This window comes from Nakamurella leprariae (assembly GCF_016918035.1).
Lineage (GTDB): Bacteria > Actinomycetota > Actinomycetes > Mycobacteriales > Nakamurellaceae > Nakamurella > Nakamurella leprariae.
In genome coordinates this window covers 1-56461 of record NZ_JAERWK010000011.1, presented here as the reverse complement: position 1 = coordinate 56461, position 56461 = coordinate 1, and the positions used below count along the sequence as shown (strand labels likewise).

At 71.3% G+C, this 56461-nt stretch carries 62 protein-coding genes; 12 read left to right on the top strand and 50 right to left on the bottom strand.

Features of this window, described 5'->3' with window-relative positions; translation table 11 throughout:
* From JL106_RS09760 to JL106_RS09670, 19 genes are all read right to left on the bottom strand, one after another.
* On the bottom strand, window positions 1-1223 hold a 1223-nt coding region (locus JL106_RS09760), incomplete at its 3' end, for an APC family permease (protein ID WP_328841933.1).
* A gap of 142 nt (window positions 1224-1365) precedes the next feature.
* Window positions 1366-2802, bottom strand: a complete 1437-nt coding sequence (gene glmM / locus JL106_RS09755; RefSeq protein ID WP_328841931.1) for a phosphoglucosamine mutase — start codon at window positions 2800-2802, stop codon at window positions 1366-1368.
* A gap of 58 nt (window positions 2803-2860) precedes the next feature.
* Window positions 2861-3481, bottom strand: coding sequence for a 30S ribosomal protein S9 (gene rpsI, locus JL106_RS22500; RefSeq protein WP_407940134.1), 621 nt, complete (start codon window positions 3479-3481; stop codon window positions 2861-2863).
* Window positions 3478-3921, bottom strand: a complete 444-nt coding sequence (gene rplM, locus JL106_RS09745) for a 50S ribosomal protein L13 (protein ID WP_205260514.1) — start codon at window positions 3919-3921, stop codon at window positions 3478-3480. The genes rpsI and rplM overlap by 4 nt, the downstream gene beginning before the upstream one ends.
* Window positions 3922-4183: 262 nt before the next feature.
* Window positions 4184-5164, bottom strand: coding sequence for a tRNA pseudouridine(38-40) synthase TruA (gene truA / locus JL106_RS09740; RefSeq protein WP_205260513.1), 981 nt, complete (start codon window positions 5162-5164; stop codon window positions 4184-4186).
* 51 nt (window positions 5165-5215) lie between these two features.
* On the bottom strand, window positions 5216-5884 hold the full coding sequence (gene rplQ / locus JL106_RS22495; protein WP_205260512.1) for a 50S ribosomal protein L17: 669 nt from the start codon (window positions 5882-5884) through the stop codon (window positions 5216-5218).
* A gap of 210 nt (window positions 5885-6094) precedes the next feature.
* A complete protein-coding gene (locus tag JL106_RS09730) occupies window positions 6095-7201 on the bottom strand; it encodes a DNA-directed RNA polymerase subunit alpha (protein WP_205260511.1) in 1107 nt (368 codons plus the stop codon).
* A 271-nt stretch (window positions 7202-7472) separates the two neighbouring features.
* Window positions 7473-8078 carry a 30S ribosomal protein S4 gene (rpsD, locus tag JL106_RS09725; protein ID WP_205260510.1) on the bottom strand — a complete coding sequence of 202 codons (606 nt, stop codon included), beginning with the start codon at window positions 8076-8078 and terminating at the stop codon, window positions 7473-7475.
* A 19-nt stretch (window positions 8079-8097) separates the two neighbouring features.
* Entirely contained in the window at window positions 8098-8508 is a 411-nt protein-coding gene (gene rpsK, locus JL106_RS09720; RefSeq protein WP_137450369.1) for a 30S ribosomal protein S11, read from the bottom strand.
* Between the two features lie 4 nt (window positions 8509-8512).
* Entirely contained in the window at window positions 8513-8890 is a 378-nt protein-coding gene (rpsM, locus tag JL106_RS09715; RefSeq protein ID WP_205260509.1) for a 30S ribosomal protein S13, read from the bottom strand.
* A 222-nt stretch (window positions 8891-9112) separates the two neighbouring features.
* On the bottom strand, window positions 9113-9226 hold the full coding sequence (gene rpmJ, locus JL106_RS09710) for a 50S ribosomal protein L36 (RefSeq protein ID WP_205260508.1): 114 nt from the start codon (window positions 9224-9226) through the stop codon (window positions 9113-9115).
* 280 nt (window positions 9227-9506) lie between these two features.
* Entirely contained in the window at window positions 9507-9728 is a 222-nt protein-coding gene (gene infA / locus JL106_RS09705) for a translation initiation factor IF-1 (protein WP_010228514.1), read from the bottom strand.
* Window positions 9729-10008: 280 nt separating this feature from the next.
* Window positions 10009-10734 (bottom strand): response regulator, encoded by a 726-nt coding sequence (locus tag JL106_RS09700; RefSeq protein WP_328841922.1) that lies wholly within the window; start codon window positions 10732-10734, stop codon window positions 10009-10011.
* Window positions 10731-12488 (bottom strand): sensor histidine kinase, encoded by a 1758-nt coding sequence (locus tag JL106_RS09695; protein WP_205260507.1) that lies wholly within the window; start codon window positions 12486-12488, stop codon window positions 10731-10733. Before JL106_RS09695 ends, JL106_RS09700 begins: the two co-directional genes overlap by 4 nt.
* 61 nt (window positions 12489-12549) lie before the next feature.
* Complete coding sequence (locus JL106_RS09690; RefSeq protein WP_205260506.1) at window positions 12550-13347, bottom strand: enoyl-CoA hydratase; 798 nt, start codon at window positions 13345-13347, stop codon at window positions 12550-12552.
* Window positions 13340-14527 carry a CaiB/BaiF CoA transferase family protein gene (locus JL106_RS09685; protein ID WP_205260505.1) on the bottom strand — a complete coding sequence of 396 codons (1188 nt, stop codon included), beginning with the start codon at window positions 14525-14527 and terminating at the stop codon, window positions 13340-13342. The genes JL106_RS09690 and JL106_RS09685 overlap by 8 nt, the downstream gene beginning before the upstream one ends.
* 49 nt (window positions 14528-14576) lie before the next feature.
* Entirely contained in the window at window positions 14577-15194 is a 618-nt protein-coding gene (locus JL106_RS09680; RefSeq protein ID WP_205260504.1) for a LutC/YkgG family protein, read from the bottom strand.
* Window positions 15191-16678: a lactate utilization protein B gene (locus JL106_RS09675; RefSeq protein ID WP_236007323.1), complete on the bottom strand. Its 1488-nt coding sequence runs from the start codon at window positions 16676-16678 to the stop codon at window positions 15191-15193. Before JL106_RS09675 ends, JL106_RS09680 begins: the two co-directional genes overlap by 4 nt.
* Window positions 16675-17487, bottom strand: coding sequence for a (Fe-S)-binding protein (locus JL106_RS09670; RefSeq protein WP_205260503.1), 813 nt, complete (start codon window positions 17485-17487; stop codon window positions 16675-16677). Before JL106_RS09670 ends, JL106_RS09675 begins: the two co-directional genes overlap by 4 nt.
* A 143-nt stretch (window positions 17488-17630) precedes the next feature.
* Here JL106_RS09670 and JL106_RS09665 point away from each other — a divergent pair, with 143 nt between their 5' ends.
* The 3 genes from JL106_RS09665 (at window position 17631) to JL106_RS09655 (ending at window position 22072) form a co-directional block, all read left to right on the top strand.
* Window positions 17631-18338, top strand: coding sequence for a FadR/GntR family transcriptional regulator (locus JL106_RS09665; protein ID WP_205260502.1), 708 nt, complete (start codon window positions 17631-17633; stop codon window positions 18336-18338).
* Window positions 18339-18511: 173 nt separating this feature from the next.
* Window positions 18512-19861: a cation:dicarboxylate symporter family transporter gene (locus JL106_RS09660; RefSeq protein ID WP_205260501.1), complete on the top strand. Its 1350-nt coding sequence runs from the start codon at window positions 18512-18514 to the stop codon at window positions 19859-19861.
* Window positions 19862-20320: 459 nt separating this feature from the next.
* The gene (locus JL106_RS09655) at window positions 20321-22072 is read left to right on the top strand and encodes a hypothetical protein (RefSeq protein ID WP_205260500.1); all 1752 of its coding nucleotides are present in this window, start codon (window positions 20321-20323) and stop codon (window positions 22070-22072) included.
* A gap of 1 nt (window position 22073) precedes the next feature.
* Here the strand turns inward: JL106_RS09655 and map are convergent, their stop codons facing one another.
* From map to rpsJ, 24 genes are all read right to left on the bottom strand, one after another.
* Entirely contained in the window at window positions 22074-22925 is an 852-nt protein-coding gene (gene map / locus JL106_RS09650; protein ID WP_205260499.1) for a type I methionyl aminopeptidase, read from the bottom strand.
* Between the two features lie 17 nt (window positions 22926-22942).
* A complete protein-coding gene (locus JL106_RS09645) occupies window positions 22943-23518 on the bottom strand; it encodes an adenylate kinase (RefSeq protein ID WP_205260498.1) in 576 nt (191 codons plus the stop codon).
* Window positions 23515-24849: a preprotein translocase subunit SecY gene (secY, locus tag JL106_RS09640; RefSeq protein ID WP_205260497.1), complete on the bottom strand. Its 1335-nt coding sequence runs from the start codon at window positions 24847-24849 to the stop codon at window positions 23515-23517. Before secY ends, JL106_RS09645 begins: the two co-directional genes overlap by 4 nt.
* Before the next feature lie 338 nt (window positions 24850-25187).
* Window positions 25188-25631 (bottom strand): 50S ribosomal protein L15, encoded by a 444-nt coding sequence (gene rplO / locus JL106_RS09635; protein ID WP_205260496.1) that lies wholly within the window; start codon window positions 25629-25631, stop codon window positions 25188-25190.
* A complete protein-coding gene (gene rpmD, locus JL106_RS09630; protein WP_205260495.1) occupies window positions 25628-25828 on the bottom strand; it encodes a 50S ribosomal protein L30 in 201 nt (66 codons plus the stop codon). Before rpmD ends, rplO begins: the two co-directional genes overlap by 4 nt.
* A 1-nt stretch (window position 25829) precedes the next feature.
* Entirely contained in the window at window positions 25830-26465 is a 636-nt protein-coding gene (rpsE, locus tag JL106_RS09625) for a 30S ribosomal protein S5 (protein ID WP_236007321.1), read from the bottom strand.
* A 46-nt stretch (window positions 26466-26511) separates the two neighbouring features.
* Entirely contained in the window at window positions 26512-26880 is a 369-nt protein-coding gene (gene rplR / locus JL106_RS09620; protein ID WP_205260494.1) for a 50S ribosomal protein L18, read from the bottom strand.
* Window positions 26880-27416, bottom strand: coding sequence for a 50S ribosomal protein L6 (rplF, locus tag JL106_RS09615; RefSeq protein ID WP_205260493.1), 537 nt, complete (start codon window positions 27414-27416; stop codon window positions 26880-26882). The genes rplR and rplF overlap by 1 nt, the downstream gene beginning before the upstream one ends.
* A gap of 12 nt (window positions 27417-27428) precedes the next feature.
* Window positions 27429-27827: a 30S ribosomal protein S8 gene (gene rpsH / locus JL106_RS09610; protein WP_205260492.1), complete on the bottom strand. Its 399-nt coding sequence runs from the start codon at window positions 27825-27827 to the stop codon at window positions 27429-27431.
* Between the two features lie 153 nt (window positions 27828-27980).
* On the bottom strand, window positions 27981-28166 hold the full coding sequence (locus tag JL106_RS09605; RefSeq protein WP_205260491.1) for a type Z 30S ribosomal protein S14: 186 nt from the start codon (window positions 28164-28166) through the stop codon (window positions 27981-27983).
* A 2-nt stretch (window positions 28167-28168) separates the two neighbouring features.
* Window positions 28169-28744, bottom strand: coding sequence for a 50S ribosomal protein L5 (rplE, locus tag JL106_RS09600; RefSeq protein ID WP_205260490.1), 576 nt, complete (start codon window positions 28742-28744; stop codon window positions 28169-28171).
* A 1-nt stretch (window position 28745) separates the two neighbouring features.
* The gene (gene rplX, locus JL106_RS09595) at window positions 28746-29060 is read right to left on the bottom strand and encodes a 50S ribosomal protein L24 (protein WP_205260520.1); all 315 of its coding nucleotides are present in this window, start codon (window positions 29058-29060) and stop codon (window positions 28746-28748) included.
* Window positions 29061-29086: 26 nt separating this feature from the next.
* Window positions 29087-29455 (bottom strand): 50S ribosomal protein L14, encoded by a 369-nt coding sequence (gene rplN, locus JL106_RS09590; protein ID WP_205260489.1) that lies wholly within the window; start codon window positions 29453-29455, stop codon window positions 29087-29089.
* 441 nt (window positions 29456-29896) lie between these two features.
* Complete coding sequence (gene rpsQ / locus JL106_RS09585) at window positions 29897-30193, bottom strand: 30S ribosomal protein S17 (RefSeq protein ID WP_205260488.1); 297 nt, start codon at window positions 30191-30193, stop codon at window positions 29897-29899.
* Entirely contained in the window at window positions 30190-30435 is a 246-nt protein-coding gene (gene rpmC / locus JL106_RS09580) for a 50S ribosomal protein L29 (protein ID WP_205260487.1), read from the bottom strand. Before rpmC ends, rpsQ begins: the two co-directional genes overlap by 4 nt.
* Complete coding sequence (rplP, locus tag JL106_RS09575; protein ID WP_205260486.1) at window positions 30435-30854, bottom strand: 50S ribosomal protein L16; 420 nt, start codon at window positions 30852-30854, stop codon at window positions 30435-30437. The genes rpmC and rplP overlap by 1 nt, the downstream gene beginning before the upstream one ends.
* Before the next feature lie 3 nt (window positions 30855-30857).
* The gene (gene rpsC, locus JL106_RS09570) at window positions 30858-31700 is read right to left on the bottom strand and encodes a 30S ribosomal protein S3 (RefSeq protein WP_205260485.1); all 843 of its coding nucleotides are present in this window, start codon (window positions 31698-31700) and stop codon (window positions 30858-30860) included.
* Entirely contained in the window at window positions 31700-32095 is a 396-nt protein-coding gene (gene rplV / locus JL106_RS09565; RefSeq protein ID WP_205260484.1) for a 50S ribosomal protein L22, read from the bottom strand. The genes rpsC and rplV overlap by 1 nt, the downstream gene beginning before the upstream one ends.
* 22 nt (window positions 32096-32117) lie before the next feature.
* Window positions 32118-32399 carry a 30S ribosomal protein S19 gene (rpsS, locus tag JL106_RS09560; protein WP_205260483.1) on the bottom strand — a complete coding sequence of 94 codons (282 nt, stop codon included), beginning with the start codon at window positions 32397-32399 and terminating at the stop codon, window positions 32118-32120.
* A 12-nt stretch (window positions 32400-32411) separates the two neighbouring features.
* Window positions 32412-33251: a 50S ribosomal protein L2 gene (gene rplB / locus JL106_RS09555; RefSeq protein ID WP_205260482.1), complete on the bottom strand. Its 840-nt coding sequence runs from the start codon at window positions 33249-33251 to the stop codon at window positions 32412-32414.
* 24 nt (window positions 33252-33275) lie between these two features.
* The gene (gene rplW / locus JL106_RS09550) at window positions 33276-33572 is read right to left on the bottom strand and encodes a 50S ribosomal protein L23 (protein ID WP_205260481.1); all 297 of its coding nucleotides are present in this window, start codon (window positions 33570-33572) and stop codon (window positions 33276-33278) included.
* Window positions 33569-34243, bottom strand: coding sequence for a 50S ribosomal protein L4 (rplD, locus tag JL106_RS09545; protein WP_205260480.1), 675 nt, complete (start codon window positions 34241-34243; stop codon window positions 33569-33571). The genes rplW and rplD overlap by 4 nt, the downstream gene beginning before the upstream one ends.
* A gap of 2 nt (window positions 34244-34245) precedes the next feature.
* Window positions 34246-34911, bottom strand: a complete 666-nt coding sequence (gene rplC, locus JL106_RS09540; protein ID WP_205260519.1) for a 50S ribosomal protein L3 — start codon at window positions 34909-34911, stop codon at window positions 34246-34248.
* Between the two features lie 166 nt (window positions 34912-35077).
* The gene (gene rpsJ, locus JL106_RS09535) at window positions 35078-35383 is read right to left on the bottom strand and encodes a 30S ribosomal protein S10 (protein WP_003938093.1); all 306 of its coding nucleotides are present in this window, start codon (window positions 35381-35383) and stop codon (window positions 35078-35080) included.
* A gap of 537 nt (window positions 35384-35920) precedes the next feature.
* Here rpsJ and JL106_RS09530 point away from each other — a divergent pair.
* The 6 genes from JL106_RS09530 to JL106_RS09500 all read left to right on the top strand — a co-directional run bounded on the left by JL106_RS09530 (window position 35921) and on the right by JL106_RS09500 (window position 44095).
* The gene (locus JL106_RS09530; RefSeq protein WP_328841909.1) at window positions 35921-37249 is read left to right on the top strand and encodes an NRAMP family divalent metal transporter; all 1329 of its coding nucleotides are present in this window, start codon (window positions 35921-35923) and stop codon (window positions 37247-37249) included.
* Between the two features lie 157 nt (window positions 37250-37406).
* Window positions 37407-37964 (top strand): ferritin, encoded by a 558-nt coding sequence (locus JL106_RS09525; protein ID WP_205260479.1) that lies wholly within the window; start codon window positions 37407-37409, stop codon window positions 37962-37964.
* Window positions 37965-38071: 107 nt separating this feature from the next.
* Window positions 38072-41515 carry a formate dehydrogenase gene (gene fdh, locus JL106_RS09515; protein WP_236007319.1) on the top strand — a complete coding sequence of 1148 codons (3444 nt, stop codon included), beginning with the start codon at window positions 38072-38074 and terminating at the stop codon, window positions 41513-41515.
* Window positions 41508-42545, top strand: coding sequence for a 4Fe-4S dicluster domain-containing protein (locus tag JL106_RS09510; protein WP_205260476.1), 1038 nt, complete (start codon window positions 41508-41510; stop codon window positions 42543-42545). The genes fdh and JL106_RS09510 overlap by 8 nt, the downstream gene beginning before the upstream one ends.
* Complete coding sequence (gene nrfD / locus JL106_RS09505) at window positions 42542-43624, top strand: NrfD/PsrC family molybdoenzyme membrane anchor subunit (RefSeq protein ID WP_236007317.1); 1083 nt, start codon at window positions 42542-42544, stop codon at window positions 43622-43624. Before JL106_RS09510 ends, nrfD begins: the two co-directional genes overlap by 4 nt.
* A 306-nt stretch (window positions 43625-43930) precedes the next feature.
* Window positions 43931-44095 (top strand): hypothetical protein, encoded by a 165-nt coding sequence (locus JL106_RS09500; RefSeq protein WP_205260475.1) that lies wholly within the window; start codon window positions 43931-43933, stop codon window positions 44093-44095.
* 106 nt (window positions 44096-44201) lie between these two features.
* Here the strand turns inward: JL106_RS09500 and tuf are convergent, their stop codons facing one another.
* From tuf to JL106_RS09465, 7 genes are all read right to left on the bottom strand, one after another.
* On the bottom strand, window positions 44202-45395 hold the full coding sequence (gene tuf / locus JL106_RS09495; RefSeq protein ID WP_205260474.1) for an elongation factor Tu: 1194 nt from the start codon (window positions 45393-45395) through the stop codon (window positions 44202-44204).
* Window positions 45396-45706: 311 nt separating this feature from the next.
* A complete protein-coding gene (gene fusA, locus JL106_RS09490) occupies window positions 45707-47803 on the bottom strand; it encodes an elongation factor G (RefSeq protein WP_205260473.1) in 2097 nt (698 codons plus the stop codon).
* A gap of 120 nt (window positions 47804-47923) precedes the next feature.
* Window positions 47924-48394: a 30S ribosomal protein S7 gene (gene rpsG, locus JL106_RS09485; RefSeq protein WP_205260472.1), complete on the bottom strand. Its 471-nt coding sequence runs from the start codon at window positions 48392-48394 to the stop codon at window positions 47924-47926.
* Between the two features lies 1 nt (window position 48395).
* The gene (gene rpsL, locus JL106_RS09480) at window positions 48396-48770 is read right to left on the bottom strand and encodes a 30S ribosomal protein S12 (protein ID WP_205260471.1); all 375 of its coding nucleotides are present in this window, start codon (window positions 48768-48770) and stop codon (window positions 48396-48398) included.
* A gap of 679 nt (window positions 48771-49449) precedes the next feature.
* Entirely contained in the window at window positions 49450-50811 is a 1362-nt protein-coding gene (accC, locus tag JL106_RS09475; RefSeq protein WP_205260470.1) for an acetyl-CoA carboxylase biotin carboxylase subunit, read from the bottom strand.
* On the bottom strand, window positions 50804-51349 hold the full coding sequence (accB, locus tag JL106_RS09470) for an acetyl-CoA carboxylase biotin carboxyl carrier protein (protein WP_205260469.1): 546 nt from the start codon (window positions 51347-51349) through the stop codon (window positions 50804-50806). Before accB ends, accC begins: the two co-directional genes overlap by 8 nt.
* The gene (locus JL106_RS09465; RefSeq protein WP_205260468.1) at window positions 51339-52880 is read right to left on the bottom strand and encodes a pyruvate carboxylase subunit B; all 1542 of its coding nucleotides are present in this window, start codon (window positions 52878-52880) and stop codon (window positions 51339-51341) included. The genes accB and JL106_RS09465 overlap by 11 nt, the downstream gene beginning before the upstream one ends.
* Window positions 52881-53883: 1003 nt before the next feature.
* On the opposite strand from JL106_RS09465, the gene JL106_RS09460 reads away from it, so the two are divergent.
* From JL106_RS09460 to JL106_RS09450, 3 genes are read left to right on the top strand one after another with little or no spacing between them, the layout of a single operon-like run.
* On the top strand, window positions 53884-55101 hold the full coding sequence (locus JL106_RS09460) for a thiolase family protein (protein WP_205260467.1): 1218 nt from the start codon (window positions 53884-53886) through the stop codon (window positions 55099-55101).
* A complete protein-coding gene (locus JL106_RS09455; RefSeq protein ID WP_205260466.1) occupies window positions 55098-55757 on the top strand; it encodes a 3-oxoacid CoA-transferase subunit A in 660 nt (219 codons plus the stop codon). The genes JL106_RS09460 and JL106_RS09455 overlap by 4 nt, the downstream gene beginning before the upstream one ends.
* A 32-nt stretch (window positions 55758-55789) precedes the next feature.
* Complete coding sequence (locus JL106_RS09450) at window positions 55790-56440, top strand: 3-oxoacid CoA-transferase subunit B (protein WP_205260516.1); 651 nt, start codon at window positions 55790-55792, stop codon at window positions 56438-56440.
* The last annotated feature ends 21 nt before the right edge of the window (window positions 56441-56461 follow it).

Below are 56461 nucleotides of genomic sequence, written 5' to 3'. Positions count from 1 at the left end.
GTCGGCGCCCGCAAGTGCTGGTGCTGCACCCGGTCCCGACGCAGCACCAGCACGGCGACGTTGACGATGCAGAACACCCCGAGCAGCAGCAGCGACGTGGTGCTGCCCAGCCGCGTCACGTCCAGCGAGCCGGCCAGCACCGCCGCGATGGCGGTGGTGAACAGGATGGCCGACCAGGGCGTGCGCCGACCCGGATGCACGTGGGCCAGGAACTTGGGCAGCACCCGCTCGTTGCTCATCCCGTACAGCAGCCGGCTGGCCATCATCATGTTGATGAGCGCCGAGTTGCCCACCGCCAGCAGGCCGATGGCCGCGAAGACCTCCGGCGGGAAGGCCGGGGCGCCCGCCTTGACCACCTCGAACAGCGCGCCGCTGCCCGCCCCGGCGAGCACGTCGGTGGGCACCAGGCTGGAACTGGCGACAGCGACCAGGATGTAGATGAGGGCCGCCGCGCCCATGCCCAGCAGCATCGCCTTGGGGAACACCCGCGCCGGGTCCTTGGTCTCCTCGGCCATGTTCACCGAGTCCTCGAACCCGACCATGGCGAAGAAGGCCAGCGACGTGGCCGAGGTCACCGCCAGCAGCGCGGTGGTGTCGGCCGTGTTGATTTCCGTCAGGCGGGAGAAGTCGGCCCGGCCTTGCAGCACGGCGTACGCCCCGATGCCGATGATGAGCACCAGACCGCTCAGCTCGATGCAGGTCAGCACCACGTTGGCCTTGACCGACTCGCTGACGCCGCGGAAGTTGACGTACGCGATGAGCAGGATGAACGCGATGGCGACCGCCCACGTCGGCGCGGTCACGAACTCCTTGAGGTACGTCCCGCCGAACGCCCGGGCCGCCGAGGACGCCGACGTGATGCCCGAGGACATCACGGTGAAGCACACCATGAAGGTCAGGAACTGGATGCCGAACGCCTTCTGCGTGTAGAGCGCCGCCCCGGCCGCCTTGGGGTACTTGCCGACCAGCTCCAGGTAGCTGAACGCGGTGAGGAAGGCGACCAGGAAGGCCAGCATGAACGGCAGCCACAGCGCGCCGCCGACCTTGCCGGCCACCGACCCGGTCAGCGCGTAGATGCCGGTGCCCAGGATGTCGCCGAGGACGAAGAAGAACAGCAGCTTGGGCCCGAGCACCCGCTTGAGCTGGGTCGGCTGCTCACCGGTGCTGGTGGTGGCACCGGACCGGGTCGGTCCGGACGGCGGTTCGGACAGCGGATGGGACACGGCGACCATCTCCCCGGGGGCAGCGGCGGACGCGACCCGGCGAGTGCCGGATCGCCCGCAGTCTCACCCCGCGATGGCCCGACCGCGACCGCGCGCGGCATCCGGAAACACAGCGTTGACCTGCACCGCCCGGGCCATGGCGTCAGACGGTGCCGACGACCGCCGCGACCTGGTCGGCCAACCGCTGTGCCTGCTCCTGGCTGGAGGCCTCGACCATCACCCGCACCACCGGCTCGGTGCCGGACGGGCGCAGCAGCACCCGGCCGTCGCCGTCCAGTTCGCGCTCGGCCTCACCGACCGCCGCGGCGACCTGGGGCGAGGCAGCCACCTGCCGCTTGTCGCTCACCCGCACGTTGACCAGCACCTGCGGGAACCGGGTGACCACCGAGGCCAGCTCAGCCAGCGGCTTGCCCGACGACGCGACCAGGGCCATCAGGTGCAGCGCGGACAGCAGCCCGTCGCCGGTGGTGGCGTGGTCGGCCAGGATGAAGTGCCCGGACTGTTCTCCGCCGAGCACGAACCCGGAGGCGTTCATCTCCTCGAGCACGTAGCGGTCGCCGACGGCGGCGGTGACCACCTCGATGCCTTCGCGTCGCATGGCCTGATGGAACCCGATGTTGGCCATCACGGTCGAGACGACGGTGTTGCCGGCCAGCTTGCCGCGGTCGCGCAGGGACATCGCCAGCAGGGCCAGGATCACGTCGCCGTCGATGACCCGGCCGTCGGCGGCGACGGCCAGGCAGCGGTCGGCGTCGCCGTCGTGCGCGATGCCCAGATCGGCGGACTCGGCCAGCACCGCGGAGCGCAGCCCGTCCAGGTAGGTAGACCCGACCCCGGCGTTGATGTTGAGACCGTCGGGGTTGCCGCCGATGACGATGACCTCGGCGCCCGCCCGGCGGTAGACCTCGGGCGCCAGGTGGGAGGCCGCGCCGTGGGCGCAGTCGACGACCACCTTCAGTCCGTTCAACGGATTCGGTGTGGCGATGAGCAGGTGGTCCAGGTACCGCCGGTCGGCGTCGACCGCGATGCGGATGCGGCCCACGCCCTCGCCGGTGGGCAGCTGGCCCGGATCGTCCAGGGCGGCCTCGACGGCGTCCTCGACCGCGTCCTCGAGCTTGCGCCCGCCCGCCGCGAAGATCTTGATGCCGTTGTCCGGCATGGCGTTGTGCGAGGCCGAGATGACCACACCGAGGTCAGCGCCCAGGTCACCGGTCAGGAACGCGACGGCGGGCGTGGGCAGCACGCCCAGCAGCACCACGTCGACCCCCGCGGAGGCCAGCCCGGCGGCCACCGCCGCTTCGAGCATCTCGCCACTGGCCCGCGGATCCCGCCCCACGACGGCCAACGGCCGGCCCCGAGCTGCTGAGGCAGCAGCCACGGAGCCGGCCGTGTCGGCGACGCCGGTGAAGGCGGATCCCCCGGGCAGCCCGGACGCGAGGCCGATCTCGTCGGCCTCGGTGCCGGCGACCGGGGCCAGCACCCGGGCGGCGGCCGTGGCCAGCCGCATGGCCAGTCCGGGCGTCAGGTCGGCGTTCGCCAGCCCGCGCACCCCGTCGGTCCCGAAGATCCGTCCCGCCACCGATCGTCCCCCCGTGTCCACACCTGTCGCTGGTCGCCCCCCGATCAGCGACCGCGCATCAACGCTTCGAGTACTGGGGCGCCTTGCGCGCCTTCTTCAGACCGTACTTCTTGCGCTCCTTGGCCCGGGCATCACGGGTGAGGAAGCCGGACTTCTTCAACGACGGGCGGTCGGCCTCGTCCAGCTCGATGAGCGCGCGGGCGATGGCCAGGCGCAGCGCACCGGCCTGGCCGGTCACGCCTCCACCGTGCAGGTTGGCGAAGACGTCGTAGATCTCGGCCTTCTCCAGGTTGACCAGCGGCTCCTTGATGAGCTGCTGATGCACCTTGTTGGGGAAGTAGCTGTCCAGCGAACGGCCGTTCAGCGTGAAGTTGCCGCTGCCCGGCACGAGGCGGACGCGGACGACGGCCTCCTTGCGGCGACCGACGGTCTGCACCGGGCGGTCGACGGCCACCGGCAGGGTGATCGAGGGGATCACCTCGGGCAGCTCGTGCGGCTCGACATCGCTGGCCGACGGGAAGTCGCCGTCGGCAGCGTCGCCACCGGTCTCGACGTCGGCCACGACCTCGATCTCGACCGCGTCGGTCTCAGGGAATTCACTCACGAACTGGCTCGCTTCGTCGTCGGGCTGGCTGGGACTGGTGGGATCGGTCACCGGGTCGGTCACTGGGTCACTCATTGCGCGACCTGGGTGATCTCGAACGGCTGCGGCTGCTGCGCGAGGTGCGGATGCGTCGGGCCGGCGTAGACCTTGAGCTTGCGGGCCATCGACCGGCCGAGCGAGTTGTGCGGCAGCATGCCGACGATGGCCTTCTCGACCAGCTTGTCGGGACGGGTGTCCAGCAGCTGACCGACGGTCTGCTGACGCAGACCACCCGGGTAGCCGGAGTGCCGGTAGAGGATCTTGCCGTCCCGCTTGCCGCCGGTGACCGCGACCTTGTCGGCGTTGATGATCACGACGAAGTCGCCGGTGTCGACGTGCGGCGCGAAGATGGCCTTGTGCTTGCCGCGGAGCAGCTGTGCAGCCTGGCTGGCCAGCCGGCCGAGCACCACGTCGGTCGCGTCGATCACGTGCCAGGCGCGGGTGACGTCGCCGGACTTGGGGCTGTACGTGCGCACGGGTATGCCTTCTCGTTTCGTTCCAGTGTCTTGACAACGCTTCAGGACGGGTGTCCCTCGCGGCGGTGCCGCGTCCGGGCCTGGCAGCGGCACAGACGGGCATTCGGCCGCCGACGCTCCGGGGACCCCGTGCTGCCGATCGCTCCGCTCGTCAGCACGCACGGCGTGGGCCCGGCAGGACCGGCCGTGCGAACTGACGAACGGCGCGCTTGAGCAACTCAGCGCACCGACCGTCAAGGATAACGCGCCCACCGCATCGGGGTCAAAGTGCAGGAATGCCGCCCGTGTGATCGAGCGGGGGGTCGAGCGCATCCCGCAGCGCCCGGGTGCGGGCGACGCGGTCGGCCATCGCCGCGTCGGGCGGGTAGTCCACCCCGACCAGGGTGAGGCCGTGGGCCGGGGCGACGTGGATGGCCGCGGTCCGCCGCCGGTCGGCCAGCAGCAACGCGGGCGCCTCCGGCGCGGTGCGCCCGTCCCCCACCGCCAGCAGGGCACCGACCAGGGCGCGGACCATGCTGTGGCAGAACGCGTCGGCGCTGACCTGCAGCAGCACCATCCCCGCCGCCCCGTCGCCGGTGACCGCGAGCCGTTGCAGCTCGCGGACCGTGGTGGCCCCGGGCCGCGGCCGGCAGTAGGCGGCGAAGTCGTGCAGACCGATGAGCGCCTGCGCCGCGGCGTCCATCGCGACCACGTCCAGCGGCCGCCGGTGGGTCAGGGTGCGGAACCGTTCGGCCGGCTCCACCCCCCAGTCGGCCGTGGCCACCCGGTACTCGTAGTGGCGCCGCACGGCCGCGAACCGGGCGTCGAACCCGGCCGGTGCCACGGTCACCGCCCGGACCCGTACGTCGGCCGGCAGCAGACCGGCCAGGCGGCGCCGCAGCCCGGTCAGCCCGGCGTCCCGCGGCTCCGGCGGCGCACCGGCGGCCAGCCGGCTGCCGGGTCGGATCCGCGGGGCGAGCCCGGCCAACGCCTCCGGCGCCAGGTCGACGTGGGCCACCTGCCCGGTGGCGTGCACGCCCGCGTCGGTGCGCCCGGCCACCACCAGCCGGACCGGGGCCCGGACCAACGTGGTCAACGCGTCGGTGAGCACGCCGGCGACCGTCCGCCGGCCGGGCTGCACCGCCCAGCCGGCGAAGTCGGTGCCGTCGTAGGACAGGTCCAGCCGGACGCGCAGGCGGGCCGACCCGTCCGACGACACAGCGGGCGTGGGGAGGTCGTCCCCACGCCCGCCGTCGGTGTGCATGTGCTGGTGATCCGGCCCGGGCGGCCCGTCAGGCGGGCCGCGCGGGAACGGTCACTTGCCCTCGGCCGGGTCCTCGGTGGCGGCACCGGACGGCTGACCGGCGTCGATATCCTCCGCAGCAGCGCTCGCCTCCGCCGCAGTGCCGTCAGCCGCCTGGCCGGCCTCGACCGAACCCTCGGCCGGGTCCTCGGCACCGGCGGCCGCGGTCTGCGACACCGCATCGTCCTGCGGGGCCTCCTCGACGGGGACCTCGGCAGCAGCAGCCCCGGCAGCGGCACCACCGGAGGCGGCGACACGGGCGGCACGGTTGCCACCGGTCGAGGCGGCCCGGCGGGCCACGCGGGAGGCGGCCGCGGACACGGTCTCCTCGCCGACCAGTTCGATGATCGCCATCGGGGCGTTGTCGCCCTTGCGGGGCGCGGTCTTCACGATCCGGGTGTAGCCACCGTCACGGGTGGCGAACGACGGACCGATCTCCGCGAACAGCTTGTGCACCACGTCCTTGTCCCGGATGACCTTCAGGACCTGGCGACGGTGGTGCAGATCGCCCTTCTTGGCCGAGGTGATGAGCTTCTCGGCGTACGGGCGCAGCCGCTTGGCCTTGGCCTCGGTGGTGGTGATGCGGCCGTGCTCGAACAGCGACTGGGCCAGGTTGGCCAGGATGAGTCGCTCGTGGTTCGGCGATCCGCCGAGGCGGGGTCCCTTGGTGGGCGTGGGCATGGCTGCTGCTTCCTTCTGTCGTGGTCCGCCGGCGGCGATGGTGTCCGTCGGCGGGTGAGGCGGCGCCCGCGAGCGAACTCGCGGGCCCCGACGTGATTCCTGTCCGTGTCCGGTACCGGCCCCGTCCGGGGTCCGCACCGCCCACCCGGTGAGCCGGGTGGACCGGTGAGCGCCGGCGGCGCGACGGGCGCGCCGCCGGAGGTGCTCACATCAGATCTGCTCGGTCTCCGCGTAGTCGGTGTCGTCGCGACGGGTCTCGGTGGTCCCGAAGGCCGGGCCGTCGGCCGGGAACGCCGGCGCGGCGTAGTCGCCCTCGACCGAGTCGTCCGACCAGTCCTGCTCGCCGTAGGACATCGCGGCCGCGGCGGGATCGAACCCGGCCGGCGAGTCCTTGAGCGCCAGGCCCATGCCGGCGAGCTTGATCTTGACCTCGTCGATCGACTTCTGCCCGAAGTTGCGGATGTCCAACAGGTCGGCCTCGGTCCGGGAGACCAGTTCACCGACGGTGTGGATGCCCTCGCGCTTGAGGCAGTTGTAGGAGCGGACGGTGAGGTCCATCTCCTCGATCGGCAGCGCGAACGCGGCGATGTGATCGGCCTCGGCCGGGCTCGGCCCGATCTCGATGCCCTCGGCGTCCACGTTCAGCTCGCGGGCCAGGCCGAACAGCTCGACCAGGGTGGTGCCGGCCGAGGCCAGCGCGTCCCGCGGGGAGATCGACGGCTTGGTCTCGACGTCCAGGACCAGCCGGTCGAAGTCGGTGCGCTGCTCGACACGGGTCGCCTCGACCCGGTAGGTCACCTTCAGCACCGGCGAGTAGATCGAGTCGACCGGGATGCGGCCGATCTCGGCGCCGACGACCTTGTTCGGGGAGGCCGGCACGTAGCCGCGGCCCCGCTCGACGACGAGCTCGATCTCGAGCTTGCCGGTCTTGGTCAGGGTGGCCAGCTTGAGGTCCGGGTTGTGCACGGTCACGCCGGCCGGCGGGGCGATGTCCTCGGCGGTGACGTCACCGGGGCCCTGCTTGCGCAGGTACATGGTGACCGGCTCGTCATCCTCGGAGGAGACGACCAGTTCCTTGAGGTTGAGGATCAGCTCGGTGACGTCCTCCTTGACCCCGGGGATGGTGGTGAACTCGTGCAGCACACCGTCGATGCGGATGCTGGTCACGGAGGCGCCGGGGATGGACGACAGCAGGGTGCGCCGCAGCGAGTTGCCCAGGGTGTAACCGAAGCCCGGCTCGAGCGGCTCGATGACGAACCGCGAGCGGTTCTCGGCGACCGGCTCCTCGGTGAGGGTGGGGCGCTGGGAGATCAGCACGGGAGGTCCCCTTTCCAGGGTGGTGATGACGCCCGCCATATGACGTCATGCGGTGGCACGGGACCGTCCTCCGGCCGGCCGCGGCCGCCGCCCGGGGAGTGCCGGCGGCGGGTCCGTGGTGGTCGGGAACGGCCCGACGGCACCGGCGCGGACCGGTGCCGTGGACCACGACCGGCCCGCCTGCGCCTCCGGGATCACCGGAGCCCGCCGACGGGCCTGTCGTGGCTGGTGGCACTGCCGATCGGGGCACCGATCGGCAGCGCCACCGGGATCACTTCGAGTAGAACTCGACGATCAGCTGCTCGGTGAGCTGCGAGTCGATCTGCGCGCGCACCGGCAGCGAGTGGATCAGGATCTGCAGCGTGCCGGGCACGACCTTCATCCACGCCGGGACGGGCCGCTCACCGAACGTCTGGCGGGCCAGCTCGATCGGGAACTTCTCCAGCGACTGCTTGCGCACGGTGATGATGTCGTACTGCTCGACGCGGTAGGACGGGACGTCCACCCGCACGCCGTTGACCTCGAAGTGGCCGTGCGTCACCAGCTGGCGGGCGGCGCGACGGGTCCGGGCCAGGCCGGCGCGGTAGACCACGTTGTCCAGCCGGGACTCGAGGATCTGCAGCAGGGTGTCGCCGGTCTTGCCGGTGCGGGAGGCCGCCTCGGCGTAGTAGCGACGGAACTGCTTCTCCATCACGCCGTAGGTGAAGCGGGCCTTCTGCTTCTCCTGCAGCTGGGTCAGGTACTCCTTCTCCTTGGTCCGGGCGCGACCGTGCTGCCCGGGCGGGAAGGGGCGACGCTCGAAGGCGACGTCGCCGCCGACCAGGTCGGTCTTGAGACGGCGGGACTTCTTGGTGACGGGGCCGGTGTAACGGGCCATGGTGTCTCTCCTCTCCCCGTCAGACCCGGCGCCGCTTGGGCGGCCGGGTTCCGTTGTGGGCCTGCGGGGTCACGTCGGAGATCGCGCCGACCTCCAGGCCGGCGGCCTGGAGCGAGCGGATCGCGGTCTCGCGGCCGGAGCCCGGACCCTTGACGAAGACGTCGACCTTGCGCATGCCGTGCTCGATGGCCTGGCGGGCGGCGTTCTCGGCCGCCATCTGCGCGGCGAACGGGGTCGACTTGCGGGAGCCCTTGAAGCCGACGTGGCCGGCGGAGGCCCAGCTGATCACCGCACCGGTGGGATCGGTGATCGAGACGATGGTGTTGTTGAACGTGCTCTTGATGTGCGCGTGGCCGTGGGAGACGTTCTTCTTCTCCTTGCGGCGGATCTTCTTGACCGCCGCGGCGCCCTGACGGGACTTGGGGGGCATCTGCTTACCTGGCCTTCTTCTTGCCGGCGATCGTCTTCTTCGGTCCCTTGCGGGTCCGGGCGTTGGTCTTGGTCCGCTGGCCGCGGACCGGCAGGTGCCGGCGGTGACGGAGGCCCTGGTAGGACCCGATCTCCATCTTGCGGCGGATGTCGGCCTGCACCTCGCGGCGCAGGTCACCCTCGACCTTGAATTCGTTCGCCTCGATGGCGTCCCGCAGTGCGAGGACGTCCTCGTCGGTCAGGTCCTTCGAGCGCAGGTCCGGGCTGATGCCGGTGGCCTTGAGCAGTTCCAGGGAGCGGGTGCGCCCGATCCCGTAGATGTACGTGAGCGCGATCTCCATGCGCTTGTCGCGCGGGAGGTCGACGCCGACGAGTCGTGCCATGTGGCGCGGTCTCCTTGTTCGGCACACAGGTGTCGGTCGCGTCCCGTTCCCGGCTCGCACCGGGCCCCGGCCTGTGCCCCGGGGGTGGGCCGCCGCTCCGGAACGGAACCGCGGATGGTGACGCGATGGATCTGCCCGGATGTCCCGGGCCGATCCGTGCGGACGGGTGTCCGCACGGATCCTGGCCGCCACGAGGCGTGCGTGGCAGGCCGGGGCGCTGGATCAGCCCTGGCGCTGCTTGTGGCGGACGTTCTCGCAGATGACCTGGACGCGACCGTGCCGGCGGATCACCTTGCACTTGTCACAGATCTTCTTGACGCTCGGCTGGACCTTCATGTCCGTGCCCACTTCCCTGTCTCGAGCCCATGACGTCCAAGGGCCACGTCCACCCGGTGGCCGTGGCCGGGCCGGGAGGACTCCCTACCGGTCCCGCGGATGTCGGGCCGGTCGTCCCGGGACCGCGCGGCGGGGATCCGCCGATCGGCCCCAGTCCCGCCCCTGAGTGGAGGCGGCTGGTGGTGCTGGTGGTGGTGCTGGCCAGAACCGCTGGTCGGAACTGGTGGTGCATGACGCGCTGCGGCCCGGGCACCGTGCGAACGGTGTCCGGGCCCGTGGGTCACTTGTAGCGGTAGACGATGCGACCGCGGCTCAGGTCGTACGGGGACAGCTCGACCACGACCCGGTCCTCGGGGAGGATCCGGATGTAGTGCTGCCGCATCTTGCCGCTGATGTGCGCGAGCACGCGGTGACCGTTCTCCAACTCCACACGGAACATGGCGTTGGGGAGCGGCTCGACCACGCGGCCCTCGACCTCGATGGCCCCGTCTTTCTTTGCCATATCCTCCGCAATCTCTGCTTCCCGGTGTGCTGCCCCGGCCGGGGTCTCCGGACGGGCCAGCAGGTGCCACCGACTCCGGGCACTGCCGGAGGGCGCGCTGCCGTGAGGCAGCCCGCGCGGGCCCGGCGGAGGACAGGGAGGCGGTCGCGAACGCGTCCGGTTGGCACCGGTCCCGCACCGCGCACCGGAGCGCACGCATGCCGAACCAGCGCGATCGACGCGCCGACGTTCCACTGTACGCGATCCCGTCCTGAATCTCGAACCGCCGGAACTCGGACCGTCAGCCGCGGACCGACCGGTATCGCGTCTCCGGCCGTCCCACCTGCCCGTACCGCAGGGTGCGTTCCGCGGCGCCGGTGTCGACCAGGTGCTCGAGGTACCGCCGGGCGGTGATCCGGGAGACGTCCAGCCGGGTGGCCAGTTCCTGGGCCGAACCCTCCCCGGCCGCCCGCAACGCGGCGGCCACGACGGCGAGCGTGGGCGCGGTCAGCCCCTTGGGCAGCGCGCTGCCCGTCCCGGCGGTGCGCAGCGCGGAGAGGGCCGCATCGACGGCGACCTGATCGAGCGCGCCGCTGCCGGCCGGCTCGACGACCTGGTCGCGGAACCGGCGGTAGGCCAGCAGGCGGTCCCGCAGCGCGGCCGCGGTGAACGGCTTGAGCACGTACTGCACGGCTCCCTGGGCCACGGCCGACCGAACCACCTCCGCGTCGCGCGCCGAGGACACCACCATCACGTCCACCGTCGACCCGGCGGCGCGGACCCGGCGCAGCAGTTCCAGGCCGTGCCCGTCCGGCAGGTGCAGGTCGAGCAGCACCAGATCGACCGGCTCGCCGGCCGCGCCGCGCAGCCGCCGCTCGGCGTCCCGGGCCGAGGCGGCCGCGCCGACCACCCGGAACCCGTCGATCCGGCCGACGTACGCCTGGTGCGCCCGGGAGGCGATGGGCTCGTCCTCCACCACCAGCACCCGGATCGGCCGGGGCGGCACCGGGGACTCCGGTGCCGTCACCGGGCTGACACCCCGGGCGCGACCCCGAACGCCTCGGCGTCCCACCCCGGTGCGGCCACGGGCAGCCGCACCACGAACCGGGCACCCGGACCGGGCCGGACGGTGACCGTGCCGCGCAGCCGGCCGACGGCCTGGGCGACCAGGGCCAGGCCCAGGCCGCGGGTGCCCGCGGGCCCTGTCCCCGGCTTGGTGCTCCAGCCCGGCCGGAACGCCACCGCGGCCTGGTCGGCGGTCAGCCCGGGACCGGTGTCCTGCACGGTGAGTTCGAGCGCTCCGTCCCGGACGGACGCCCCGACCTCGATCCGGCGTTCCCCGACCGGGCCTGCGGCGGACTCCGGTCCGGGACCGGCCCCGGCGAGCACGTCCAGCGAGTTGTCGATGAGATTGCCCAGCACGGTGATGAGCTCGCGCTCGTCGACCAGCCCCTCGGGCAGCTGGGAGCCCGGTCGCAGTGTCAGCTGCACGCCCTGCTCGGCGGCCTGGGCCGACTTGCCGAGCAGCAGCGCGGCCACCGCCCGGTCCCCCACCCCCAGCACCATCCGGTCGGCCAGGTCCTGGGAGACCTGCAGCTCGCGGACGGCGAACTCGAGCGCGTGCTCGGGTTCGCCGAGCTCGATGAGCGAGACGACGGTGTGCAGCCGATTGGCCGACTCGTGGGCCTGGGCCCGCAGGGCAGCGGCGAAGCTCTGGGTCCGGTCCAGCTCGCCGGTCAGCGCCTGCAACTCGGTGTGGTCGCGCAGCACCACCAGGGCGCCGAGCACCTGCGCGCCGGCGCCGTGCCGGCCGCCGCGGACGGCGGGTCGCCGGTTGAACAGCAGCACCCGGTCCCCCACCAGCACCAGCCGGTCGCGCACCACGCCCGGCCCGTCCGGCTCGCCGTCCGCCCGCGGTCCGGCCGGGACGTCGGCGCCGGCCATCAGCGCGGCCACCTCGGGCGGCAGCCCGATCTCCTCCGTCCGCCGGCCGGCCACCGGCGTGTCCTCGGGCAGGCCCAGCAACCGCAGCGCCTCCGGGTTGACCCGGACCAGCCGGCCGCCCGGATCCAGCAGCACCATCCCGTTGTGGGCCGAGGCCAACACCGCGTCGTAGTAGCTGAACAGCCGGGCCAGCTCCCGCGGGTCCAGGCCGAGCGTCTGCCGGCGCACCCAGCGCGCGATGGCCACCGCGCCGGCCACCCCGACCACCAGCCCGGCCAGCGCGATGAGCGCGATGAGTGCGACCCGCCCCGGGGTGGTGGCCAGCACGTGGTCGACGGTGACGCCGGCGGCGACCAGGCCCACGACGCGCCCGTCGACCGTCAGCACCGGCGAGATGGCCCGCACCGACGCCCCGAGGGTGCCGTCGAAGGTCTCGACCGTCGTGGCCCCGGCCAGCGCCCCGTCCCGGCTGCCGAGGTACTGCTGGCCCACCTCGTCCGGATCGGGATGGGTGAGCCGGGTGCCGTCCGGCAGCATCACCACCACGAAATCAGCCCCGGCCTGGCGCTCCACCGCCGTGGTGAACGGCTGCAGCGCCGCGGCCCGGTCGGTCACCTCGCGGCCATCCGGGACCGCATCGGTCAGGGTGGCCACCACCGTCGGATCGACGGCCAGGGTCCGCGTCAGCGAGCTCATCCGGGCCCCGGTGACGTCGCGTGCCTCGTCCTGCACCTGGGCGCGCAACGCCAGGGCCATGCCGGCCAGCACCACGACCAGCAGCAGCCCCTGCACCAGCAGGATGCGCCGGGCGATCGACCAGCGGGATCCGGACACCACCGGACCATCCTGCCGCCGCGCGCGCCTGGCCGCCGCCACGAGTTATCGCGTCACCGCCGGCTCAGCGACCGGTCCACTCCGCCCGGCCCCTGCCGGTGAACGCCGCCACCCCGGCGGCGAAGTCGGCGGAGCCGTAGACCCGGTCGATGACGTCGGTCGCGTCGACGGCCGCGGGGGCCGTCGCTGCACCCGTGGCCGCGGCGTGCACGCGGCGCAGGATCTCCTTGGCCGCCCACAGGGTGAGCGGGGCGTGCTCCAGCAGCGTGCCCACGAGTTCGTCGGTCACCGCAGTCAGGTCGGTCCCGGCGGGGGCGACCCGGGCGACGAAGCCGCAGGCATGGGCCTCCTCGGCGTCCAGCAGTCGCGCGGTCATCACCATGTCGACGGTCCGGGCGTGCCCGAAGTGCCGCAGGGTGAGGGCGTAGCTGGCCGCGGACAGGGTGTTGCCCAGGGTGCGGGCGATCGGGTAGCCGAACCGGGCGGACGGGTGCGCGACGCGCAGGTCGGCCGCCGCGGCGATGGCCAGTCCACCGCCCACGCAGGCACCGTCGATCGCCGCGACCACCGGCACCCGCACGGCCAGCAGCCGGCCGATGGTGGCGTCGATCTCGCGCTCGTAGGCGACGCCGCGCGGCCCGTCGAAGCCGGCGAACTGGGCGATGTCGGTGCCCGCCACGAAGGCCCGGCCACCGGCGCCGCGCAGCACCATGACCCGGATCGCGTCGTCGGCGTCCGCCTGGTCGCACGCCCGCACCAGGCCCTGGTACATGCCGAACGTCATGGCGTTGCGCGCCTCCGGCCGGTCGAACGTCACCCGCAGCACCGGACCGTCGACCTCGACCAGCAGGTCGTCAGACATCACCGCCTCCGGTCACCGGGTCGATCCCCAGCTCGGTCAGCACCGCCTCCGTCGAGCCACCCAGCAGCGGCCCGGCCCCGCCCCGCCGCACCGGGGTGCGGGAGAACCGCATCGGCGACCCGACCTGCCGCACCGGCCCCAGCGTGGGATGCGGCGCGTCCCAGAAGAAGTCGCGCTCGACCAGCACCGGGTCGGTGAAGACCTGGTCGTAGGTCTGGATCGGCGCGCACGGCACCCCGGCCGCCTGCAGCGTGGCGAGCACCTGCTCGGTGGACCGCGTGCCGGTGACCGCCTCGATCTCGGCGATGAGCTCGTCCCGGTGCGCCATCCGCGCCGAGTTGTCCGCGAACCGCGGGTCCTGCACCAGCGCGTCCAGACCCAGTGCGGCGCAACAGCTCCGCCACAGGCCCGGGGTGCTCGCGCCGAGAGTGACGTACCCGTCGGCGGTGACGACCGCCTGGTAGGGCGCCTGGGCCTGATGGGTGGAGCCCAGCGGCCCCGGCACGGTTCCGTCGCCGAACCACCGCCCGGCCTCCCAGACTCCCAGCGAGACCCCGGCCTCGTGGAGCGAGACGTCCAGGTACTGCCCGAGTCCCGTCCGGTCCCGCTCGCGCAGGGCGGCGGTGACGCCGAGCGCCACGTACATGGCGCACATCAGGTCGCAGATCGGCACCCCGACCTTGGCGGGCGGCTGGCCGGGGTGCCCGGTCACGCTCATCAGCCCGGACCGGGCCTGGGCCATGATGTCCAGACCCGGCTGGTCGGCCAGCGGACCGTCCTGGCCCCAGCCCGACGCCGAGGCGTAGACCAGTCGCGGGTGGTCGGCGGCCAGGTCCTCGTACCCGAGTCCGAGCCGGCGCATCGCCCCGGGCCGCAGGTTCTCCACCAGCACGTCGGCCCGGGCGATCAGCGCCCGCACCGCAGCCAGGCCCGGCGCCGACTTCAGGTCGAGCTCGACCGACTCCTTGCCCCGGTGCAGCCGGACGAACGCCGAGCTCTCACCGTCGACGAACGGCGCGCTGGCCCGGACGAAGTCGCCGGTCCCCGGCGTCTCGACCTTGATCACCCGGGCGCCCAGATCGGCCAGCTGGGTGGCCGCCCAGGGCGCGGCCACGAACGAGCCGATCTCGATGACGGTGATGTCGGACAGCGGCGGTGCGGTGGGACTCGCGACGGTCATGACCCTCCCTGGATCGTCGAGCGGCGTCCGAACAGCATCTCCCAGCGCGTCACCCCACGATGACGACGTCCAGCCGCCGGGGTCCGTGCACGCCCTCCACCCGGTCCAGCTCGATGTCACTGGTGGCACTGGGCCCGCTGATCAGCGTGATGGGGCGGACCGGGTCCAGCGCGGCGATGGCCTGCGGCACGGTGTCCACGACCTGGTCGGCGCGGAGCACGCAGACGTGGTGGTCGGGCACCAGGGTCAATGCCCGCCGCCCCTGGCCGGGGCCGGCGTCCAGCACCACGGTGCCGGTCGCGGCGATGCCGAGCCGGCCGAACGTGACCACCGCCGTGATGCCGTCGAGTTCGGTGACCGACAACGGCCGCGCGGCGGTGTCGCGGTGGACGTCCAGGGTCCCGATCACGCTGTCCGGCAGGTCGTCCGGGACCACCACCGACTCCCCCGCGCACAGCCCGGCCACCAGCGCGGGCAGGTCGGCGTCGGTGTCGACCCGGTGCACGGTGGCCCGGTACTCGGCCACCGCCTCGGCGAACCGGTCGACATCGGCCCGTGCGACCAGGTTCTCGCGGTGGTAGGTGCGCTCGACCGGCCCGGGCGCGGACCGGGCCGAGCCGCCGATGGCCCGCCGCACGTCGGCCAGGATGCGGTCGCGGCTGCTCATGATCCACTCCCCGTGCGCCGCAGTCGGTCCCGCCACTGCTGCCGGAACGTCCGGGCCGGCAGTGGCGGCAGGTCCCGGTGCCGGGTCCAGATGGAGGCCGGCCAGGGCAGCCGCCGGAATCCGGTGCGCCGCCAGGACAGCAGCCGGCCGAGCGCGATGAGCCGTCCCCAGCGTCGGCCGTCGGTCATCGCCCAGGCCGCTGCAGCCATGGCCACGTCCTGGCCGCCGGGCAGCGGCCGGTGCCCGGCCTCGACCGCGTCGGCCCGCAGCTCGACCAGGATGCTCGGGATGTCGATGCGCACCGGGCAGGCGTCGAAGCAGGCCCCGCACAGCGTCGAGGCGTACGGCAGTGAGGCGTTGGGGTCGTCCGGACCGGTGATGCCGGTGAGCTGCGGCGAGAGGATGGCGCCGATCGGCCCCGGGTACACCGAGCCGTAGGCGTGGCCGCCCACCCGCTCGTACACAGGGCACACGTTCAGGCAGGCGCTGCACCGGATGCAGTGCAGCGCCGCGCGTCCCACCTCGTCGGCCAGCACCCGGGTGCGGCCGTTGTCCAGCAGCACCAGGTGGAACTCCTGCGGCCCGTCGCCGGGCGTCACCCCCGTCCACAGCGAGGTGTACGGGTTCATCCGCTCGGCGGTCGAGCTGCGCGGCAGCAGCTGCAGGAACACCTCCAGATCGGTGAAGGACGGCAGCACCTTCTCGATGCCCATCACGGTGATGAGCGTCCGGGGCAGGGTCAGGCACATGCGCCCGTTGCCCTCGGACTCCACCACGGCCAGCGTGCCGGTGTCGGCCGCCGCGAAGTTGGCCCCGCTGACCGCGACCCGAGCGGTCAGGAACCGCTCGCGCAGGTAGGACCGGGCGGCCATGGCCAGTTCGCGCGGCTCGTCACCCAGGTCGGCCGGGGCGCCCGGCATGGCGGTGCGGAAGATGTCGCGGATCTCGGTCCGGTTGCGGTGGATGGCCGGCACCAGGATGTGGCTGGGCCGGTCGTTCCCCAGCTGCACGATGAGCTCGGCCAGGTCGGTCTCGATCGCCCGGATGCCCTCGGTCTCCAGGTGCTCGTTGAGACCGATCTCCTGGGTGGCCATCGACTTGACCTTGACCACCTCGTCGGCCCCGGTGGCCCGGATCAGGTCGGTGATGATGCGGTTGGCCTCGACCCCGTCCCGCGCCCAGTGCACGACGCCGCCGCGGGCGGTGACGGTCGCCTCCAGCTGCTCGAGCAGCTCCGGCAGCCGGGCCATGGCGTCGGTCTTGATGGCGCTGCCGGCCAGTCGCAGCTCCTCCCAGTCGTCCAGCTCGGCCACTGCGCGCAGCCGCTTGGTCCGGATGGTGCCGGTGGCGTGGGCCAGGTTCCGGCGCAGCTGGGCGTCGGTCAGCCGGTCGGCCGCGGCGGCCGGGAACTTCTGCTCGCCGCGGAGGAAGCCGGTGGCGGTGGGCATGCCCAGGTCGACGGTCCGGGTCATCGGGCGGGTCATCGGGCAGCTCCCGGGAGGGACGGGCGGCGCCGGGCCGGTCGGCGGGGCTCCGGGACCGGGCACGGATGCTCCCGGGTCGAGGCCAGGATCTGGGCCAGGTGCAGGGTGCCGATGCCGGTCCGCAGCCGAGACAGGCCGCCGCCGATGTGCATCAGGCAGGACGAGTCGCCGGCACTGCACACCTGCGCCCCGGTGGAGGTCACCGCGGCGACCTTGTCGGTCAGCATCGCCGAGGAGGTGGCCTCGTTCTTCAGCGCGAAGGTGCCGCCGAATCCGCAGCAGGAGTCGGCCCCGGGCAGCTCGATCAGGTCGATGTCCTGCACCGCCCGCAGCAGCCGGACCGGCTTGTCGCCCACCCGGAGCATCCGCAGCGAGTGGCACGTCGGGTAGTAGGTGACCGGGTGGCCGAACCAGGCCCCGACGTCGGTCACCCCGAGCACGTCGACGAGGAGTTCGGACAGCTCGTAGGTGCGGCCCGCCACCGCCGTGGCCCGCTCGGCCAGGGCGTCGTCGTCGTACCGGGCGGCCACCATCGCGTGCTGGTGGCGCACCGAGCCGACGCAGGACCCGGACGGCGCGACCACCGCATCGCAGGAGTCCAAGGCCGCCTCGAAGGTCTCGACGTGGTGCCGGACCACCGGCAGTCCCCGCGCCCAGTACCCGGTGTTGAGGTGCATCTGCCCGCAACAGGTCTGGTCGGCCGGGACCACCGCCTGGTGCCCCAGCCGCTCCAGCAGCGTGACCGTGGCCCGCGCGACGGCCGGGTACAGGGCGTCGGCCAGGCAGGTGGTGAACACCGCGATGCGCATCGTCGTCTCCGGATCGGCCGGGAGCCCGGCCCTCTGACGTTCCAGCTGTGTGGTCCGACCACAGTAGCCGGTACCGTCCGGCTGTGCGAGATCCGTCCACGCGAGATCCGTCCACGCGAGATCCGTCCACGCGAGATCCGTCCGTGCGCGCCAGTGACGTCGTGCTGCGCCACCTCGAGGCGCAGCTGGAGGACGGCACCCTGGTGGTCGGCATGCGGCTGCCCGGCGAACGCACCCTGGCCGAGCAGCTCGGCGTCTCCCGGGGCTCGGTGCGCGAGGCGCTGCAGGTGCTGGAGGCCATGGGGGTGCTCCGCCGCGCCGTCGGCTCCGGACAGGACGCCGGCGCCGTGCTGGTGGCCGAGCCGTCCGCCCCGCTGGACAGCGCCCTGCGGCTGCACGTGGCCACGCGCGCGTTCGACGTCCAGCAGGTGGTGGAGACCCGGATGCTGCTCGAGTCGTGGGCGGTGGGCCGGGCCGCCACGACCGGTGGGTCACTGGACGCGGCCCGGGCGCTGCTCGCCGACATGGACGACCCGGATCTCGACGTGCGCGACTTCCTGCGGCTGGACGCCCGGTTCCACGTCGAGCTGGCCGCCCTGTCCGGCAACGCGCTGGTCGCGCTGATCATGACGTCGATCCGCGGGTCGATCGAGGCCTACGTGCAGCGGTCGGTGCCCCGGGTGACCGACTGGCCGGACCTGCTGGCCAAGCTGCGCCGCGAGCACCACGCCGTGCTGGACGCGGTCGCCGCGGGCGACGTCGCCGGCGCCTCGGCCACGGTGGTCCGGCACATCGCCGAGTTCTACGAACGCTCCGGCCTGCAGCAGCCGGAGTCCCGCGGGGGCGGCTGAGGTCGCCCGAGTTCGATATGAACACATCAGTGACCGTGACCACACCCGCGCCGCAGGCTGCGTGCAGCGACGCGATCGGGTGCCACGGTCGAGCACCACCGGCCCGGACCGGCGTCGCGATGCCCCTCCCCCCGGGGCATCAGCCCTCGCCCACCGACGCCGGGAGCGCACCGATGACGACGCTGTCCGATCCCCCCTCCAGCACGCCCGGCGCCGACCCGGGTACCGACGGCCCCGCCGTGCCCACCCGGCGCCGCCGCATCGGCCCGCACGTCCTCTACCTCGCGGTCATCGTGGCCGTGGTCGCCGGCACCGCGGTCGGCCTCGTCCTCGGCCCGGACGCCCAGGGCCTGGCCGACCTGGGCAAGGCGTTCGTCAACCTGATCAAGATGATGATCGGCCCGATCATCTTCTGCACGATCGTGCTGGGCATCGGCTCGGTCCGGAAGGCCTCGCAGGTCGGCAAGGTCGGCGGCATCGCCCTGGCCTACTTCCTGATCATGTCCACGGCCGCGCTGGCCATCGGGCTGCTCGTCGGCAACCTGATCCACCCCGGCGGTGGGCTGGCCGGCGCCGCCGCGTCCGCCACGTACGAGGTGCCCGAGACCGCCGGCACCGGCAATTTCTTCCTCGACATCATCCCGACCACCCTGGTCTCCTCGCTGACCGCGGGATCGGTGCTGCAGGCGCTGTTCGTCGCCCTGCTGGTCGGCTTCGCCCTGCAGGCCATGGGCCGCAAGGGCGAGCCCGTCCTCACCGGCATCGGGCACCTGCAGAAGCTGGTGTTCAAGATCCTGGCCGGCATCATGTGGCTGGCCCCGATCGGCGCCTTCGGCGCCATCGCCGGCGTGGTCGGTGGCGCCGGCTGGTCGGCCATCGGCGCGCTCGGCGTCCTCATGGTGGCCTTCTACCTGACCTGCGCGCTGTTCGTGGTGGTGCTGCTCGGCGCCGTGCTGAAGGTGACCACCGGCTACGGCATCTTCCGGCTGCTCGGGTACCTCAAGCAGGAGTTCCTGCTCATCGTGGCCACCTCGTCGTCCGAGACGGCGCTGCCCCGGCTCATCGCCAAGATGGAGCACCTGGGCGTGTCCAAGCCCGTCGTCGGGGTGGTCGTCCCGACCGGGTACTCGTTCAACCTGGACGGCACGGCCATCTACCTGACCATGGCCTCGCTGTTCATCGGCAACGCCCTGGGCAGCCCGCTGTCGCTGCCCGAGCAGCTGTCCCTGCTGGTCTTCATGATCGTGGCCTCCAAGGGCGCCGCCGGGGTCACCGGCGCCGGCCTGGCCACTCTCGGCGGCGGGCTCGCCTCGCACCGCCCCGATCTGGTCGACGGCGTGGGGCTGATCGTGGCCATCGACCGCTTCATGTCCGAGGCCCGAGCCGTCACCAACTTCGCCGGCAACGCGGTGGCCACCTTGGTCGTCGGGTCCCTGGTCAAGGAGGTCGACCGGCCGACGGCAACAGCCACGCTGCGCGGCCGCAACCCGTTCGACGACCGCACCATGCTCGACGAGCACTGATCCCCCGGCGTCGCCGACCCTCTCGTCCCCGGTCTCGCCGAGACCGGGGGCGAGAGGTCGGGGGCCGGGCCGGCCCGAATCCAACGAGGTGTGACCCAGTGAACAGAGCGAATCGCCCCGTCACGGAGTGCGTTCGCGGGAGGCGCACCCTCGGCCCCCGTCGGGCCGCGTCGCCGTCCCAGCCACTCCATCGGGTGGCTCCGGCGCCGGGGGCCGGTGCAGCGGGTGATCGGTCAGGCCGCTGCGTCCCCCGGACAGCGGCAGCCGGTGGCAACGGGTCATTACCGTCCTTGCTTGGCAGCTGCACACATCCGCCAGGAACAAGGAGGCGGGATGCCGCAGCGGAACAGGACGGCAGTCTCATCGCGGGGCACTCGGCTCGAGTCGAGGCCCGGGGGAGGACGAAGGGCCGTCCGGGCCCACGGTCCGCTCCGGACCGTCCTGGCCCTGATGATCGGGATGACCACCGTGCTCACCGGCCTGTCCGTGGACGCCGGGTCGGCGGCCGCCGAGCCGGCCACCGCGACCGACCGCGCCTGGACGTGGGTCCGCTCGATGCTCGACTCCCCCACCCCGGTGGCGTCCGCATCGACGATCACTCCCGACCGGGACTACCCGGTCGACTGGACCGGCCCGGTCACCGGCCGGATCGTGGTCCGCGGCCTCACTCAGCCCGCGGTCACGCCGGGCACGGTGGCGCTGGACCCGGCCTCGGCCTCGGCCGCCGCCGATCCGGACCACCGCGGCGTGGTCAGCGGATCGGTGGCGCTGCCGGCCCAGGCCGGCCGCTGGATCATCCAGGTCTACCGGGCCGACGGTGGCGTCCGGACCCAGGCCCCGCGCCAGGCGCTGGTCGGTCCGGACGGCCGGTTCACCGTCGACCTGGCCGGGCTCACCCCCGGCCCCGGGCGGTGGGAGTTCGGCGTCCTCGACGCGGCCGCCGCCTACGCCCCGACCGGCGAGCCGTGGCCGGCGGGCGACCGGGTGGCCGGTTGGGAGGTGCGGGCGTTCGCCACCACCGACACCACCTACCCGGTCGGCACCGGCTCGGTGCAGCCGGACGGCACCTTCACCGTCCCGGCCACGGCGATCGGGATGAAGAGCTTCCAACTGGTGGACGTCAGCACCGGCACGCCCGTGGTGCTGGCCGAGCACGCGCCCGACACCGGCCTGGTCCGGTCGTACGCCGGCCCCGGCCAGTCCCCGCTCACCCACACCTACGACCAGGCCCTCGCGCTGCACGCCGCGCTGCTCGTCGGGGACGAGGTCACCGCGGCCCGGCTGACCCGCGGTCTGGCTGCGTTGCAGGTGCAGAGCGGCGCCCAGGCGGGCGCCTTCGTCTCGGCCGCGCCCCAGTGGAACCCGGCCGGCGGCCAGCAGCACGTGCGCACCGGCAACACCGCCGTGGCCGTCGCCGCGCTGCTGGCGTACGTGCGGGACGCGGACGCGACCGACCCGGTGCGCGTCACCGCGGTGACCGCGGCCGAGGCCGGACTCAGCTGGCTCGCCGCCCACCGGATCACGGCCGGCACCGCCGCCGGACTCATCGCCGGCGGCGCCGGCGACGTGGTGGGCGGGACCTTCTCGCCGGACGTGCCGCTGGGCTGGGTGTCCACCGAGCACAACCTGGACGCCTGGCAGGCGTTCCGGGCCGCCGCCGCGGTGCTGGACTGCACCGACTGCGCCGCTACCGCCGACGGCCTGGCCGCCGGGCTGCGCACCCAGCTGTGGCACGTCACCGAGCACCGGTTCCGGCAGGGCCTGACCGCTGACGGCACCCCCGACGACGTCGACGCACTCGACGTCAACGCCTGGGGGGCCCTGTTCCTGCAGGGCACCAGCGCGACGAGCGGATCGGCCGGTCCCACCGCCGCCGCGGCCCTCGCGGCCACCGCGCCGTTCGCCGTGACCGACGGGGCGGCCAGCGGCTACCTGCCGTTCCGTGCCCAGCCGAGCATGCCGTCGCCGGTCGCCGCGGTGTGGGTCGAGGGCACCTGCTCGGTCGCGCTGGCCCAGTCCAGGACCGGGGACGCCGCCGCCGCGTCGAGCACCCTGGCCGGGGTGGCCGGGCTGCAGCGGGCCGACGGATCCTTCCCGGCGGCGACGGCCGAGGACCCGTTCACCGGGTACTCCCCCGCCTCGTCCGTGGCGGCCACCAGCTGGTTCCTGCTGGCCTCGGCGGCCGGCGACCCCCGCTCGATCTGGGCCTGAGTCAGTCCAGCGCGACCGGGGTGATGCCGAACGGCGCCAGCCCTGCGGCACCGCCGTCCGGTGCGGTCAGCACGCAGATGCCCTCGGCCGTGACGGCCACGCTGTGCTCGACGTGCACGGCCCGCGACCCGTCCTTGGTCACCACGGTCCAGCCGTCGTCCAGTTCGCGGGTGGTCGACTTGCCCAGGGTCAGCATCGGCTCGATGGCCAGGGCCATGCCGGCGACGATGCGCGGTCCCTTGCCGCGCTTGCCCTGGTTGGGCACGAACGGCTCCATGTGCATCTCCGAGCCGATGCCGTGTCCGCCGTAGCCGACCACGGAGCCGTACCGGCGGCCGTCGTTCCCCGCCGACCGCCGCACCGACGCGTCCACCGCCGCGGAGATGTCGCCGATCCGGCCGCCGTCGGTGATGGCGGCGATGCCCGCCCACATGGCGGCCTCCGCCGCGGCGATGAGGTCGACCTCGGCCGCGCCCTGCTCGTCCTGCGGCGGCTCGCCCACGTGCATGGTGAAGGCGGAGTCGGCGTGCCAGCCGTCGACGATGCAGCCGCCGTCCACGGACAGCAGGTCACCGGCGCCCAGCACCCGCTCCGGGCGCGGGATGCCGTGCACGACCTCGTCGTTGACCGATGCGCAGACGGTGGCCGGGAAGCCGTGGTAGCCGAGGAAGTTGCTGGTCGCGCCGGCCTCGCGGATCACCGCTGCCACGGCGGCGTCGACGTCGGCGGTGCTCGCCCCGGGCACCGCGGCCGCCCGGCCGGCGACCAGGGCACGGGCCAGCAGACGCCCGGCGGCGCGCATGCTGCGCAACTCGTCGGGCGTCTTGAGCTGGATGTCGGTGACGCTGGCCATCAGATGCGTCCGTCGCGTCAGGCCGCGCGCCCGTGACCGTTGAGGAAGTCCCGCAGTGCCTTGAGCGCCCGCTCCCGGACCTCATCCACGGTGCCGACCCCGTTCACCGCGACGACCCGGTCGTGGTAGAAGTCGAGCAGCGGGGTGGTCTCACTGTGGTACAGCGCCAACCGGGTGGAGATGGCCTCGGGGGTGTCGTCCGCGCGACCACGGGCGGTGAGCCGCTCCAGCAGCACCTTGTTCGGCGCGTTCAGCAGCAGCACGGCGTCCACCGCGTGGTCGGAGCTGTGGAGGTACTCGTCCAGCCACTCCGCCTGCGGCAGCGTCCGCGGGAAGCCGTCGAGCAGGAAGCCGTCCAGCGCGTCCGGATCGCCGAGGCGCTCCGCCACCATCTGCTTGGTCACCGAGTCCGGCACCAGCTGGCCCGAGTCCAGGTAGCGCTTGACCTCGAGCCCGAGCTCGGTCCCGCGCGCGGCGTGGTCCCGGAACAGGTCGCCGGTGGACACGTGCGGGATGGACAGGGCCTCCGCGAGCCCGGCCGCCTGGGTGCCCTTGCCGACACCCTGGGGGCCGATGATGAGGATGCGTGTCACCGCAGGAACCCTTCGTAGTTGCGCTGCATCAACTGGGTCTCGATCTGCTTCACGGTGTCCAGGCCGACGCCGACCATGATGAGCACCGCGGTCCCGCCGAACGGGAAGTTCTGGTTCTGACCTTCGCCGGTCAGCTCCAGGAAGAGGTTCGGCAGGATGGCGACAATACCCAGGTAGATGCTGCCCGGCAGGGTGATCCGGTTCAGGACGAACTGCAGGTACTCGGCCGTCGGACGCCCCGGACGGATGCCCGGGATGAACCCGCCGTACTTCTTCAGTTCGTCCGCACGTTCCGTCGGATTGAAGGTGATGCTCACGTAGAAGTACGTGAAGAAGATGATCAGGGCAAAGTACAGCACGATGTGCACCCAGCTGCCCTGGTTGATCACGTACAGGTTCAGGAACTGCACCCAGCCGCTGACCTCGGTGGTGCCGTCGGCGTTCACGGTGGTCGGGCTGATGAGCTGGACCAGCAGAGTGGGCAGGTAGAGCAGCGACGTCGCGAAGATGACCGGGATGACGCCGGCCTGGTTCACCTTGAGTGGCAGGTAGGTCGAGGTGCCGCCGTACATGCGGCGGCCGATCATCCGCTTGGCGTACTGCACCGGCAGCCGGCGCTGCCCCTGCTCGACGAACACGACCGCGCAGATGATGCCCAGCGCGATGACGCAGATGACGGCGAAGACGACGCCGCCCTGCTGGGTCAGGATGTTGCGCCCCTCGGCCGGGATGCGGGCGGCGATCGAGGTGAAGATCAGGATCGACATGCCGTTGCCGATGCCGCGCTCGGTGATGAGCTCACCCATCCACATGATGGCGGCGGTGCCGGCCGTCATGGTCAGCACCAGCGTGATGAGCGCGAAGGCGCTGCGGTCCGGGACGATCTGGTCGGTCACCGAGCAGCCGGCGAACATCTGGCCGTTGATGGCCAGCGCCACGAACGCCGTCGACTGCAGCACGCCCAGGCCGATCGTCAGGTAGCGGGTGTACTGCGTCAGCTTGGTCTGCCCGGCCTGGCCGAGTTTCTTGAGCTGCTCGAACCGCGGGATCACCACGGTGAGCAGCTGCACGATGATCGACGCGGTGATGAACGGCATGATGCCGAGCGCGAAGACCGACAGCTGCAGCAGCGCGCCACCGGAGAACAGGTTCAGCACGGTGAACAGGTCGTTGGTGCCGGCCTCGTCGATGCACTGCTGCACCGCGGAGTACGAGACGCCAGGCGACGGGATGGTCGCGCCCAGCCGGTAGACGGCGATCAGACCCAGCGTGAAGAGGATCTTCTTGCGCAGATCGGGCGTCTTCAGCGCCGAGACGAATGCGGAGAGCAATGATCCTCCTGGTGACGCCGTCCCGCGGGTGGCGGCGACGGTTCCGGAGCCGGCGGCTCCGGGGAGCCGGAGACCGGATCAGTTCCGGGAGCGGGGCGGCGGACCGAGGACCGGACCTGACCCCGCGAGCGTGGACGTCGGACTGACCGGGCACGCCGGTGGACGACCCCCCGACCTGCCCCACGGGTCCGCCGCCGGCGGCGACGGCCGCAGCCGGACGGACCCGGAGACGGCCGACGCCCCGGCGCCGATCCCTGCGTGCAGGGTACCGACCGCCGGGGCGTCGGAAGTGCCGACCCGGACCCGCGTCAGGGTCCGGGCGGCGCCGTGTCCGTGCCTCAGACGGTGCTGGCGCTGCCGCCGGCGGCGGCCAGCTTGTCCTTGGCCGAGCCGGAGAAGGCGTGCGCGGTGACGTGCAGCGCCACCTCGGGCGCCTCGCCCTCGCCCAGCACCTTGACCAGGTGGCCCTTGCGGACCGCACCGGCCGACACCAGCTCGTCGACGCCGACCGTGCCGCCCTGCGGGAACAGGGTGACCAGCTGACCGACGTTCACCACCTGGTAGGTGGTGCGGAACCGGTTCTTGAAGCCCTTGAGCTTGGGCAGCCGCATGTGCAGCGGCAGCTGCCCGCCCTCGAAGCCGGCCCTGGTGTTCTTGCGGGCGCCGGTGCCCTTGGTGCCCCGGCCCGCGGTCTTGCCCTTGGAACCCTCACCGCGACCCACGCGGGTCTTCTCGGTCTTGGCCCCGGGGGCCGGGCGCAGGTGGTGGACCTTGATGGTCACTGCGACGCCCCTCCTTCCTGGAGCTCCTCGACCGACACCACGTGGGTGGCGGTCTGGATGTAGCCGCGGTTCACCGCGTTGTCCGGGACCACCACGGAGTGGTTGATCCGCTTGAGACCCAGCGAGCGCACCGACTCACGCGCGGGGCGCTTGATGCCGATGATCGACTTGACCTGGGTCACCTTGAGCTGAGCCACGTCAGACCCCCTGACCGGCGCGCGCCCGCAGCATGGCGGCCGGCGCGACGTCCTCGATGGGCAGCCCGCGACGGGCGGCCACCGACTCGGGACGCTGCAGGTTCTTCAGCGCCTGGATGGTGGCGTGCACGATGTTGATCGGGTTGTCCGAGCCCAGGGACTTGGACAGCACGTCGTGGATGCCGGCGCACTCGAGCACGGCACGCACCGGACCACCGGCGATGACACCGGTACCCGGGGAGGCCGGACGGAGCAGCACCACACCGGCCGCCGCCTCACCCTGCACCGGGTGCGGGATGGTGGAGGCGATGCGCGGGACCTTGAACATGTACTTCTTGGCCTCTTCGACGCCCTTGGCGATGGCCGCGGGGATCTCCTTGGCCTTGCCGTAGCCGACGCCGACGCTGCCGTCGCCGTCACCGACGACGACCAGAGCGGTGAAGGAGAACCGCCGGCCACCCTTGACGACCTTGGCGACGCGGTTGGTCACCACGATCCGCTCGAGCAGCGGGTTCTTGTCGACGGCGGCGTCGCGCCGCCCACCGTCACGGCGGTCACGGCCACCGCGGCGGTCGTTGCGGTCGCCGCCACCGGCACGGTCGCCGGCACCGCCGAAACCACGTTGCGGTCCGGGCATCAGAGGTCCCTTCCAGTTCGGGTCATGCGGATGATCGAGGCGCGCATCAGAACTCCAGCCCGGCGCTGCGGGCGCCGTCGGCCAGGGCCGCGATCCGGCCGTGGTACTTGTCGCCACCGCGGTCGAACACCGCGGCGGTGACACCGGCGGCCTTGGCGCGCTCGCCGATCAGCTCGCCGACCTTGCGGGCCTTGGCGCTCTTGTCGCCCTCGTCGCCGCGCAGGTCCGCCTCCAGCGTGGAGGCCGAGACCAGGGTGCGGCCGACCGAGTCGTCGACCAGCTGGGCGTTGATGTGCCGGGACGACCGGTTGACGACCAGACGCGGACGCTCGGCGGTGCCGACGATCTTCTTGCGCAGCCGGAAGTGGCGGCGCGCCCGCGACGTGGCGCGGGCCTGGGAGATGTTCGAAGCCATCACTTACCTGTCTTTCCGACCTTGCGGCGCACGACCTCGCCGGAGTAGCGAACACCCTTGCCCTTGTACGGGTCGGGCTTGCGCAGCTTGCGGATGTTCGCGGCCACCTCGCCGACCAGCTGCTTGTCGACGCCCTCGACGCGGAACTTGATCGGCGACTCGACGACGAAGCTGATGCCCTCGGGAGCCGGCACGGGCACCGGGTGGGAGTAGCCCAGGGCGAACTCGAGGTCGCTGCCCTTGGCCGTGACGCGGTAGCCGACGCCGACGATCTCCATCGTCTTGGAGTAGCCGGCGGTCACCCCGATCACCATGTTGTTGACCAGCGACCGGGTCAGGCCGTGGCGGGCACGGGAATCGCGCTCGTCATCGGGCCGGGTGACGGTGAGCTCGTCCCCGTCACGGGCCACCGAGATGGGCTCGACGACGGTGTGGGACAGGGTGCCCTTGGGGCCCTTGACCGTCACCTGCGATCCGTTGATGGTCACGTCGACCCCGGCAGGCACCGGGATCGGCAGTTTTCCGATTCGCGACATGTCGTTCAGCCCTTACCAGACGTAGGCGAGGACTTCCCCGCCCACCTTCTTCTTGGCGGCCTGCCGGTCCGTGAGGAGGCCGGTCGAGGTCGAGATGATGGCGATGCCCAGCCCGCCGAGCACCTTGGGCAGCTCGGTGGAGCGGGCGTAGACCCGCAGGCCCGGCTTGGACACGCGCCGCAGGCCGGCGATCGACCGCTCGCGGTTCGGGCCGTACTTGAGGGTGATCACCAGGTTCTTGCCCACCGTGGCGTCCGCGGTGGTCCAGGAGGCGATGTACCCCTGGGCGACCAGGATGTCGGCGATGTTGCCCTTGAGCTTGGAGAAGGGCATGACGACCTCGTCGTGGTACGCCGAGTTGGCGTTGCGGATCCGGGTGAGGAAGTCCGCGATCGGGTCGGTCATGGTCATGGTCGGTCGTGCCTCTCTCGTCCGGTTCCCCCGCGGAGGGGCGGGGGCCTGGGCGAAGTTCGGGCGCACGGATCACGCGCGCCGGGAATGAGCAGGTCGGACGGGGTGGGGCGGGACGGTCGGGCCGACCGCCCCCGTCGACGTCGGGTCAGATCACCAGGAGGACTTGGTGACGCCGGGCAGCTCGCCCGCGTGCGCCATCTCGCGCACGCAGATCCGGCACAGCCCGAACTTGCGGTACACCGAGTGCGGACGTCCGCACCGGTTGCACCGGGTGTAGCCGCGCACCGCGAACTTCGGCTTGCGCTTGGCCTTGTTGATCAGAGCGGTCTTCGCCATGGTCAGTTCTCCTTGAACGGGAAACCGAGCTGGCGGAGCAGCGCGCGTCCCTGGTCGTCGGTGGTGGCGGTGGTCACCACGGTGATGTCCATGCCGCGCGGCCGGTCGATCCGGTCGATGTCGATCTCGTGGAACATCGACTGCTCGTTCAGGCCGAACGTGTAGTTGCCGTTGCCGTCGAACTGCTTCGGCGACAGGCCGCGGAAGTCACGAATACGCGGCAGCGCGATGGTCAGCAGCCGGTCCAGGAACTCCCACATGCGGTCACCGCGGAGGGTGACCTTGGCGCCGATCGGCATGCCCTCGCGCAGCTTGAACTGGGCGATGGACTTGGTGGCCTTGCGGACCAGCGGCTTCTGGCCGGTGATGGTGGCCAGGTCGCGGACCGCGCCCTCGATCAGCTTGGCGTCACGCGCGGCCTCGCCGACACCCATGTTGACGACGACCTTGACCACGCCGGGGACCAGCATGGTGTTCGGGAACTCGAACTCCTGCTGCAGCGCCGGCTTGATCTCCTGCGCGTAGCGGGTCTTGAGCCGGGGCACGACCGTGGTGGGGGTGTCTTCGGTGGTCGTCATGTCAGAGGTCCTTCCCGGAACGCCGCGACACACGCACGCTGCGACCCTCGGAGTCGATGCGCTTGCCGACGCGGGTCGGCTGGTTGTCGCCGTCCACGACCATCACGTTGGAGACGTGGATGGACGCCTCCTGGGTGACGATGCCGCCGGACTGGGCGCCACGCTGGGTGGTGGACACCTTGGTGTGCTTCTTGATCCGGTTCACGCCCTCGACCAGGACGCGCTCGCTCTCCGGGTAGGCGTGGATGACCTTGCCCTTGGCGCCCTTGTCCTTACCGGCGATGACCAGGACGGTGTCGCCCTTCTTAACCTTCATGGCCTTGCGATCGCTGTTCGCCATGGTCACAACACCTCCGGGGCCAGCGAGATGATCTTCATGTAGCGCTTGTCGCGGAGCTCGCGGCCGACGGGCCCGAAGATGCGGGTGCCACGCGGGTCGCCGTCGTTGCGGAGCAAGACCGCGGCGTTCTCGTCGAACTTGATGTAGCTGCCGTCCTGACGACGACGCTCCTTGGTGGTGCGGACGATGACGGCCTTGACCACATCGCCCTTCTTCACGCCGGCGCCGGGGATGGCGTCCTTGACAGTGGCGACGATGATGTCGCCGATCCCCGCGTACCGGCGGGCGGAGCCACCGAGCACCCGGATGCACAGGATCTCCTTGGCGCCGGTGTTGTCGGCGACTCGGAGCCGGGACTCTTGCTGAATCACAGCAGTCCAACCTTCTGCTCAACTGTGTCTGGTTCCGCCGCTCCCCCGCCACGCACCGCCGGCCGGCGGACCGGCGGGCCGTGCACACGCGAAAGGACAAGAGGAAGTTCGGACACGGGGCCCGACTTTTCGCTCTTGTCCGTGACCCGGGATCCGGGTCGGGCGCCGCCGTCGCGACGCGAACGCCCGAACGGCTGGGAGAACTGCGGAGCCCTGGCGGGATTTCCGACCCCACCAGGCCAATCAGGTGTCGAGAGGACGCCCGGGTGCTCGCGCACACCAGGTCTCCTGACACCAGCCATCGACTGTACCTGATCAGCGACGACGGGGCAATCCGCGCTCCACCGAGCACGGCGCCCGGGGACGCCGCAGGCCCCCGTTCACCGGAGTGGGGAACGAGGGCCTGCGCCGTTCACAGCAGATCGAGCCGTCGGGCTCGGGTCACTGGGCCTTCTCGAGGACCTCGACCAGTCGCCACCGCTTGGTGGCCGACAGCGGCCGGGTCTCGGCCAGCAGCACGCGGTCGCCGATGCCGGCCACGCCGGCCTCGTCGTGCGCCTTCACCTTGGTGGTGCGCCGGATGACCTTGGAGTAACGCGGGTGCTTCACCCGGTCCTCCAGCTCGACGACGATGGTCTTCTCCATCTTGTCGGAGACGACCAGGCCCTCGCGGAGCTTGCGCTCACCCCGCTCGGGGGCCGGCGCTCCGGTCGCAGTCGTGTTCTCGGACTCGCTCATGCCGGGACCTCCGTGCCGCTGGTGCCGTCCGGACCGACCGACAGGCCGAGCTCGCGCTCGCGCATGACGGTGTAGATCCGGGCGATGTCGTGCTTGATGGTGCGCAGCCGCCGGTTGTTGTCCATCTGCCCGGTGGCCATCTGGAAGCGCAGGTTGAACAGCTCGGCCTTGGCCTCGCGGAGCCGGAGGACCAGCTCATCGGCGCCCAGCTCGCGCAGCTCGTTCGCAGTTCCACTCGCCATCACGACTCACCGCCTTCCCGGGTGACGATCCGACACTTCATGGGCAGCTTGTGGATCGCGCGGCGGAGCGCCTCGCGGGCCACGGCCTCGGTCGGGTAGCTCATCTCGAAGAGCACCCGGCCGGGCTTGATGTTGGCCACCCACCACTCCGGCGAACCCTTGCCGGAACCCATGCGGGTCTCGGCCGGCTTCTTGGTGAGCGGGCGGTCGGGATAGATGTTGATCCAGACCTTGCCGCCACGACGGATGTGCCGGTTGATGGCGATACGGGCCGACTCGATCTGCCGGTTGGTCACGTACGCCGGCTCCAGCGCCTGGATGCCGTAGTCACCGAAGGTCACCTGGGTGCCACCGGAGGCCATGCCGGTCCGGGTGGGCCGGTGCTGCTTGCGGTGCTTGACTCTGCGGGGGATGAGCATGGCTCAGCTCTCCGGGTTCGAAGGTGCGTTCGACGCCTGCTCGGCACCCGCGGAGGCCGCGGCGCGACCGGCGTCGGTGGACGTCGGGGTGGTGCCCGAGGATCCGGAGCGACGCGGCGGACGACGGTCGCCACGATCATCGCGACCGCCACGGCTGTCCCGGCCCCCGCCGGAACGCTGCGCGGCAGCGGCCTCGGCGGCCTTCTGCTCGGCCAGCGAGCCCGACTTGTCGCCCTTGTAGATCCAGACCTTGACACCGATGCGACCGAAGGTGGTCTTGGCCTCGAAGAAGCCGTAGTCGATGTCGGCGCGCAGCGTGTGCAGCGGCACCCGGCCCTCGCGGTAGAACTCCGACCGGCTCATCTCGGCGCCGCCCAGGCGACCGGAGCACTGCACCCGGATGCCCTTGACCTGCGGCGAGCGCAGCGCGGACTGCATCGACTTGCGCATCGCGCGACGGAAGCTGACCCGGTTGGACAGCTGCTCGGCGACACCCTGCGCGACCAGCTGGGCATCCGACTCGGGGTTGCGGACCTCGAGGATGTTCAGCTGGACCTGCTTGCCGGTCAGCTTCTCCAGCGCGCCACGGATGCGATCGGCCTCGGCGCCACGGCGACCGATGACGATGCCCGGACGGGCGGTGTGGATGTCGACGCGGACCCGGTCACGGGTGCGCTCGATCTCCACCTTGGAGATGCCGGCCCGCTCCATGCCCTTGGACATGAGCTTGCGGATCTGGACGTCCTCGTTCACGTAGTCCGAGTACGACTTGTCCGCGTACCAGCGGGAGCTCCAGTCGGTGGTGATCCCCAGGCGGAACCCGTGCGGGTTGATCTTCTGACCCATCAGCGGGTCCCTCCCTTCGCACCCGTGGTGGCCGGGGCCACGACCAGGGTGATGTGGCTGGTGCGCTTGCGGATGCGGAAGGCCCGGCCCTGTGCCCGGGGCTGGAACCGCTTGAGGGTCGGGCCCTCGTCGACGAACGCGGTCTGCACCACGAGCGTCTGCGGATCCAGTCCGTGGTTGTTCTCGGCGTTGGCGACGGCGGAGGCCAGCAGCTTGGCCACCGGCTCGCTCGCGGCCTGCGGCGAGAACTTCAGGATGGCGGCGGCGTCCGCGACCGAACGACCCCGGATGAGGTCGACGACGCGACGGGCCTTCATCGGGGTGGTCCGCACGTGCTTGGCCTGCGCACGGGCCGTCTGGAGCTCGTCGGCTCCGGCCGCCTGCTTGGCGTTCATCAGCGTGTGTTCCTTCCCCTGCTCAGCCCCGCCGCGAGCGGCGGTCTTCCTTGATGTGACCCTTGAAGGTCCGGGTGGGCGCGAACTCGCCCAGCTTGTGCCCGACCATCGACTCGGTGACGAACACCGGCACGTGCTTGCGACCGTCGTGCACCGCGATGGTGTGGCCGAGCATGTCGGGGATGATCGTCGAGCGCCGCGACCAGGTCTTGATGACGGCCTTGGAGTTCTTGTCGTTCGCCGCGTCCACCTTCTTGAGCAGGTGGTCGTCGATGAACGGACCCTTCTTCAGAGAACGAGGCATGTCTTCTTACCCTTACCGCTTCTTCCCGGACTTGCGACGACGACGGACGATCAGCTGATCGCTGGCCTTGTTCGGCCGGCGGGTGCGGCCCTCGGGCTTGCCCGCCGGGTTCACCGGGTGACGGCCACCGGAGGTCTTGCCCTCGCCACCACCGTGCGGGTGGTCGACCGGGTTCATGGCCACACCACGGACGGTCGGGCGCTTGCCCTTCCAGCGCATGCGGCCGGCCTTGCCCCAGTTGATGTTGGCCTGCTCGGCGTTGCCGACCTCACCGATCGTGGCGCGGCAGCGCACGTCCACGTTGCGGATCTCGCCGGACGGCATGCGCAGCTGCGCGTACGGGCCGTCCTTGGCCACCAGCTGGACCTTGGCACCGGCCGAGCGGGCGATCTTGGCGCCGCCGCCGGGCCGCAGCTCGATGGCGTGCACCACGGTGCCGACCGGGATGTTGCGCAGCGGCAGGTTGTTGCCCGGCTTGATGTCGGCGCCCGGACCGGTCTCGATCGGGTCGCCCTGGTTCAGCCGGTTCGGCGCGATGATGTAGCGCTTCTCCCCGTCCGCGAAGTGCAGCAGCGCGATGCGCGCGGTGCGGTTCGGGTCGTACTCGATGTGCGCGACCTTGGCCGGCACGCCGTCCTTGTCGGCCCGCTTGAAGTCGATCACCCGGAAGGCGCGTTTGTGCCCGCCGCCCTGGTGCCGAGCGGTGACCCGACCGTGGACGTTGCGGCCGCCCTTGTTGTGCAGCGGCAGGACCAGCGACTTCTCCGGGAAGTCACGGGTGACCTCGGAGAAGTCGGCGACCGAGGCGCCACGACGACCCGGGGTCGTCGGCTTGTACTTGCGAATACCCATTCTGGTTCAGTCCCTCGTCCTGGCTCAGGCGCCCGAGAAGATCTCGATCGCCTTGCTGTCCGCGGACAGCGTGACGATCGCGCGCTTGGTCGACTTGCGCTGGCCGTAGCCGGTGCGGGTGCGCTTGCGCTTGCCCTGCCGGTTCAGCGTGTTCACCGACACCACCGTGACCCCGTCGAAGATCTGCTCGATGGCGATCTTGACCTGGGTCTTGTTGGCGTCCGGGTGCACCTCGAAGGTGTAGCTGCCGGACTCGAGCAGGCCGTAGCTCTTCTCCGAGACGACCGGCCGCAGGATGATGTCGCGCGGGTCGGCGATCATTCGCTGGCCTCCTTGTCGAGCTGGACGGTGGTGCTGGCGGTGGCACCGGTGGTCCGGGCCAGGAACTCCTGCAGCGCACCCTCGGTGAACACCACGTCGTCGCTGGTCAGCACGTCGTAGGTGTTCAGCTGGTCGGCCCGCAGGATGTGCACGGTCGGCTCGTTGCGCAGGCTCAGGAACCCGATCTCGTCCTCGGTGGTCAGCACGACCAGGACGTTGCGGGCCGAGGTGACGGCCGACAGCGCCTTGAGGGCGGCCTTGGTGCTGGGCTTGTCGCCGTCGACGACGGTGGACAGCACGTGCACGGCGCCGGAGCGGGCCCGGTCGGACAGCGCGCCCCGCAGCGCGGCGGCCTTCATCTTCTTGGGGGTCCGCTGCACGTAGTCGTGCGGCACCGGCCCGTGGACGGTGCCACCACCGGCGAACTGCGGCGCCCGGGTCGAGCCCTGACGGGCGCGGCCGGTCCCCTTCTGCCGGTACGGCTTCTTGCCGCCGCCGGAGACCTCACCCCGGGTCTTGGTCTTGTGGGTGCCCTGCCGGGCGGCCGCCAGCTGGGCCACGACGACCTGGTGCATCAGCGGCACGTTGGCCTGGACGTCGAAGATCTCCGCCGGCAGCTCGACGCTGCCCGCGGTCTCGCCGGCCGGCGAGTGAACGGTGACGGTGGTCATGGTCAGGCGTCCTTCCCGGACTGGACGTGCTTGACGGCGGACTTGATGAACACGACGCCGCCCTTCGGGCCGGGGACGGCGCCCTTGATGAGCACCAGACCCTTGTCGGCGTCCACCGCGTGGACGGTCAGGTTCTGCGTGGTGACCTTCGCGGCGCCCATCCGGCCGGCCATGCGCAGGCCCTTGAAGACACGGCCCGGGGTGGAGCAGCCACCGATCGAACCGGGCGAGCGGTGCTTGCGCTGCACGCCGTGGGCGGCGCCCAGACCAGCGAAGCCGTGCCGCTTCATGACACCGGCGGTGCCCTTGCCCTTGCTGGTGCCGGTCACGTCGACGATCACACCGGCGTCGAAGACCTGCTCCGCGGTCAGCTCCTGGCCGACCTCGAAACCGCTGACGTCCTCGGTGCGCAGCTCGGCAACGTACCGGCGCGGGGTGACGCCGGCCTTCGCGAAGTGCCCGGCCTCCGGCTTGGTCACCTTGCGCGGGTCGATCTGGCCGAAGGCGAGCTGGACGGCGTTGTAGCCGTCCGTCTCGACAGTGCGCACGGCGGTGACCACGACCGGTCCTGCGGCGACGACGGTCACCGGCACGACCCGGTTGGCTTCGTCGAACACCTGGGTCATCCCGAGCTTGTGCCCCAGGATCCCCTTGATCGCATTCGCCATGATTGAACTACCCATCTCCTCGATGCTGATGCGGCCGGCTGTCCCTGCGGATCGGTCCGGCAACGGCCTTGGTGCCGGTCGTCCGCCGACCTGCCGGGACCCCGCCCACGCGGCTGCGGCCGGACCCTGTCGAGCCCGGCGCGGCCCGCTGGCGGGCGGGTGTGCCCTACTGGATGTTGACGTCGACCGAGGCCGGCAGATCGATGCGCATGAGGGCGTCGACCGTCTTGGGCGTCGGATCGAGGATGTCGATCAGTCGCTTGTGCGTCCGCATCTCGAAGTGCTCGCGCGAGTCCTTGTACTTGTGCGGCGAGCGGATGACGCAGTACACGTTCTTCTCCGTGGGCAGCGGCACCGGGCCGACCACACGGGCCCCGGTCCGGGTCACCGTCTCCACGATCTTGCGCGCGGATGCGTCGATCGCCTCGTGGTCGTAGGCCTTGAGCCTGATGCGGATCTTCTGTCCCGCCACGCTTGCCGTCCTTCTCTGCCTCGTGCTGCTGGTCACTGACCGGGGCCCCGACGGGTCCCGTGGCGTCCGCCGGAGGCGGGCGCCGAACTGCCGAACGCGAGTGCGGCCGGTCACCGAGCTCCCGCAGCAGCAGGACGACACCGTGATCCGCCGGTGCCCGGGAGGCCGGGCGCGCGCATCCGCTGTTCATCTGTGCATGAGGAGCTCCGGTCCACGCGGTCGGGCGTGTCGCCACGGACCGCATGCGTCCGCCCCGGCTTCCGCCGGAGCACACGACCGGACACGCTCGCAGGGAGCGCATTCGTCTCGTTCATCGTCGCTCGTTCCCGGCCCGCTCCACCCACCCCACTCCGATCCGGAGGACCGACGGAGGCACAGCGAAGCCCAGACCCGCAACGGGCAACCCGAGAAGTATGCCTGATGCGACGCGGCGGTTTCAACCCGGCGCCGGGATCCGCGGTCGCGGCTGGATGTGGCGGGCGCCATGATCACGATCAGTTAGGTGAGGTTACCCTTCGTGCGGGGGGAAGGGGAACCGTGGACGAGACGCTCGAACACCGGGGCGGGACGGCGGCGCGGCCGGCGGGACGGGACCGGAGGCGGGCCCGGGGTGGGCGCCCGGCGCCCGGCCGACGGCGGGGCCGGCTGGCCGCCTACCTGGCCGTGGCCGGCCCCGGTCTGGCCGTGATGCTGGCCGACACCGACGCCGGCAGCCTGATCACCGCGGCGCAGAGCGGGGCGCAGTGGGGCTACACCCTGCTGTCGGCGCAGCTGATCCTGATCCCCATCGTCTTCGTGGTGCAGGAGCTGACCGTCCGGCTCGGCCTGGTCACCGGGAAGGGACACGGCGAGCTCATCCGCGACGTCTTCGGCCGCGGCTGGGCCTGGCTGTCGGTGTCCACGCTGGTGGTGGCCTGCGCCGGCGCGATCGTCTCGGAGATGAGCGGCATCGCCGGTGTCGGCCTGATGTGGGGCATCCCGGCCCCGGTCAGCACCGGCGCGGTGGTGCTCTTCCTCGTCCTCATGGTGGTGACCGGGAGCTACCGCCGAGTGGAGCGGGTGGCCATCGGCATCGGCCTGTTCGAGCTGGTCTTCCTGGTGACCATGGTGATGGCCGACCCGGACCCCGCCCAGATCACCGACGGCCTGGCCTCGTTCCCGATCGGCGACAACCGATACCAGTTCCTGGTCGCGGCGAACATCGGTGCGGTCGTGATGCCGTGGATGATCTTCTACCAGCAGTCCGCGGTGGTCGAAAAAGGGCTCGGGGTCGACCATCTGCGCATGTCCCGCCTGGACACCGGCATCGGCGCAGTGGTGACCCAGCTGGTCATGGTGGCCATGCTGGTGACCACCGCGGCGACCCTCTGGGCCGACGGCGAGCAGTCGGTCGATCTGGACACTGTCGAGCAGATCTCCGACGCCATCACCCCGCACCTGGGCGACACGGCCGGTCGGGTGCTGTTCTCCCTCGGCATGGTCGGCGCCGCCCTCGTCGCCGCGATCGTGGCCAGTCTGACCGCAGCTTGGGGCCTGGGTGAGGTGGCCGGCTACCGGCGGACCCTCGAGGCCCGGCCCAGGGAGGCGCCGTGGTTCTCCGTGGTGTTCGGCGCGGTGCTGGCGGTCGGCGCGGTCATCGTGCTGTCCGGCGTCAACCTCATCGACCTCAACCTGTTCGTGCAGGTGATGAACGCCCTGCTGCTGCCGGTGGTGCTGGGCTTCCTGTACCTGCTGGCCCGCCGGGCGTTGCCGGAGCCGTACAGCCTGCGCGGCTGGTACGGCGCGCTCATCGGCGTCATCATCGCCGCCACCGTGCTGTTCGGGGTGTACTCGGCCGTCGGCGGCATCGTCGGCGGTGGCAGTTGATCACGCCTGACGCCGCACCTCGCGCCGGATGGACTGTCCCCCGTCCGGCCCGCCGACCGCCCCACCGCCCCGCACGTCCGCAGATCCGCAGATCCGCAGATCCGCAGTGATCCGGCCGCCGATCCGCCGGCGGCACCACCCGAGAGGAAGGACGTCCATGACCGACGCTCCGAGCACCGCCACCGCCACGCCGTCCGGATTCGACGAGCTGCTGACCGAGCAGATCGGACACGAGTTCCACGCCTCGCACCAGTACGCGGCCGTGGCCGTGTGGTTCGACGCCCAGGACCTGCCCCGGCTCGCGCACTACTTCTACCGGCAGTCCGTCGAGGAGCGGAACCACGCGATGATGCTGGTGCAGTACCGGCTGGACCGGGACCTGCCCATCACCATCCCGCCGATCCCGGCCGTGGAGAACGACTTCCGGCAGCTGCGCGACCCGATCGCCCTGGCCCTGGCCCAGGAGCAGCGCGTCACCGACCAGATCAAGGCGCTGTTCGCCGCCGCCCGCGCCGAGGGCGACGCCCTGGGCGAGCAGTTCATGCTCTGGTTCCTCAAGGAGCAGGTCGAGGAGGTGGCCTCGATGACCACCCTGCTGACCATCGCGGACCGCACCAGCAACACCTTCGACATCGAGAACTTCGTGGCCCGGGAGACCCAGCACGACACCGACGACGACCCGTCCGCTCCCCCGGCCGCCGGCGGCGCGCTGTAGCCGGCTCTGCCCGGGCGGTGTGAGCGTCGGTGCGGCGGGCTACCGTGCAGGGAGTCCGCCGCACCACCCTCACCGCGCCCGCCCAGCCCTGCCGGAGGGAGTTCCGCATGGCCGCGTCGCCGACCCCCGCCTCCGGTCCGGGTCAGGACGATCGCGCGCGCGGCGGCCGACTCCGGCGGACCCTGCTGAACTGGCCGGTGGTGCGCCAGCTCACCGGGTCCGATCCCCTCGGCCGCGGCAGCGCCTCGGTGTCCGAACGCACCGCCGGGCTCACCGCCCGCACCGAGACCGCCGACCGGGTGGTCCGCAGCGTCTGCCCGTACTGCGCGGTGGGCTGCGGGCAGCGGGTGTACGTCAAGGACGAGAAGGTCGTCCAGATCGAGGGTGACCCGGACTCCCCGGTCTCCCGTGGCCGGCTGTGCCCCAAGGGCGCGGCCAGCGAGAACCTGGTGAACAGCCCGAAGCGGCAGACGGCGGTGCTGTACCGGCGGCCGGGCGGCACCGAGTGGGAGTCCCTGGACGTCGACGTGGCGACCGACATGATCGCCGACCGGGTGGTAGCCACTCGGGCCCGCACCTGGCAGGACACCGACGAGCAGGGTCGCCGGCTGAACCGGACCCTGGGCCTGGCCGGGCTCGGTGGCGCCACCCTCGACAACGAAGAGAACTACCTGATCAAGAAGCTGTTCACCGCCATCGGTGCGGTGCAGATCGAGAACCAGGCCCGCATTTGACACAGCGCCACCGTCCCCAGTCTGGGGGCCTCGTTCGGCCGTGGCGGTGCCACCGGTTTCCTGCAGGACCTGCAGTTCGCTGACTGCATCGTCATCCAGGGCTCCAACATGGCCGAGTGCCACCCGGTGGGCTTCCAGTGGGTGATGGAGGCCAAGCAGCGCGGCGCCACGGTCATCCACGTGGATCCGCGGTACACCCGCACCTCGGCCGTGGCGGACCTGCACGTCCCGTTGCGGGCGGGCAGCGACATCGTGTTCCTCGGCGCCATCGTCAACCACATCCTGTCCACCGGCGCGTGGTTCGAGGAGTACGTGAAGGCCTACACGAACGCGGCCGTCATCCTGCGCGAGGACTTCCAGGACGTGGACGACCTGGACGGCGTCTTCTCGGGGTATGACCCGGAGACCGGGACCTACGACACCAGTTCCTGGAACTACGACGGGGTGGGTGCGCAGTCCTCGGCCGGGGCGGGTGAGGAGGAGACCCTGGAGAACTCGGACCGGGGTGCCGGGGGCGACTCGGGCGAGAGCGAGCAGTCGGAGAAGCAGCGCGGCGCGGGCCACGAGCTGGGTGGCCACGGCGCGGACATGGGACTGTCCGGGATGCACCGGGACGAGACGCTGCAGCATCCGCGCTGCGTCTTCCAGGTGCTCAAGCGGCACTACGCCCGGTACACCCCGGAACTGGTCGAGCAGGTCTGCGGGGTGCCGCCGGAGCAGTTCGCCAAGGTCTGCGAGGCGGTCACCGCCAACAGCGGCCGGGAGCGGACCACCGCCTGGGTGTACTCGGTGGGCTGGACCCATCACACGGTCGGCATCCAGTACATCCGCGGCGCGGCGATCATCCAGCTGCTGCTGGGCAACATGGGCCGGCCGGGCGGCGGGATCATGGCGTTGCGCGGGCACGCCAGCATCCAGGGCTCGACCGACATCCCGACCCTGTTCAACCTGCTGCCCGGATACCTGCCCATGCCCACCGTCGATGCGCACGGCACCCTGCCGGACTACCTGGCCACCATTTCCTCGCCCGACCAGAAGGGCTTCTGGACCGCTGCCGACGCGTACACCGTCAGCCTGCTCAAGGCCTGGTGGGGTGACGCCGCCACCGCCGAGAACGACTTCTGCTTCGACCATCTCCCCCGGCTCACCGGCGACCACGGCACCTACCGGACCGTGATGGACATGCTCGAGGACACGATCGAGGGCTACTTCGTGCTCGGTCAGAACCCGGCGGTCGGCTCGGCCCACGGCAAGATGCAGCGGCTCGCCCTGGCCCACCTGGACTGGTTGGTGGTGCGGGACCTCAACCTGATCGAGACGGCGACGTTCTGGAAGGACTCCCCTGAGATCGAGACGGGTGAGCTGCGCACCGAGGACATCGGGACCGAGGTGTTCTTCCTGCCCGCGGCCACGCACGTCGAGAAGGAGGGCACGTTCACCCAGACCCACCGGATGCTGCAGTGGCGGCACAAGGCGGTCGAACCGCCGGGCGACTGTCGCAGCGAGCTGCAGTTCTTCTTCGAACTGGGCCGCAAGATCCGCGAACGGCTGGCCGGCTCGACCCTGCCGCGGGACCGGCCGGTGCTCGACCTGACCTGGGATTACCCGCTCGACGAGCACGGCGAGGTGTCCGCCGATGCCGTGCTGCGCGAGATCAACGGGTACCACCTGACCGGGGAGCGGGCCGGGCGACCGCTCTCGTCCTACACCGAGATGACCGCCGATGGCGCCACGTCCGGTGGCTGCTGGATCTACACCGGCGTCTACGCCGACGGCGTCAACCAGGCCGATCGCCGCAAGCCCGGCCGCGACCAGCACTGGGTGGCGCCGGAATGGGGCTGGGCCTGGCCGGCCAACCGGCGCACCCTCTACAACCGGGCGTCGGCCGATCCACAGGGCCGGCCATGGAGCGAGCGCAAGGCCTACGTGTGGTGGGACGAGGAGGCCGGGAGGTGGACCGGGCACGACGTCCCCGACTTCGTGGCCGACAAGGCCCCGTCGTACCGGCCGGAGCCCGGCGTCGGCGGCCCCGACGGCCTGGCCGGCGACGACCCGTTCGTCATGCAGGCGGACGGCAAGGGTTGGCTGTTCGCGCCGACCGGGCTGCTGGACGGCCCGATGCCGGCCCACTACGAACCGCAGGAGTCCCCGGTCAGCAATCCGCTGTACCGGCAGCAGGCCAACCCGACCCGGCAGGTCTTCCGCCGGGAGGACAACCTGCAGAACCCGTCCGGCGACGAGGCGGGCAGCGAGGTCTACCCCTACGTCTTCACCACCTACCGGCTCACCGAGCACCACACCGCGGGCGGGATGAGCCGATGGCTGCCGTACCTGGCCGAGCTGCAGCCCGAGTTCTTCTGCGAGGTCTCCCCCGAGCTGGCCGCCGAACGCGGCCTGGAGCACCTGGGCTGGGCCACCATCACCAGCGCGCGCACGGCGATCGAGGCGCGGGTGCTGGTCACCGACCGGGTGGTGCCGCTGCGGGTGGGCGGCAGGGTGATCCACCAGGTGGGTCTGCCGTACCACTGGGGGGTGGGCGGCGACGCCCTGGTCAGCGGGGACGCGGCCAACGACCTGTTCGGGGTCACGCTGGACGCGAACGTGCACATCCAGGAGAGCAAGGTGGCCTCCTGCGACATCCGGCCGGGACGACGGCCGACCGGACCGGCGCTGCTCGAGCACGTCGACGCCCACCGGCGCCGGGCCGGGGTGACCATCCTGACCGGCAACGAGGTGCGCAGCGGCGATCCGACCTCCGGCGGCGGCGCCGCGGCGGTCGCCGAGGTGCGAGCGAAGGAGCACACCAGCGATGAGTGACCTGCTCGGCCCGCGCGACCCGGCGTCCGGCGCCGGCTGGGACGACGCACCGCCGCGCAAGGGCTTCTTCACCGACACCTCGGTGTGCATCGGCTGCAAGGCCTGCGAGGTGGCGTGCAAGGAGTGGAACCTGGTCCCCGCAGATCAAGCAGCCGGGTTGTCCATGTTGGGCTCCTCCTACGACAACACCGGCGCCCTGGGCGCGAGCACCTGGCGGCATGTCGCCTTCATCGAGCAGCCGAAGCGGGCCGGTGGCCAGGACCTCAACCTGCCGCTGTTCCCGGTCGGGCCGTCGGCGTCCGACGCGGTGAACCGGGCCGCGGACACCGCGATGACCGGCGACCGGAGCCAGCTCGGCACCGACACCGAGGCGGTCGACCTCGGGATGCCCGGGTTCCAGCTGCCCGGGCAGCGGGCCGACCGGAAAGACGAACGTCCTCGGACCGATTTCAGATGGCTGATGTCCTCGGACGTGTGCAAGCACTGCACGCACGCGGCCTGCCTGGACGTGTGCCCCACCGGGGCGCTGTTCCGCACCGAGTTCGGCACCGTGGTCGTGCAGGACGACATCTGCAACGGCTGCGGCTACTGCGTCCCGGCCTGCCCGTTCGGGGTCATCGACCGCCGGGTGGGCGACGAGCAGACCCGGAACGTGGGCATCGCGCAGAAGTGCACGCTCTGCTATGACCGGCTCGGCGCCGGGCACACCCCCGCCTGCGCGCAGGCCTGCCCCACCGAGTCGATCCAGTTCGGGGACGTCGACGAGCTGCGCGAGCGGGCCGCCGTCCGCCTGGCCACGCTGCACGAGGCCGGTGTGCCCGAGGCCCGGCTCTACGGCGAGGACCCGGAGGACGGCGTCGGCGGGGCCGGGGCGTTCTTCCTGCTGCTGGACGAACCCGAGGTGTACGGACTGCCGCCCGACCCGGTGGTGACCACCCGGGACCTGCCGTCCATGTGGCGCACCGCCGCCACGGCCGCCGGTGCCCTGCTGGCCGGCGCGGCCGTCGCCTTCCTGGGCCGTCGCCGATGACCCGGCCCACCACCCCCGACTCCGACGGGATCGTCGCTGCCGCAGCGGGTTCCGGCGACCGACCGCCCGCCCGGCGCGGCCGGCGGCGGCGCGGCAACCCGGACAACCAGGTGGTGCCGGACGTCGAGTTCACGTCGTACTACGGGCGACCGGTGGTCAAGGCGTCCCCGTGGGAGGCGGACATCCCGGCCTACCTCTTCCTGGGCGGGGTGGCGGCCGGCTCCTCGCTGCTGGCCGCCGGGGCCGACCTGTCCGGCCGGGCGTCGCTGCGCCGCGGCGGCCGGCTGGCCGCGCTGGCCGCCATCTCCGGCAGCCTGTACGCCCTGGTGCACGACCTGGGCCGACCGGAGCGGTTCCTGAACATGCTCCGGGTGGCCAAGCCGACGTCCCCGATGTCGGTGGGCACCTGGATCCTGACCGCCTACGGGCCGATGGCCGGCGCCGCCGGCGCCGCTGAACTGCGGGGCCTGCTGCCCGCCCGGCTCGGTCCGCTGCCGCTGGGCTGGGCGTCCGGCCTGCTCGGCGCGCTGGCCCGGCCGACCGGGATCGCCGCCGCCCTCATCGCACCGGCCGTCGCGTCCTACACCGCCGTGCTGCTCACCGACACCGCCACCCCGTCCTGGCACGAGGCGCACCGCGAACTGCCGTTCGTCTTCGTCGGCTCCGCGGCGGCGGCTTCCGGCGGGCTGGGCCTGATCACCGCGTCGTCGGCCGACAGCGGCCCGGCCCGCCGGCTCGCCGCGGGGGGCGTCCTGCTCGAGCTGGTGGCCGAGCGGCGGATGGAACGCTCGATGGGCATCACCGCCGAGCCGTTGCACACCGGCACCGCCGGCCGGCTGATGCGGGCGGCCACGGCGTGCACCGTGGCCGGCACCGTCGGGGCCGTCGTCTCCGCGCTGCTGCCGGGCCGGCGGGGCCGGCTGGCGAGCGCGGCGTCGGGCGTGGCGCTGCTGGCCGGATCGGCCTGCACCCGGTTCGCCGTGTTCGAGGCCGGGCAGGCCTCGGCCCGCGACCCGAAGTACACGGTGGTGCCGCAGCGGGAGCGGCTGGACCGGCGCCGCGCGGCCGGGTCCGGCTGATCCTGCTCCGCCGGCTCGGCGGAAATTCCGGGCGGTGCCCTTGACCCTGTGGTGACCACATGGTTGTCAATGGTCCCGGCACCGGGAGGAACCGGCGCTGCTCGCGCTGGACGCGGAGCTGCAGGCCACCATCGAGCGGCTGCAGCGGGTCCGGGCGGAACTGGCCTGATCCCGAGGCACGGCCCGCTGACGGCGGGGCGACCGCGTCATCCCCACCCCGGATTGCGTCCGGCCGGGTCGTGCGGCGTCCCCGCACGCCCGGGAACGGCGCGCACCTCATGCGATCCGAACCGAAGGAGCGTCGTCATGGACTGGCTGGACCAGCTCGTCACCAACCTGCAGGCCATCCTGGTCGCGAGCGGGGTCAGCGAGCGCTGGGTGCTGCTGTGGCAGGGCATCGCCATCGTGGTCTGGACGACCCTCACCACGATCATCGCCTGGGGCGCGCTGCGGTTCGTGCTGGAGCGGTGACCACGGCACCACCGCTCCCCCGGAACGCCGAACGGCCCCGCCCTGCATCAGCAGGACGGGGCCGTTCGCCGCGTGCGCGGGCGCGGGGGCATGCCCCCGCGTCAGCTCACTTGATGATCTTGGTGACGGAACCGGCACCCACGGTGCGGCCACCCTCGCGAATGGCGAAGCGCAGGCCCTCCTCGATGGCGATCGGCTGGATCAGCTGAACGGTCATCTCGGTGGTGTCGCCCGGCATGACCATCTCGGTGCCCTCGGGCAGGCCGACGACACCGGTCACGTCGGTGGTGCGGAAGAAGAACTGCGGCCGGTAGTTGTTGAAGAACGGGGTGTGACGGCCACCCTCGTCCTTGCCCAGGATGTAGACCTGGGCCTCGAACTCGGTGTGCGGGGTGATCGAACCCGGCTTCACCACGACCTGGCCGCGCTCGACCTCGTCACGCTTGGTGCCACGCAGCAGCAGACCCGCGTTGTCACCGGCCTGCGCGTTGTCCAGCAGCTTGCGGAACATCTCGATGCCGGTGACGGTGGTCTGGAACGACTTCGGCTTGATGCCGACGATCTCGACCGTCTCGTTGACGTTGAGCACGCCACGCTCGATCTTGCCGGTCACCACGGTGCCACGGCCGGTGATCGTGAAGACGTCCTCGATCGGCATCAGGAACGGCTTGTCGGTGTCGCGCTCCGGGTCCGGGATGGACTCGTCGACCGCGTCCATGAGCTCCTCGACGGTCTTGACCCACTCCGGGTCACCCTCGAGGGCCTTCAGGCCGGAGGTCCGGATGACCGGCGCGTCGTCGCCCGGGAAGTCCTGCGAGCTCAGCAGCTCGCGGACCTCGAGCTCGACCAGCTCCAGGATCTCCTCGTCGTCCACCATGTCGGCCTTGTTCAGGGCGACCAGGATGTAGGGGACGCCGACCTGGCGGGCCAGGAGCACGTGCTCCTTGGTCTGCGGCATCGGGCCGTCGGTGGCGGCGACCACCAGGATCGCGCCGTCCATCTGCGCGGCACCGGTGATCATGTTCTTGATGTAGTCGGCGTGACCCGGAGCGTCCACGTGGGCGTAGTGACGCTTCTCGGTCTGGTACTCGACGTGCGCGATGTTGATGGTGATGCCGCGCTGACGCTCTTCCGGCGCCTTGTCGATCTGGTCGAACGCCGACGCCTGGTTCAGGTTCGGGTACTTGTCGGCCAGCACCTTGGTGATCGCCGCGGTCAGCGTCGTCTTGCCATGGTCGACGTGACCGATGGTGCCGATGTTGACGTGCGGCTTGCTCCGGTCGAACTTCGCCTTCGCCACTGCGTGTCCCTCCTCAGGGATCTGAATTGCGCCATGCGACTGCGGTGGTGATGAGGTCGTCAGGGCGTCGGATCGGTGGATCTGGACCGGCACCGATGGTCGGTACCGGACCCGGTACGCGCGCGGTCGCCCACACACGTCACGACTTGGATGAGGGTACGGGGCGCACGGTTGCACCCCGTCACCACTCGGATTCAGTTGTGCAGTCGGCGCGCGGATCCGGCGCTGGCGCGCCGGTGGCCTTCGCAGTGTTCTCTTGCCAAGGCCACCGGCGAGCTCCGCTCCTCACTCGCTGGCGCTCCCTGCGGTGCTCACTCGCCCGTGGCCTTGGCGATGACTTCCTTGGCCACGTTGGTCGGCACCTCGGCGTAGCTGTCGAACACCATCGAGTACGACGCGCGGCCGGCGGTCTTGGACCGCAGGTCGCCCACGTAGCCGAACATCTCCGACAGCGGCACCAGCGCGGTCACGACCCGGGCACCGGCCCGCTCGGACATGCCCTGGATCTGACCGCGGCGGGAGTTCAGGTCACCGATGACGTCACCCATGTTGTCCTCGGGGGTGACGACCTCGACGGCCATCATCGGCTCGAGCAGCACCGGCTTGGCCATCCGGGCGGCTTCCTTCATGGCGATGGAACCGGCGATCTTGAACGCCATCTCGGAAGAGTCGACCTCGTGGTAGGCGCCGTCGACCAGGGTCAGCTTGACGCCCAGCATCGGGTAGCCGGCCAGGACGCCGTACTGCAGGGAGTCCTGCGCACCGGCGTCGACCGAGGGGATGTACTCCTTCGGGATGCGACCGCCGGTGACGGCGTTCACGAACTCGTAGGTGGCACCCTCGGACGCGGTCATGTCCAGCGGCTCGACCGTGATCTGGATCTTGGCGAACTGCCCGGACCCACCGGTCTGCTTCTTGTGGGTGTAGTTGTACTTCTCCACCGTGCCGCGGATGGTCTCGCGGTACGCCACCTGCGGCTTGCCGATGTTGGCTTCGACGTTGAACTCACGCCGCATGCGGTCGACCAGGATGTCCAGGTGCAGCTCGCCCATGCCCGAGATGACCGTCTGACCGGTCTCCTCGTCGTTCTGCACCTTGAAGGTCGGATCCTCCTCGGCCAGCTTCTGGATGGCGGTGCCCAGCTTCTCCTGGTCGCTCTTGGTCTTCGGCTCGATGGCCACGGAGATGACGGGCTCCGGGAAGCTCATCGACTCCAGCACGATCGGGTTCGCCGGGTCGGCCAGCGTCTCACCGGTGGTGGTCTGCTTCAGGCCCATGACGGCACAGATGTCGCCGGCGGAGACGTTCTGCAGCTCTTCCCGCTTGTTGGCGTGCATCTGGTAGATCTTGCCGATCCGCTCCTTGCGGTCCTTGGTCGCGTTCACGACCTGGGTGCCGGACTGCAAGGTGCCGGAGTAGACGCGCACGAAGGTCAGCTTGCCCAGGTGCGGGTCGGTCGCGACCTTGAAGGCCAGCCCGGAGAACGGCTGGTTCGGGTCGGGCTCGCGCTCGGCCGGGGTCTGCCCGTCCTGCAGCGTGCCCTGCACCGCGCCGATGTCCAGCGGCGAGGGCAGGTAGTTGACCACCGCGTCGAGCATGGGCTGCACGCCCTTGTTCTTGAACGCGGAGCCGGTGACGACCGGGTTGACCTTGCCGGCGATGGTGGCCCGGCGGATCGCGGCGTTGAGCTGGTCCAAGGACAGCTCCTCGCCACCGAGGTAGGCCTCCATGACCTCGTCGTCGGCGTCGGCCAGCGTCTCCATGAGCTTCTCGCGCCACTCGGCGGCGGACTCGGCGAGCTCGGCCGGAATTTCCTCGACCGCGTAGTCCTCGCCCTTCTGCGTCTCACCACGCCAGGTCAGCGCGCGCATCTGCAGCAGGTCGACGACGCCGATGAAGTCGGCCTCGGCGCCGATCGGGATCTGCAGCACTAGCGGGGTGGCGCCGAGCCGCTCGATCATCATGTCGACGCAGCGGAAGAAGTTCGCGCCGGTCCGGTCGAGCTTGTTGACGAAGCACATCCGGGGCACGTGGTACTTCTCGGCCTGCCGCCAGACCTGCTCGGTCTGCGGCTCCACGCCGGCCACACCGTCGTAGACCGCGACCGCGCCATCGAGCACCCGCAGCGACCGCTCCACCTCGACGGTGAAGTCGACGTGCCCGGGGGTGTCGATGATGTTGATCTTGTGACCCTTCCACGACGTCGTCGTCGCGGCGGAGGTGATGGTGATCCCCCGCTCCTGCTCCTGCTCCATCCAGTCCATCGTCGCGGCCCCGTCGTGGACCTCGCCGATCTTGTAGGTGATGCCGGTGTAGAACAGGATGCGCTCGGTCGTGGTGGTCTTGCCCGCGTCGATGTGCGCCATGATCCCGATGTTGCGGACCTTGTCGAGGGCGATGGATGCCACGTGTGGTGTCTTCCTCTTGGAGAAGCAGCGATGTGTGATCGGCTCGGGCACGACACCCGGCCCGATCGGGAATGGCGCTGTCGAGGCCGGCCGCCGGGGTCACCGGGGCCGGCCCCGCACTCACCAGCGGTAGTGCGCGAACGCCTTGTTCGACTCGGCCATCTTGTGCGTGTCCTCGCGACGCTTCACCGAGGCGCCGAGACCGTTGGACGCATCCAGCAGCTCGTTCATCAGCCGCTCGGTCATGGTCTTCTCGCGGCGGGCCTTGGAGTAGCCGACCAGCCAGCGCAGGGCCAGCGTGGTCTGCCGTGCGGTGCGCACCTCGACCGGCACCTGGTAGGTGGCGCCACCGACGCGGCGGCTGCGCACCTCCAGCGACGGGCGGACGTTGTCCAGCGCGCGCTTGAGGGTGACGACCGGATCGGTCCCGGTCTTCTCCCGGCAGCCCTCGAGGGCGCCGTAGACGATGGACTGCGCGATGGAGCGCTTGCCGTCCAGCAGGACCTTGTTGACCAGCTGGGTGACCAGCGGCGAGTTGTAGACCGGGTCGGCCATCAACGGCCGCTTCGGTGCAGGACCCTTGCGGGGCATGTCAGCTCTTCTCCTTCTTCGCGCCGTACCGGCTGCGGGCCTGCTTGCGGTTCTTGACACCCTGGGTGTCCAGCGAGCCGCGGATGATCTTGTAGCGCACGCCGGGCAGGTCCTTCACACGACCGCCGCGGACGAGCACGATCGAGTGCTCCTGCAGGTTGTGACCCTCGCCGGGGATGTAGGCGGTGACCTCGACCGAGCTGGTCAGCCGGACGCGGGCGACCTTGCGCAGCGCGGAGTTCGGCTTCTTCGGGGTGGTGGTGTACACGCGGGTGCACACGCCCCGACGCTGAGGACTTCCCTTGAGGGCCGGCGTCTTGGTCTTGCCGACCTTGTCGGTGCGGCCCTTGCGGACCAACTGCTGAATCGTGGGCATGGCGCGGGCGACTTCTTCCTGTTCAGGTACGTGGTCGGCGTCGAGGGCGATCGACCGGGTCGGACGTCGTTGATCGGGTCGTACGGGCGGCGCTGCCGGTCGGCCCGCTCGTGCGGACCGGCCCGGTGGACGGAGCCGGTGGAACGGTGGCGGCCCCGCAGGACCACACCGCCGGACCTCCCGGCCGCCCCCACCGCACCCGAGCCGCTGGACACCGATACGGCCGGTGCTCGCGATCCCCCGGGGCCGCTGCGGCGCCCATCCGATCCGGACGACGCCACCCGAGCTGCAGGCATGCGTCGTCGACCCAGTCAAGTGGGCCAACCGAGAAGACTACCCGCGGCCACCGACCCCGGGCAAACTCGATCGGATCACCGGATGGCAATGGCCGGCTCGGAGATCCGAACCGACCGGCAGGGCGCCCAACCGGAGTTGACGGCACCCGCCTGCACACTGGGTCCTTCCGGCGACCAGTCTACTCGCCTCGACGACGGGTCGGACCAGACCTCGGACTGGGAACGGGCTGGGCCGGGCACGGACGTCGTCCTGGCGGCCGCTCACCGTCCGTCTCACCGCCGACTCGCCGATGCGGCCGTGGCCGACCTCCGGGCCACGGAACGCCGAACGCCCCGATCGCGCTCAACGAGTGCGATCGGGGCGGGTCGGGTTGCCGCCGCGCTCAGGTGGCGCGGCCGTCCAGCAGTTCAGCGACGAACGCGGTGTTGAACTCCCCGCTGCGGAACCCGTCGCTGGACAGGATGCGCTGGTGGAACGCGGCGGTGGTGGTGACACCGTCAACGACCAGTTCACCGAGGGCGCCCAGCGCCCGCGCGATCGCTTCGTCCCGGTCGGCGCCCCAGCAGATCAGCTTGCCGATCATGGAGTCGTAGAACGGGGGGATGGAGTACCCGGCCTGGATGTGGGTGTCCATCCGGACACCCGGGCCGCCCGGAGCGCGGAACGCGCTGATGCGGCCGGGGCCGGGAGCGAACCCGCGGTCCGGGTCCTCGGCGTTGATCCGGCATTCGATCGCGTGACCGGTCAGGACGACATCGTCCTGGGTGATGGTCAGCGGCTGCCCACCGGCGATCTGGAGCTGGAGCTTGATCAGATCGATGCCCGACACCATCTCGGACACCGGGTGCTCCACCTGGATGCGGGTGTTCATCTCGATGAAGTAGTAGGTGCGCTCGACGTTGTCGAACACGAACTCCACCGTGCCGGCGTTGGTGTAGCCGACCTCCCGGCACAGCGCGACAGCGGCCTCGGACAGTCCCTTGCGCAGGGTGTCGTCCAGCGCCGGCGAGGGCGACTCCTCGACCAGCTTCTGGTTGCGGCGCTGGGCGGTGCAGTCCCGCTCCCCCACCGACAGCACGGTGGTGCCGTCGGAGATGACCTGGATCTCGACGTGTCGGATGTCGGTGAGGTACCGCTCGATGTACACCGACGGGTCACCGAAGGCGACCTCGGCCTCGGACATGATCTCGGCCAGGTCCTTCTCGAGGGTGTCCGCAGTGGGCACCACCCGCATACCGCGGCCGCCGCCGCCGGCCGCCGCCTTGATGAGCAGCGGGAAGCCGACGTCGGCGGCAACCGCGCGGGCCTCCTCGTACTCGGCGATCGCGCCCACCGAACCGGGAACGGTGGGAACGCCGGCGCGACGGGCGATGATCTTGGCCTCGATCTTGTCGCCCATCCGACGGATGATGTCGGACGAGGGGCCGACGAAACCGACACCCTGCTCTTCGCACAACTTGGCGAAGTCCGCGTTCTCGGACAGGAAGCCGTACCCGGGGTGGATCGCGTCCACCTTGTAGGCCTGCGCGGCGCTGATGATGGCGACCGCGTTGCGGTAGCTGGACTTGACCGGGGCGGGGCCGATGCAGACGGCCTGATCGGCCAGCTGGACCGGCAGAGAGTCCTTGTCGGCCTCGGAGTAGGCCAGGACGCTCCGGATGCCCAGCTCCCGGCAGGCCCGCACGATCCGCAGCGCGATCTCGCCACGGTTCGCGATCAGGACGCTGCGCAGCGGTTCAGCCATGGCGAGTGATCACCATCAGGGGCTGCCCGAACTCCACGGCCGCCTCGTTCTCGACCAGGATCCGGGCCACCGTGCCCTCCACCTTGGCCTCGAGGTTGTTCATGAGCTTCATGACCTCGACGATCCCGACCACGGTGCTGGCCGTGACGGTGTCACCCACCGAGACGAACGCCGGGTCACCGGGCTTCGGCGAGGAGTAGAACGTCCCGATCATCGGCGCGGTGACCAGCACCTCGTTGGCGGCCAGCATGTCCGCCTCGAACACCTCGCTCTCGACCCGGTCCACGACCGAGATCTGGGCGGGCGCTGCAGCAGGCGCCGGAGCCGCAGCGGGCGCCGGAGTCGCCGCAGCGGCCGGAGCCGCGGCGGGGGCCGGGGCGGCCGCAGCCGGGGCGGCGGCGCCGTTGCGGTGACCGTCGCGCGAGACGAACAGCTCGACGTCGCCGATCTTGATGGACAGTTCACGGACGTCCTGGGCCAGGTTCACCCAGTCGACGATCGCCTTGAGCTCCCGGATGTCCGGCGGATCAAGCGGCATGGTTTCCGTCTCCTCGTTCGATGCTGATGGTCAGGTCTCCGGCGGTCAGCGAGTGCCGGCCGGTGGAGCTCATGTCATAGAGAGCCTTCACGAGACCCAGCACGGGGCGGGGGATCTCGTCGGGATTGCCGCCGGCGGCGACGGTCCGCTTCATCTCGTCCACCTGCGAGCCGGCGAACATCGCCCGCAGCAGCAGCAGGTCGATGCTCTCCTCCGGGTGCCGCTCACGCAGTCCGGGCAGCATCGGCGGAATGGGCGCGGGCTCCAGCGGGATGTCGGACGCACCGTTGGCGATGATCTTCTCGCGCAGCCCCGGCTCGATGTCGGCCAGCAGGGCGCCGTAGTAGCCCAGGACGTACTTCTTGATCTCGTTGGGGACCACGGCGTACCGCTCACCGGACATCACGTTCATGACCGCCTGCGTGCCCACGAACTGGGCGAACGGGGTGATCATGATCGGGAAGGCCAGCTCCTCCCGGACGCGCGCGACTTCGAGCAGCAGCTCGTCGAACCGGTCCGACAGTCCCGCGGTGGCCAGCTGCGACCGGAAGTTGGACAGCATCCCGCCGGGCGTCTGGTGCATGTAGTGCAGACCGTTGTACTCGACCGGCACGCCCAGCGGCTTGCCCTCGGCCTCCGCGATCGCCGCGATCTGCTGGCTGATCGACTCGATCCGGGCGTCGTCGACGTTCACCACGTAGCCGAGCGCCCGCAGGTCCCGCACCACGTTCTGCACCGAGGGCTGGGCGTTCCCGGTGGCCAGCGGGGCGATCGACAGGTGCAGCGCGTCCGCACCCAGTTCCACCGCTTCCAGGCACACCAACGGCGCCAACCCGGTCAGCGAGTGGGTGTGCACCTCCAGCGGCCGATCCCCGATGACCGCCTTCAACGCCGGGACCAGGGTGCGCACCCGGTCCGGCGTCAGCAGTCCGCCGGCGTCCTTGAGCATGATCGCGTCGACGTCGGCCTTCTCGATGAGCTCGATCGCCTTGGCCACGAACAGCTCGTCGGTGTGGACCGGGCTCTCGCAGAACGACACCGCCCCGAAGGTCGAGGCGCCGAGCTCCTTGGCCCGCCGCAGGCCGGGGGCGATGTTGTCGACGTCGTTCAACCCGTCGAACGACCCGATGACGCGGAACCCGTTGGCGTACAACTGCTCCACCCACGCCATGATGACGTCGTCGGGCAGGAAGTCGAACGAGGCGATGTTCCGGGAACGGATCAACGCCCGCAGCTTGCTGTTCGGGGCGTGCTGGTGCGCCAGTCGCACCCGCTCCCACGGATCCTCCTTGAGGTACCGCACCGCCACGTCGAACTGGATCGGCGCGACCAGGTCGACCTGTTCGAACCCGACCTGATCGAAGTCCCCGATCATCGAGACGATGTGGTCGGTGCGCATCCGGGTCGCCCACAGACTCTGGTGCCCGTCCCGCAACGTGGTGTCGATGATCTTGATCTCTCGGCGGCTGTTGGCCGGACGCCCACCGAGACTCATCAGGGCCGCGATGGACGGTGTGGTGCTGGAGGTCATCGGGTAGGGCTCCCATCCCAGTGATTCGGCTCGGTGGCGTCGTCGCCCCGGCCACGGCGGAGCGTAGCGACAGCGGGACCTCGGTCTCGAGGCCCCCCTCGGGTGAGCTCGGTGCGCGGGCGCACCGGTTCGGCGGCCGGTCCCGGTGAGGCGGAGGACCGGCTCGGGGCGATCAGGGATCGATGTCCGGTCGCCCCCGTGGCCACGACGTGGAAGTGGATCGGACCGGTCGCGCCGGTCATGTCGGCGGACCGGAGGGCGTCCCACGGCACGACCCAGGGCACGACCGCGACGGCGCGGCGTGCGCCGCCCGCGTCGGACGTCACCGCCGACGGGAGTGTCACCACCGTCACGCCAGCCTCCACATTGAGCAGTCGCAAGCCGCTGTCCTGCAGCTGAGGACCCGGGCGCCGGTGCGCCGATCGCCCGATCATGCGAACCGTCGTTAGTTCACCTGACGCAGCGACGACTGTAACGCACGAGACCGGTCCGACATCCTCGGCAGTTCGCAGCGATCACCCGACATACGAATCTTCGTTAGTTCGCTCGTGGACACCAGGGTAAGGGATCGGCGCGGTGGACTCGGGCCTGAGACTCCGATGGGCGGTCGTCCACGGCGACCCGACTCCCGTCGGACGGCACGGGCCGTCCGAGCGCGTCGGGCCTGGTGACAGCGGTGGCCCGGGCGCGCGGCGACCGCTGGTCGCGGCCGTCGGCGCGGCCCTCGTGGGACGAGCATCACGCAGCCGTCGCGACTCCATGGATCCGGTACCAGCTCCGCGGCCGTTCGCTCGGCCCGGATGAGCGGTCGTGCGCCAGTGGGCGTCGTGAGAGGACGGCACGGACGGACGCGTCGATGCGCGGCACCCGGACCGCGACGGCCAGGCAGACGCGGAGACGTCGCCTTCCCCCTGGACCGGACCCAGATTGAGACGTGTGACCTCTTGATTGGTGCGAACATTGGTCATTCCGTGTATGGGTGGACGGGCCTACCGTCGGTCCCGTGACGGACTCCTTCCTGTATTCCGCCGTACGGACCCCGTTCGGCCGCTTCGGAGGTGCGCTGGCCGAGGTCCGGCCGGACGACCTGGCCACGGTGGCGTTGAGCGCCGTGCTGGACACCGCGCCCGGACTGGACCGCGAGCGCATCGACGAGGTGTTCTTCGGCTGCGCCAATCAGGCCGGCGAGGACAACCGCAACGTCGGCCGGATGGCCGTGCTGCTGGCCGGCCTGCCGGTGAGCATCCCGGCGACCACGGTCAATCGGCTGTGCGGCTCGTCGCTCGACGCGGTCATGCAGGGCTCCCGGGCGATCGAGACCGGCGACGCCGACGTCATCGTCGCCGGCGGCGTCGAGTCGATGACCCGGGCGCCCTGGGTGCTGCCCAAGCCGTCCCGGGCCTTCCCGGCCGGTGACGTCACCGCCGCGTCGACGACGCTGGGCTGGCGGCTGGTCAACCCGGCCATGCCGAAGGCGTGGACGGCGTCGCTGGGTGAGTGCAACGAGCAGCTGGCCGACGCCACCGGCATCTCCCGGGAGCGGCAGGACGCGTTCGCGGTCGCCTCGCACCAGCGCGCCGACGCCGCCTGGGCCGACGGGTTCTACGACGACCTGGTCGTCCCGGTGCCCGGCGTGGACCTGGCCCGCGACGAGAGCATCCGGGCCGGGAGCACGATCGAGGCCCTGGCCAAGCTGAAGCCGTCGTTCCGGCCCGACGGCACCATCACCGCCGGCAACGCCTCGCCGCTGAACGACGGGGCCTCCGCCGTGCTGCTGGGCAGCGGGCAGGCCGCCGCCACCCTGGGGCGAGACCCGCTGGCGCGCATCGCCGGTCGCGGCGCCGCGGCGAACGAGCCGCCGAAGTTCGGCATCGCCCCGATCGCCGCGGCCGAGCGGGCGCTGGCCCGGGCCGGCATCTCCTGGTCGGACGTCGGCGCGGTCGAGTTGAACGAGGCGTTCGCGGTGCAGTCGCTGGCGTGCATCGACGCCTGGGTCGAGCAGGGCCTGGCCGACGCGGACCTGGTCAACGCCAAGGGCGGCGCGGTCGCCATCGGTCACCCGCTGGGCGCCTCCGGCGGCCGGATCCTGGGAACCCTGGCCAAGCGGCTGCAGCAGTCGGGCGAGCGGTGGGGCGTGGCCGCCATCTGCATCGGGGTCGGGCAGGGCCTGGCCGTGGTTCTGGAGAATCTCACGCACGCTGACCGAGGAGCCGCTGCATGACCGCCGTGATCTGCCGTGACACCGACGAGGCCGTGGCCGGGACCGAAGACGGGTCGACCGTCCTGATCGGTGGATTCGGGATGGCGGGCATGCCCGTCCCCCTGATCGACGCCCTGATCAGGCAGGGCGCCACCGACCTGACGATCGTGTCGAACAACGCCGGGAACGGCGACACCGGGCTGGCCGCGCTGCTGGCCGCCGGGCGGGTGCGCAAGGTCGTCTGCTCGTTCCCACGGCAGAGCGACTCCTGGGTGTTCGACGGGCTGTACCGGGCCGGGAAGATCGAGCTCGAAGTGGTGCCGCAGGGAACGCTCGCGGAGCGGATGCGGACCGCCGGCGCCGGCATCGGCGGGTTCTGGTCCCCGACCGGCGTCGGCACGCTGCTGACCGAGGGCAAGGAGACCCGTGAGATCGACGGCCGGCAGTACGTCCTGGAGCTGCCGCTGCGCGGCGACCTCGCGTTGATCGGCGCGCACCGGGCCGATCGCATGGGGAACCTGGTCTACCGCAAGACGGCTCGGAACTTCGGACCGGTGATGGCCACCGCCGCGACCACCGTCGTCGCGCAGGTCAACGAGATCGTCGAGACCGGCCAGCTGGACCCGGAGACCGTCGTGACTCCGGCTATCTACGTCGACAAGGTGGTGGCGGTGTGACCGCACAGCAGATCGATCCGGCCGGGGCCCCCATGACGGCCGACCATCCGTTGGACAAGAACGAGCTGGCCGCGCTCATCGCCCGGGACATCCCGGCCGGCGCGTACGTCAACCTGGGCATCGGGCAGCCGACGCTGGTCGCCGAGCACCTGGACCCGACCGCCGGCGTCGTGCTGCACACCGAGAACGGCATGCTGAACATGGGTCCCGCCGCCGTCGGAGACCAGATCGACCCGGACCTGACCAACGCCGGCAAGATCCCGGTCACCGAGCTGCCCGGCGCCGCGTACTTCCACCACGCTGACTCGTTCGCGATGATGCGCGGCGGCCACCTCGACGTCTGCGTGCTCGGCGCCTTCCAGGTCTCGACCACCGGCGACCTGGCCAACTGGCACACCGGCGCTCCGGACGCCATCCCGGCGGTCGGTGGCGCCATGGACCTGGCCATCGGCGCCAAGCAGGTGTTCGTCGTGATGACCCTGTTCGCCAAGGACGGCACCCCGAAGCTGGTGCCCCAGTGCACCTATCCGCTCACCGGCATCGGGTGCGTGCACCGCGTCTACACCGACCACGCCGTGTTCGACCTCGGTCCGGACGGCGCCCGGATCCGGGAGACGTTCGGCAGCACGGCGGCAGAGCTCGTGGCCCGCATCGAGGCCGGGACACCTGCTCGGACGACCTGACCAGTCACCCCGGCCGTGGGG

Coding starts and splice junctions, on each gene's coding strand:
- map (WP_205260499.1), bottom strand. CDS start 22,925: ATGGCCAGCGTCACCGACATCCAGCTCAAGACGCCCGACGAGTTGCGC.
- rplD (WP_205260480.1), bottom strand. CDS start 34,243: ATGACCACCGTCACCGTTCACTCGCCGGCCGGCGAGACCGCGGGCAGC.
- rpsI (WP_407940134.1), bottom strand. CDS start 3,481: ATGAGTGACCCAGTGACCGACCCGGTGACCGATCCCACCAGTCCCAGC.
- nrfD (WP_236007317.1), top strand. CDS start 42,542: ATGACCCGGCCCACCACCCCCGACTCCGACGGGATCGTCGCTGCCGCA.
- rpsL (WP_205260471.1), bottom strand. CDS start 48,770: ATGCCCACGATTCAGCAGTTGGTCCGCAAGGGCCGCACCGACAAGGTC.
- JL106_RS09660 (WP_205260501.1), top strand. CDS start 18,512: ATGACGACGCTGTCCGATCCCCCCTCCAGCACGCCCGGCGCCGACCCG.
- JL106_RS09465 (WP_205260468.1), bottom strand. CDS start 52,880: ATGACCTCCAGCACCACACCGTCCATCGCGGCCCTGATGAGTCTCGGT.
- rpsC (WP_205260485.1), bottom strand. CDS start 31,700: ATGGGTCAGAAGATCAACCCGCACGGGTTCCGCCTGGGGATCACCACC.
- rpsS (WP_205260483.1), bottom strand. CDS start 32,399: ATGCCTCGTTCTCTGAAGAAGGGTCCGTTCATCGACGACCACCTGCTC.
- JL106_RS09525 (WP_205260479.1), top strand. CDS start 37,407: ATGACCGACGCTCCGAGCACCGCCACCGCCACGCCGTCCGGATTCGAC.
- rpsG (WP_205260472.1), bottom strand. CDS start 48,394: ATGCCCCGCAAGGGTCCTGCACCGAAGCGGCCGTTGATGGCCGACCCG.
- rplB (WP_205260482.1), bottom strand. CDS start 33,251: ATGGGTATTCGCAAGTACAAGCCGACGACCCCGGGTCGTCGTGGCGCC.
- rpsH (WP_205260492.1), bottom strand. CDS start 27,827: ATGACCATGACCGACCCGATCGCGGACTTCCTCACCCGGATCCGCAAC.
- rplV (WP_205260484.1), bottom strand. CDS start 32,095: ATGAACGCCAAGCAGGCGGCCGGAGCCGACGAGCTCCAGACGGCCCGT.
- JL106_RS09450 (WP_205260516.1), top strand. CDS start 55,790: ATGACGGCCGACCATCCGTTGGACAAGAACGAGCTGGCCGCGCTCATC.
- JL106_RS09675 (WP_236007323.1), bottom strand. CDS start 16,678: ATGACCCGCCCGATGACCCGGACCGTCGACCTGGGCATGCCCACCGCC.
- JL106_RS09670 (WP_205260503.1), bottom strand. CDS start 17,487: ATGCGCATCGCGGTGTTCACCACCTGCCTGGCCGACGCCCTGTACCCG.
- accB (WP_205260469.1), bottom strand. CDS start 51,349: ATGCCGCTTGATCCGCCGGACATCCGGGAGCTCAAGGCGATCGTCGAC.
- rplF (WP_205260493.1), bottom strand. CDS start 27,416: ATGTCGCGAATCGGAAAACTGCCGATCCCGGTGCCTGCCGGGGTCGAC.
- rpsK (WP_137450369.1), bottom strand. CDS start 8,508: ATGCCCCCCAAGTCCCGTCAGGGCGCCGCGGCGGTCAAGAAGATCCGC.
- JL106_RS09685 (WP_205260505.1), bottom strand. CDS start 14,527: ATGACCGTCGCGAGTCCCACCGCACCGCCGCTGTCCGACATCACCGTC.
- rpsQ (WP_205260488.1), bottom strand. CDS start 30,193: ATGAGCGAGTCCGAGAACACGACTGCGACCGGAGCGCCGGCCCCCGAG.
- JL106_RS09500 (WP_205260475.1), top strand. CDS start 43,931: ATGGACTGGCTGGACCAGCTCGTCACCAACCTGCAGGCCATCCTGGTC.
- JL106_RS09690 (WP_205260506.1), bottom strand. CDS start 13,347: ATGTCTGACGACCTGCTGGTCGAGGTCGACGGTCCGGTGCTGCGGGTG.
- truA (WP_205260513.1), bottom strand. CDS start 5,164: ATGCACACCGACGGCGGGCGTGGGGACGACCTCCCCACGCCCGCTGTG.
- JL106_RS09455 (WP_205260466.1), top strand. CDS start 55,098: ATGACCGCCGTGATCTGCCGTGACACCGACGAGGCCGTGGCCGGGACC.
- rplP (WP_205260486.1), bottom strand. CDS start 30,854: ATGCTCATCCCCCGCAGAGTCAAGCACCGCAAGCAGCACCGGCCCACC.
- rplC (WP_205260519.1), bottom strand. CDS start 34,911: ATGGCGAATGCGATCAAGGGGATCCTGGGGCACAAGCTCGGGATGACC.
- rplR (WP_205260494.1), bottom strand. CDS start 26,880: ATGGCTTCGAACATCTCCCAGGCCCGCGCCACGTCGCGGGCGCGCCGC.
- rpsE (WP_236007321.1), bottom strand. CDS start 26,465: ATGCCCGGACCGCAACGTGGTTTCGGCGGTGCCGGCGACCGTGCCGGT.
- accC (WP_205260470.1), bottom strand. CDS start 50,811: ATGGCTGAACCGCTGCGCAGCGTCCTGATCGCGAACCGTGGCGAGATC.
- JL106_RS09655 (WP_205260500.1), top strand. CDS start 20,321: ATGACCACCGTGCTCACCGGCCTGTCCGTGGACGCCGGGTCGGCGGCC.
- rplQ (WP_205260512.1), bottom strand. CDS start 5,884: ATGCCCACGCCCACCAAGGGACCCCGCCTCGGCGGATCGCCGAACCAC.
- JL106_RS09605 (WP_205260491.1), bottom strand. CDS start 28,166: ATGGCGAAGACCGCTCTGATCAACAAGGCCAAGCGCAAGCCGAAGTTC.
- JL106_RS09680 (WP_205260504.1), bottom strand. CDS start 15,194: ATGAGCAGCCGCGACCGCATCCTGGCCGACGTGCGGCGGGCCATCGGC.
- rpsM (WP_205260509.1), bottom strand. CDS start 8,890: ATGGCACGACTCGTCGGCGTCGACCTCCCGCGCGACAAGCGCATGGAG.
- rplX (WP_205260520.1), bottom strand. CDS start 29,060: ATGAAGGTTAAGAAGGGCGACACCGTCCTGGTCATCGCCGGTAAGGAC.
- rpmC (WP_205260487.1), bottom strand. CDS start 30,435: ATGGCGAGTGGAACTGCGAACGAGCTGCGCGAGCTGGGCGCCGATGAG.
- rplE (WP_205260490.1), bottom strand. CDS start 28,744: ATGACGACCACCGAAGACACCCCCACCACGGTCGTGCCCCGGCTCAAG.
- JL106_RS09510 (WP_205260476.1), top strand. CDS start 41,508: ATGAGTGACCTGCTCGGCCCGCGCGACCCGGCGTCCGGCGCCGGCTGG.
- infA (WP_010228514.1), bottom strand. CDS start 9,728: ATGGCAAAGAAAGACGGGGCCATCGAGGTCGAGGGCCGCGTGGTCGAG.
- rplW (WP_205260481.1), bottom strand. CDS start 33,572: ATGATCGCCGACCCGCGCGACATCATCCTGCGGCCGGTCGTCTCGGAG.
- rpmJ (WP_205260508.1), bottom strand. CDS start 9,226: ATGAAGGTCCAGCCGAGCGTCAAGAAGATCTGTGACAAGTGCAAGGTG.
- rpsD (WP_205260510.1), bottom strand. CDS start 8,078: ATGGCCCGTTACACCGGCCCCGTCACCAAGAAGTCCCGCCGTCTCAAG.